We start from the raw sequence: 57,671 nt of genomic DNA, 5'->3' as shown, positions 1-57,671 counted from the left end.
AAATGGCGGCGCTTATCGTCGACGAGTTTATAGGTCAGCAGGAAATTGTCTTGAAATCGCTGGGTAAATATTTAACCAACCTGTTTGCGGTTTCGGGAGCCACCATTCTGGGTGACGGGCAGGTCGCTTTGATCATTGATACGAACGCTTTAATAAAGTAAAAGCGGCAATTCTCGCTTCTCACGATAACTATAGGAGGCTGATAGTATGGGACAGGAGTTAAAAGTGATCGTTTTTTCACTAGCGCATGAAGAATATGGGGTGGAGGTGGAGAGTGTACGGACTATCGAGCGGATGCAGCCGATGACCCGTGTTCCCAAAACTCCGGATTTCGTCCGGGGCGTCATTAATCTCCGCGGTGTGGTAACGCCGGTTATTGATTTGCATGGCCGCTTTGGCTTCCCGCCGAGCGAATATACCGACAACACGCGCATCATTATCGTAGCTGTAGGGGATTTGGAAGTCGGTTTGATTGTGGATGCGGCCAATGACGTTATCGATATCGACAGCGACTGCATTGAGGATCCTCCGGAAGTCGTAGGCGGAATCAAAGCGAAATATTTGCGGGGTATCGCAAAAGTGAGCGACGAACGCCTGCTGGTGCTTTTGAATCTGAAGGAAGTACTCAATAAAAATGAAATCATCCAATTGGAAAAGTTAGAGGAGCAGGTTTAGTGGAAACTTTCAACTCTTTTGCAGAGTTCCAGATGGATGTTCTAAAGGAAGTGGGCAACATCGGCGCCGGACATGCCGCTACGGCATTGTCCAAGCTGCTCGATAAGCCCGTCGATATGCTGGTCCCCAAAGTGCGGCTGCTCCCGTTTGAAGAAGTAGCGGAAAGCGTGGGCGGTGCGGAAGAGGTGGTTATCGCCATCTTCCTGCGGGTAGAGGGGGAGACGCCCGGCAATCTGTTCTTTATCCTTACCATGGATTCCGCCAAAAAGCTGCTCCGCAATGTGGTTGGCATCGAGGAGACCGGCGAAGAAGAATATTCGGAGATGGAGCTTTCGGCCTTGAACGAGATCGGTAATATATTGGCTGGCTCCTATCTAACCTCGCTGGCGGATTTTACAAACCTGAATATGCAGCCCACCGTACCTTCACTGGCCATGGATATGGCAGGGGCGATTCTAAGCTACGGCCTGCTTCAATTCGGTCAAATGGGAGATCAGGCGCTGCTCATCGATACGAAATTTTTGGACGGTCATGATGAAATTGAGGGTCATTTTTTCCTGATCCCGGATCCGGAATCGTTTGAACGAATTTTTGTTGCTTTGGGAGTACAGACTCCATGATTCAAGAAAACCTCATTAAAGTTGGAATGGCCGACCTGAATGTAGCACACAAGACCGGGGTGTTGAAAACAACAGGTTTGGGATCTTGCGTAGGCGTTACTTTGTACGATGCCAAGGTAAAAGTGGCGGGAATGGCGCATATCATGCTCCCCAGCTCGGATATCGCAAGAGAAGGAAAGTTCAACATTGCCAAATATGCGGACTCTGCCCTTCCGGAGCTGATCCGTCTGATGCAAGCGCTTGGTGCAGAGATTCGGCGTATGGAAGCCAAAATGGCCGGGGGCGCACAAATGTTTTCATTCGTCACCCAATCCGACTCGATGCGGATCGGTCCGCGGAATGTAGAGTCCTGCAAAGAAGTGCTCCACCGCTACAGCATTCCGATCAAGGCGGAAGATACCGGGGCCAATTATGGCAGAACGATAGAGTTTGATTGTCAAACGGGTATTCTTGTAGTTCGCAGCGTACAACACGGCGTGAAGGAATTGTGAACCATGATTGGATCGATTCGTTGGAATTTTATCATAGGCGCTTTGGCGTTTATTGTCACGTTTGTACTTTCCATGTCCAAAAATATTTGGCTAACAACCATCATTCGTAGCTTTTACAGCTTTGCGATACTGTTTATTCTCGTGTTTTTGTGTCGTTTTCTGCTGGGCACCTTTGCCGGACTGAACCGTCTTTCTGTACAAGAACAGGAAGCCGGGGAAACGGAAGCCAAAGGTATCGCAGTCGATGCGGTGACCCCTGACGAGGACGAGGAGCTGCATGAGCTGCTAAAACCCGGAGCCGATCCGAAATCAGCAGCGGCTGACTTTACTCCGTTGAATCCTCCGAAGCTCCGGGTAAAAAAACAGCCGGATCCGGAAGAGATGGCGCAAGCGGTTCGTCGAATGTCTGATGAATAAGGGTGGTGACAGTCCGTCATGATCAGCCAAAAATCCCACTTAGCCAATATGGACGTATGGGTGCAATGGAGAGAAAATAAGATATTGGAAGCAAAAAAGGCACTGATCGAAACGTACTTGCCGCTTGTGGACTATGTGTCCAGCCGTCTCTCCATCGGCCTGCCCAAAAATGTGTCCAAAGAAGATTTGTCCAGCTTCGGCGTGATGGGACTTATCGATGCTATAGAAAAATTTGATTATCAGCGTGGATTGCAGTTTGAAACTTATGCTTCATGGCGAATCCGCGGCGCTATCATCGATGGCCTCCGTCAAGGAGATTGGGTTCCCCGTTCAGTGCGCGAGAAAGCCAAAAAGATTGAAGAAGCTTACCAGGTGCTCGAACAGCGCTATTTACGTTCCGTTTCGGATACCGAAATGAGCGACTATTTGGGAGTTAGCGAGAACGATTTTCAACAAATGGTGCAGGACGTTGCCGTTTCTACCGTTTGTTCCATTGATGATCCCATTAGAGAAGAGGATTCGGAGACGAGACTTTCTTTATTGATCGATGAGAAGGCCAAAAACCCTGAATTCAAAGTAAACGAGGTTTATATAAAGGAAACGTTGGCAAAAGCGATAGAGCGGTTGACGGAAAAGGAAAGAACCGTGGTTTCGCTTTTCTATTATGAAGAATTGTCTTTAAGCGAGATTGCCGAGGTCATGAGCCTTTCCCCCTCGCGAATTTCCCAGCTGCATTCCAAAGCGATTCAGCGCTTGAAGGGCGCTTTGAGCCGGCACAAGACCCATTTGTTATACGATTAACCAATGGAAGGCGGAGTAACGATGAGTGATTCGGAGTTGCCGATCAGTTTTTACTTGGATATCTCCTTGTCAGACGATAAATTGTCCGCATATTTACAGTTAACGAATTGTGACCAATCCTTTCAGATTTCGCGTGAAGCGCTGGAGGAATTTTTAAAATCTCACCATATCGTGTTCGGAATCGATGAGGAGAAGCTGACTGCCATCGCCGAGAATCCCGCAGCCTTTTTCAATTCCAGGACGCTGATTGCCCAAGGCCACCCTCCGATTGACGGTCAGGACGGCCATATCCACATGTTGTACAATTTGGATGACAAATTGAAAAAACCGGCGGAGCTTGACGACGGCAAAGTGGATTACAAGGAAGTGACGTCGATCCACAATGTACGCAAAGGCCAGCTGATCGCTCAAAAGGTTCCTGCCATTCCAGGCACGCCGGGAAGAGCGGTTACAGGTGAAACCTTGTTTGCCAAAGACGGCAAAGAAGCCAAATTCAAAATCGGCAAAAACGTTGTTGTGGACCCGGAGCAAACAGCCATGTACGCGGCCATCGACGGTATGGTGACGAAAACGGACCGGGATAAGATCAACGTATTTCCGATTTTTGAAGTGAACGGGGACGTGGACTATAACATAGGCAATATTGACTTTGTCGGGGCGGTTGTCATCCGCGGCAGTGTGCTCCCGGGCTTTCGGATCAAAGCAGCCGGCGATATCCGGATCACCGGAAGCGTGGACGGAGCCGATCTGGAAGCAGAAGGCTCCATCGAAATTACCGCCGGCATTCTTGGACATTACAAAAGTGTCATTCGGGCAGGCAACCGGGTGAAAAGCTCCTTTATTCAAGACGCCACGGTGGAAGCGGGAGAGGAAATTCTCGTCAGTCAAAGCATTATGCATTCGCAAATCCGCGCGGGCAAGCGGGTGGTTTGCAAAGGCACGAAAGGGCTCATTGTCGGCGGAATGATTCAGGCGGGAGAGTGGGTCGCTGCCCGCACCATCGGAAACTCCATGTCAACGACGACAGTCATTGAGGTAGGGGTGCTTCCTGAGCTTCGCAATGAGCTGCAGCAGCTTCGCGCCCATCTTAGAACCATGAGCGAGAATATGGAAAAAACGGAGAAAGCACTTACTTTGCTGGATCAGTTGGCTGCCGCCGGGCAGCTTGGGCCGGATAAAGTGTCCATGCGCATCAAGCTGAACCACAACAAAAAGCAGACCGCCGAAGAGATGGCCGCAGCCAAAAATCGGATCTTCGAAATCGAGAAGTCGCTGGAGGATTCGGAAAAAGCCAAGGTGGAAGTCATTTCAACGATCTACAGCGGAGCGAAAATCGTGATCGGGCGATATACGAAATTCGTTAAAGACACATCGCATCGGGTGAAATTTCAATTGCTCGACGGAGATATTGCCATGCTTCCAATCGTTTAACGGCTGATCATGTAAGCCCCGGCTTAAAGGAGGGTACCTGAAATGAGCCTAAAATCCATTGAGATGCAGTTCGCTCTTCATAAGAATGATGAAGCCGGACTAAAGCAGCATCAACTGATGAACAAGCCTGTTCAGGATCAGACGGTGCTCTCAAATGAAGCTGAAAAACATACGTTGAAAGAGCGACAAGTCGCTGCCAAAGCGGAGGAGACCAACGGCTCCACCGTGAAGGACGATGGGCCAAAGCGGCAGCACGGGCAAGAAAAACGCCGTAGGGACGGCAAGTTTGCTGGTCAGAGCGGCGCCAGGCCTGAGCCCCGGAGAGACCATCCGTTCAAAGGACAGCATATCGATTTGTCGCTTTAACCCTTGTGTGAAAAAGGTGAATGCAGTGAACCAACCTTGGATTTATATTGTGCTTGTCGGTCTCGTGCTGATCGTGTATGCCAGAATGGTTCCGAGAAGCTCGGGAAACCAAGGAAGCAAATCGCAGAGCGGCAGCATGCTCAGTGAAATGGAAGAAACAATGGACCATTTTGCCGCCGAGCTTGACGAACAGAACAAAGCGTTAATTCAGATGGTTGCCGAAACGAAGAAGGAATACGAGCTGCATTCGGCTAAGCTCGTTTACCGCATAGAAACACTCGAAAAGCAAGGGAGCCAGCTTCAGCAGGAGATAAGCCGGATAGGGTATGTTTGCGAGCAGCTTCAAGCGCGGCTGTCTGACCAAACGCGAAGCGATGCGGGAAACTCTGGTGAAACCGCCGGTTCGGTTGAACCCGAACGGCATGCCGAAGCGGTGAATGCGGCGAGCCCTCCTGAGCCGGTCACGCAGGAGCCGCCTGCCGTATCGTTCGTTTCGGATATGAAGGAACGGTACAGTGAGCTGTTCGCATTGTATCAACAGGGCAAATCGACCGATTATATTGCGAAGAAGCTCGGTAAGAACAAAGGAGAAATCAACCTGATTCTGCAACTGGCCAAGCAGGAGGAGCTGTCCGATGGCTAACAATAAATCGATGCTTACCGGACTCGGCGCCGGAATGATTTTGGGTGCGGTGCTTCTTCAATTGATGAATGCGTCTTCCTCAACGGCAGTGTCCGGTCCCGACCTGGAAGAAATGAATCCGGCGCAGCTGAAGGAAGCCGCGTCCGTATATTTTCAGGTGTATGACAAAGACCAGAAGCTGTATGATCAGACCCAACTCGATGCATTGGTCCTGCAAAAACTGCAGCAGGAAAAGGAAAAACTGGCGGCCGAACAGCAGTCTGCGGCTTCCGCACCGGTCAAAGAAACCTACATTTATATCTCCGGCGGCCTGACAGCGGGCCATGTGGCGGATATGCTGCTGGCGAGCGGTATCATTACGGACAGAAAAGCGTTCGCGGACGAGATGCGCCGCAAGCGGTTAAATGATAAAATCGTTACCGGGATTCATGTATTCAAGAGCCCGATGGAGCTTTCCGAAGTAATTACGAAGCTGACTACACGTTAGGATCGGAACCGGCTGACCGGGTCCGATTTTGTCGTTATTAGGTTTAAAATCGCGGGTGTTGCATACCAATGTCAGTTATGGTATATTAGTTGTCGGTGTTAAAATCCACACGCTGATTAATTCCGGCAAGGGTGCTCTGAGGGCAATCGCAACAGCTATTACATAACATGATGGTTGGTGTGTCAATGGAGTTTTGCCGCGAAGATGAGATTGGCGGAGGAAACCAAAAAACCAAAACCAGAGGAGGTGCGTGAGGATGGCAGTAATCTCCATGAAACAGCTGCTTGAAGCTGGGGTGCACTTCGGTCATCAAACCCGTCGTTGGAACCCGAAAATGGATCGATACATCTTCACCGAAAGAAACGGAATTTATATCATTGACCTGCAAAAAACGGTCAAAAAAGTTGAGGAAGCTTATAACTTCGTCAAATCCATTGCTGAAGAGAACGGTACAATCTTGTTCGTAGGAACGAAGAAGCAAGCGCAAGATTCCGTTAAGGAAGAAGCAGAACGTTGCGGAATGTACTACATTAACCAACGTTGGCTCGGCGGAACGCTGACGAACTTCAAAACGATCGAAAACCGGATCAACCGTCTTCATGAACTGGAAAGATGGGAAGAGGACGGCACATTCGATGTGCTTCCTAAGAAAGAAGTAATTATCCTGCGTAAAGAAAAAGATCGCCTTGAGAAATTCCTGGGCGGTATCAAGCATATGAAAGGTTTGCCGAGCGCTCTGTTCGTCATCGACCCTCGCAAAGAGCGGATTGCCGTTGCCGAAGCTCGCAAGCTGGGTATTCCGATCGTCGGTATTGTCGATACAAACTGCGATCCGGACGAAATTGACTATGTCATTCCGGGTAACGATGATGCTATTCGTGCGGTAAAACTGCTGACAGCCAAAATCGCTGACGCAGTCATCGAAGCGCATCAAGGCGAACAAACGACAGCCTAATGGATTGAATACATGAAAGGGTGGTTTGAAGGTGCAAAATCCTTTCACCGCCCTTTTTTTAGGGTTACATATTGAACTCGAGGAGGCCAAACTTATGGCAGTTAATGCGGCAGCAGTAAAAGAATTGCGCGAAAAAACCGGAGCGGGTATGCTCGATTGCAAAAAAGCATTAGAGGAAGCAAACGGAGATTTGACGAAAGCGGCTGAGATCCTTCGTGAGAAAGGCTTGTCTGCGGCAGCAAACAAGGCTGGCCGGATTGCAACGGAAGGTGTTGTGGAATCCTATATTCATGCCGGCGGAAGAATTGGCGTACTGGTTGAAATCAACTGCGAAACCGACTTCGTGGCCAAAACGGATTCTTTTAAAGAATTCGCCCGTGACATCGCAATGCAAATTGCAGCGGCGAATCCGAAATATGTTCGCCGTGAGGATGTTCCGCAGGAAGCTTTGGATAAAGAACGCGAAATCTTGAAAAACCAGGCTTTGAATGAAGGCAAACCGGCTAACATCGTTGAAAAGATGGTGGAAGGCCGCATGAGCAAATTCTTTGAAGAATTCTGCTTGCTGGAGCAGTCCTTCATTAAAGATCCGGACAAAACGATCAATGCTCTTCTGAACGAAAAAGTGGCCACCATCGGAGAGAATATTTCGATCCGCCGCTTTGTTCGTTATGAGCTCGGAGAAGGCTTGGAGAAGAAGCAGGAAAACTTTGCGGAAGAAGTTATGTCGCAAGTAAAACGTTGATCGAAGTGAATAGGCAAGGAAATGTGGGAACACTTGGTGTTCCTTCTTTTTTAACAAGAGAGGGAATGCGGTCTGATTGAAACGGAGGGTTGTTGTTTGGAACATCCGATATATAAAAGAGTGGTTTTGAAACTTAGCGGTGAAGCTTTGGCAGGACAGCAGGGATACGGCATCGACGCTGAAGTGATTTCATCCATCGCCCAGCAGGTGAAGGAAGTTGTGGACCTGCAAGTCGAGGTTGCCATTGTCGTCGGGGGAGGAAACATTTGGCGCGGAATTGCCGGCAGCGCGAGAGGCATCGACCGTGCTACCGCAGATTATATGGGCATGCTTGCGACCGTGATGAATGCGCTGGCGCTTCAGGATGCTCTGGAGACGATCGGAGTGCCTACCCGCGTTCAATCATCGATAACGATGCAGCAGGTTGCCGAGCCTTATATCCGCCGGAGAGCAATGCGTCATTTGGAAAAAGGAAGAGTGGTTATTTTCGCGGCAGGCACAGGAAATCCGTACTTCTCCACCGATACGACAGCTGCGCTCAGAGCGGCTGAGATCGAGGCAGAGGTTATCCTGATGGCGAAAAACAAAGTCGATGGCGTTTATTCCGCGGATCCGTTCAAACATGCGGATGCTCAAAAGTTCGAAACGCTCACTTATCTTGAAGTGCTCAACAAAAATTTGGGTGTAATGGATTCAACCGCATCCTCCTTATGTATGGACAACAACATACCGTTGATCGTTTTCTCGATTACGGAAAGCGGCAATATCAAGCGAGTGGTACTCGGTGAAAAAATCGGTACGATAGTAAAAGGGAGTGTATAACGATGCCTCAATCGATAAAGAAAAATGCGGAAAACCGTATGGAAAAAGCGATTGGTGCGCTGAAGAAGGAGCTGGCTTCGCTTCGTGCGGGGCGCGCAACACCGGCACTGCTCGATCGTGTGCAGGTGGAGTACTACGGTACGATGACCCCGGTGAACCAACTGGCCAATATTAACACGCCGGACTCCCGGACGCTGATGATCCAGCCTTGGGATAAAAGCTCTGTGTCCGCTATTGAGAAAGCGATCATGAAATCGGATCTTGGCCTTACACCTACCAATGACGGCAGCTCCATTCGTATCGTCATTCCGGCATTGACGGAAGAGCGCCGTACAGAGCTGGTTAAAATGACGAAGAAGTACGGCGAGGAGGCCAAAGTCGCCATCCGCAATATTCGCCGCGATGCCAATGACGATATCAAGAAGTTGGAAAAGACGGGGATTTCCGAAGACGAATCCCGTCGCCATCAAGACGATATTCAGAAATTTACGGATAAGTATATTGCTGAAGTCGACAAAGTGCTCGCAGCTAAAGAGAAGGAAATTATGGAAGTGTAATTGGTGAAGACCCCCTTGTTTGAGGGGGCTTTTAGTCTTTCCTGATGGGGGATTAGCATGATACCTTTCAAGAAATGGTTTGGAAGCAAACCGGAGGGTGAGGAGCTCGCCCGGCAGCTCGATGCAGATAATATTCCAAATCATGTGGCTGTGATTATGGACGGTAATGGCCGCTGGGCGCAAAAGCGCGGACTGCCGCGGGTTGCCGGACACCATTCCGGGATGAAAAACGTGAAGAGAATCACGATGGCGGCGGACAGCATCGGTGTGCAGGTGCTTACGATGTATGCCTTTTCCACGGAAAACTGGAAGCGGCCGAAAGAGGAAGTCGACTATTTAATGAAACTTCCGCTTGAATTTTTCCCCAAGGAAATCGACGAACTCATAGCCAACAACGTCCAAATCCGTATGACCGGCTGGCAAGAGGGCCTTCCGGATCATACGCTTAAAGCCATTGAAGACGCGATCGATCAGACGAAGCGGAATACAGGTCTTATTTTAAATTTTGCACTGAACTACGGCAGCCGCAAAGAGATGCTTCGGGGCATCCAACAGCTTGTACAAGATGCGAAAGAGAACAAAGTACATCCGGACGGAATCGACGAAACCTTGTTTTCCAAATATTTGCTGACCGATCCGCTTCCGGACCCCGATTTGTTAATTCGCACGAGCGGGGAGAAACGCATCAGTAATTTCATGCTGTGGCAGCTCGCATACTCGGAGCTGTGGTTTACGGATCTTTGCTGGCCTGATTTTACGGAGCGGCATTTCTTCGAAGCTATACAAGAGTACCAGCGCCGGGCCAGAAGATACGGTGGGTTGTAGTTCTATGGAGGAATGGAATTGAAGCAGAGAATCGTCACAGGGATCGTCGCAGGGATCGGGTTTTTCATCATGCTTTATTTGGGCGGTTATTGGTTTGCCGGGCTTCTTTTGATATTGTCGATGATCGGTTACGATGAGTTTCTGCGGATGAACGGACTGAAGGGAAACAAAGCCATTGTCATCATCGGCTATTTAGGGGTGTTTTGCCTTACCCTGCAGTGGCAGCATACCGGAGTTACGCTGAGTCAACTGGTCTGGTTGTTCATGTTTCTTTTTATGGCCGCAACGGTCATTTCCAAAAACAAAACAACGATAGATCATATTGCGATGGCCTTCATCGGCATGGTGTATATCGGTTTCGGATTTCATTACATGATTGCGACAAGAGACCTGACCGAAAACGGGTTGTATTGGACGCTGCTTGTATTCCTTTGCATTTGGTCAACAGATTCCGGCGCCTATTTTGTTGGATCAAAGTTTGGGAAAACACCGCTTTGGCCGGCGATCAGCCCCAAAAAATCAGTGGAAGGCGCCATTGGCGGAGTGGTGATTTCGATCCTTGTTGCGTTGATCTTCGCCTCGTTTAAACCCGAGCTTCTCGATTATGCTCGCGCGGCTTGGATTGGACTGATGATTGCTGTCGTTGGCCAAATGGGGGATTTAATGCAGTCCGCTTACAAACGGGTAAAAGGCATTAAAGATACGGGTGCGATTCTTCCGGGTCACGGCGGCGTGCTGGACCGGACGGATAGCTGGTTGATTGTTTTTCCGTTTCTTCACCTGCTGTCATGGATCCCTCACGTATAATATAGCCGGAGGTAAACAATTGTGAAAAAAATCAGCATTCTGGGCTCCACCGGCTCTATCGGCACGCAAACGCTGGATGTCATTTCCCATTATCCTGAGCAGTATACGGTGGAGGGCTTGTCCGGAGGACATAACATTAAGCTGCTGGCGGAACAAATCCGGCAGTTTCGTCCGCGCAAGGCTTCGGTAGCGACAAAGGAGCTGGCAGAGCAGTTATCACTGGAAATCCCCTCGGATGTAAAGGTATATTACGGAGAAGAGGGGCTCATCGAGATCGCGGCAGGTACGGATGCCGAGTTTGTCGTCACGGCGGTTGTGGGTAGCCAAGGCTTGGCGCCGACTATCGCGGCTATAGAAGCAGGGAAACAAATCGGACTGGCCAATAAAGAAACCTTGGTCAGTGCCGGTCATCTCGTAACCGGGCTTGCGAATCGGCGGGGCGTTCGCCTTTTGCCGATCGATAGCGAGCATTCCGCTATTTTCCAATGTTTGCAGGGTGAGCGCCAAGAACAAATACATACGATTACGCTGACCGCTTCCGGCGGAAGCTTCCGGGACCGTACTCGTGACGAGCTTAAGCATGTTACGGTTGAGGATGCATTGAAGCATCCGAATTGGGCCATGGGCGCCAAAATTACGATCGATTCGGCGACCATGGTCAACAAGGGTTTGGAAGTGATTGAAGCTCATTGGCTCTTTGACTTGTCTTACGACCAGATCGAAGTGCTGATTCATCCGGAGAGCATCATTCATTCCTTTGTCGAGTTTAAAGATTACAGCGTCATCGCACAGATGGGGCTGCCCGACATGCGGGTGCCGATTCAATATGCGTTGACGTATCCGAACCGGATGAAAACACCTGCCGGGCGGCTGCGGTTGAAAGATATAGGCAGACTGCATTTTCGCGAGATGGATTTCTCGCGGTATCCGTGCCTGCGAATGGCTTTTGAAAGCGGCAGAATCGGCGGATCTATGCCGACGGTGTATAATGCAGCCAATGAAGTGGCGGTGGAACGGTTCTTAAAAGGAGAGATTTCCTTTTTGGACATCGAGCGCGTCATTGAACAAGTGATGGCCGAACACGAACCGGTCGCATTCCCCGACTTGCCTGCGATCTTCGAGATCGACAAATGGGCAAGGCTGGCCGCGCGGAACGTCATGCCACAGCTATAATGGCAGCCTGAAGCAGCAAGCATTTTTCCGGTAAACCGGTCATAGGTTCATATCACGGGGCGGCTTGTATTCCTTTCATCATTAATGTTAATCTTAAGATAAGGAAACGCCTTTTACGTAACTATCGATGTGAACATTCGTGCTTAAGGAGGCCGTAAAAGTATTGGCGACGCTGCAGAATATATTTCAAATTGTGCTCTTGTTTTTTGTTCTCGTATCGATTCATGAGTGGGGACATTTTTATTTTGCTAAACGTGCAGGCATTTTGGTCAGAGAGTTTGCCATTGGATTTGGACCGAAGCTGCTGTCCTTCAAACAGGATGAAACCCGATATACACTGCGTCTTCTTCCGATCGGCGGTTTTGTAAGAATGGCCGGAGAAGATCCGGAAATCGTTCAAATCAATCCGGGACAACGCATCGCCGTAAAGCTGACCGACGATCAAGTTACCCACATTTATTTAAACGACTTTGACAGTCGTACAGGCAGCTTGGAAGGTGTGGTTGAACAGATCGATTTGGAGAAAAAGTTGTTTGTCCGCCTGGACGTCGACGGCGACATCCAACGGTTTTCCGTCCATCCCAAAGCGATGATGATCAGCAAAGACAAGGAAATTCAAATCGCTCCCTGGGACCGCCAATTTGGCAGCAAAACGGTAGGCCAGAGGGCTCTATCGATATTTGCCGGCCCTTTGATGAACTTTATTTTGGCGTTCATTCTGTTCGTGACCGTTGTGTTTATTGCCGGCGTGCCGCATAAAGTGAAAATTGCCGGTACGGTGCCGGGTTCCGCCGCTCAGCTTGCGGGGCTTCAATCCGGGGATTTGATTTTGAACGTAAACGGAGTGGACATCGGAGCGGATCGAAACAAGCTGACCTCCCTTATTCAAAGCTCCGTCAATAAACCCATGGATTGGACGATTGAACGTAACGGGGAGATCATCAGGAAGAATGTGACGCCGGCTGTCGACCAGGACGGGGTGATTCGCGTCGGCGTTACGCTCGTTGCCGAGACGAGACCGGCTACCGTAATGGAAGGACTGAAAAGCGGCTGGAACAGCCTTTCTTCCGCTACCATGCTGATATTGGATGGATTCGGCAAGCTCGCGACACTGCAGTTTAAACTTGACGATTTGGGAGGACCTGTGAGGATCGTCGAGTTTACAAGCGAGCAGGCCAGCGCAGGATGGGCGCAGTATATTTCGTGGACTGCCATTATGAGTCTGTATTTGGGGCTTTTCAATCTTCTGCCGATTCCGGCTTTGGACGGAAGCCGCCTAGTCTTTTTGGGACTTGAAGCGGTGCGGGGCAAACCGGTCGATCCCAGCCGTGAGAGCATGGTCCATTTTGTCGGCTTCGCCATGCTGATGCTGCTTATGATTGCCGTAACGTATAACGATATTTTGCGTTTGATGAACGGGTAAGAACTGCCTTCTGTAGGGGGAGAATCAGAGTGATGTCGAATTCAAAACAGGAAAAACAATTTGTAAAGGAAATCACGCCGCAAAGCGAAGATTTCTCGCGCTGGTACATTGACACGATCAAAAAAGCGGATCTGATGAGCTACTCTCCGGTCCGCGGCTGTATCGTGTTTAAACCGGACGGATATGAAATATGGGAGCATATACAGAAGGAACTGGATGCGCGGTTTAAAGAAACCGGACACCGCAACGCCTATTTTCCGATGTTTATCCCTGAGAGCTTTTTTCAGAAAGAAAAAGAACACGTCGAAGGCTTCAATCCGGAACTGCCTTGGGTAACCGAAGCGGGCGGAGAGAAGCTGGAGGAGCGGCTTGCCATTCGCCCGACGTCCGAAACCATGATCGGTCATATGTATTCCGAGTGGATTAACTCTTATCGGGACCTGCCGCTGCTCATTAACCAGTGGGCAAACGTTGTCCGGTGGGAGAAGCGTACCCAGCCGTTCCTGCGTACAAGCGAATTCCTGTGGCAGGAAGGCCATACGGCCCATGAGAATGAGGAGGACGCACGCAAAGAAACGATGCAGATGCTGGAGATTTACCGTGATTTTGTGGAAAATTTCCTTGCGATTCCTGTCATCATGGGACAAAAAACACCTTCCGAGAAGTTCGCCGGAGCCGTTGATACATATTCTATCGAAGCGATGATGAAGGACGGAAAAGCGGTACAAGCCGGAACCTCCCATTATATGGGCACGAACTTTGCCGTAGCGTTCGACATCAAATATTTGGATCGGGAAAACCAGCATCAATACTGCCACACCACTTCATGGGGCGTCAGCACCCGGTTAATCGGGGCCCTGATTATGGTCCATGGAGATGACCGCGGGCTTGCATTGCCGCCGAAAGTGGCTCCGACGCAGGTGGTTATGATCCCGATTGGACCGCCCAAAACACGCGATCAGGTGGTCGGCCGGGTTAACGAGCTTTATGATCAGTTGAAGAAGGCCGGTGTGCGCGTGAAAGTGGATGACCGTCCGGACCAAAGCCCGGGTTGGAAATTCAATGAATACGAAATGCGCGGCGTTCCGGTTCGCGTCGAGCTCGGACCGCGCGATATGGAGAACGGTCAGGTGGTATTGGTTTCCCGGATTACCGGCGAGAAGCGCATCGTGGCCCAGGATCAATTTACGGAAGAAGTGCAAAAGCTGCTGACGGAAACGCAGCAGGAAATGTATGATCGGGCCAAGCGTTTCCGCGACGAGCATATGACAGAGGCGGACTCCGTGGACGAGCTGAAGTCGTTTTTCGAACAGAAACGGGGGTTCGCGCTATCGGGCTGGTGCGGATCGGAGACTTGCGAAGCGCACGTGAAGGAAGAGACAGGCGCTACAAGCCGCAATATCCCGTTTGAGCCGGGAACGAACAAAACCAAATGTCTTGTTTGCGGTTCGGATGCCAAGCATACCGTTGTATTCGGACGAGCGTACTAAAATACGAAACCAATTTAGGGGTTTGTCCATACAAGCCCCTTATTTTTTAAGAATACATCATCTGAAAGTTTCAACGGAGCCGGAGGATTCTATAATCGCAAGAAAAGCTGCAGTTAAACCACGAACGGTTCTTTAACGAAAGGGCTTTGATCAGGAGCTTTTCTTTAGATAGGAGGTCAAGATGAGCAGCAGCAGTACGGCGCATAAACGCGACAGGTTTGAGATGCTGATGCATCAGGCGGGCGTTCCGACGGATGTAGTTCAGTCTTTTTTTTCGGACGGATATATTGATAAGGTAGAGACGAGTCGTAAAAATAAAGAATGGGTCTTCTTTATCGTGAAAAGCCAAATCGTCCCTTCTGACATCTATCGTTCCTTCTGCAAGATGATACGCGATAAATTTTCACATATTGCCGCGATACGTTTCGTGCTGCAGTACACGGCGGAGGTCAAACCGGAAGCGGTCGCGCATGAGTATTGGAGCATGTTTATCGAGTGGGTGCAGCGGGAGGCGGCGTCCATCAACGGATGGATGACCAAGGCGCACATTGAAGTGAAGGATAACGTGCTGACGCTTCATCTGCTGGATTCCATCGGGCTTGAGCTGGCGAAGAAGAAAAATATCGGCGGCTTGATTCAGAACTATTTCAGCCAATTCTTCGGCGTTGATTTTTATGTGAAGTATGCCGTGAGCGGGTCACGGGAGCAAGAAATGGAGAAATTCGCGAAGCAGATCGCTCAGGAAGAAAAAGAGGTCGCAAGTGTCATCATGACGGCGGTGGAAGCGGAGAACGAAGCGGCATCGCAGTCAAATGAAGAACTTAAGCTGATGGTCGGCTATGACATCAAGGAACCGGCCGTACCGCTGCAAGAGGTACAGGACGAGGAAAAGAAAATTACGGTGCAGGGAACCGTATTCGGCATGGAAGTCAAGGAGCTGAAAAACGGAAGCACTTTATATATGTTTAACATCACGGATTTTACCGATTCCATTATGGTGAAGGCATTCGCCAAAACGAAGGAAGACGTAAAAATCTACAACCTCATCACCAACGGCAAATGGCTGAAGCTGCGTGGACGGGTGGAGTACGACCGGTTTATGCAAACACCCGAGTTGGTCATGATTCCATCGGATATAAACGAAATCGTGGCGCCGCCGGATCGTATGGATGATGCCGAGGAGAAGCGCGTAGAGTTTCATTTACATACGACGATGAGTACGATGGACGGGATTACTCCTGTGGATCAGTATATTAAAACAGCGGCCAAATGGGGGCACAAGGCGATCGCCGTCACCGATCACAGCGGCGTTCAGAGTTTTCCCGAGGCTTATAAAGCTTCGAAGAAACACGGCATTAAGGTCATATACGGACTGGAGGCCAATGTGATTGACGATTCGGTCCAAGTGGTCATGAATGCGACCGACATCGCGATTGCCGACGCGGAGTACGTTATTTTCGACATCGAGACGACCGGTTTGTCCGTGACCAGCAACAAAATCATTGAAATCGCCGGCGTCAAAATGAAGGAAGGCAAGGAGATTGACCGTTTTGCTACATTCATCGATCCGCACGAACGGATTCCGTACAATATCCAGCAATTGACCAACATCACCGATGATATGGTAAAGGGCGCTCCGGAACTGGAGGATGTGCTTCCTAAATTCATCGAGTTTGTCGGGGATAGCGTTCTGGTCGCGCACAACGCCAGGTTCGATATCGGATTTATTCAGGCCAACTGCAAGCGGCTTGGCCTGCCGGAAGTGAGCAATCCGGTGCTGGACACGCTGGAGCTGGCGCGTTTATTGTTCCCGACGATGAAGAACCACCGTCTCAATACACTGGCGGATAAGTTCAAGGTGAGTCTGGACAACCATCACCGGGCCATCGACGATTCGATTGCGCTTGGCTTCGTGCTCTTCCATCTGTTAAAGGAAGCGGCGGATAGGGGATACACGCAGCTGGATCGGCTTAACGATCAGGTGGGCAAGAACCTGGCTACCCAACGGCCGTTCCACTGTTGTATTTATGCCAAGAACATGATAGGCAAAAAGAACCTGTTCACCCTGGTATCCTTATCGCATACGGAATATTTCCACCGGGTGGCGTGCATTCCCAAGAGTAAGCTGCAGGAAATGCGCGAGGGCCTGATCATCGCTTCCGGATGCGAAAAGGGCGAGTTTTTTGAAACGGTGCTCAATAAATCGTTGGAAGAAGCGGAGAACGTTGCAGCGTTCTACGATGTGCTGGAAATTCAACCGACCGGCATCAATATGCATTTGGTGGAAAAAGGCCTGGTTGGAAGCCCTGCACAGTTGGAGGATGCTAACCGTAAAATCATTGAGATCGGACGCAAGCTCGGCAAACCGGTCATTGCAACCGGCAATGTGCACTACCTGCATCCGCGTGAAAAAATATCGCGCGACATTACGATTCACGGGATTACGGGCTTTAGTCCTTTGAAAGACATCCGCAAGCCGGACGTTCATTTCAGGACTACGAAGGAAATGCTGGCCGAATTCGAATATTTGGGTAAAGAGACGGCTTATGAGGTCGTTGTCAAAAACACCTCCGAGCTTGCCGACCAGTTCGAGGAGCTGGAGCTGTTCCCGACGAAGCTTTTCACACCGATCATCGAGGGTGCGGACGAAGAAATCCGCAACACTTGCTACGAAACCGCGCGGCAGATTTATGGGGATCCGCTTCCGGAAGTGGTGACGGCGCGGCTGGAGAAGGAATTGGTGCCGATCATCAAGTACGGCTTCTCTGCGAACTATTTGATATCCGAGCGGCTTGTGAAAAAATCCAACCAAGACGGCTATCTCGTCGGCTCCCGGGGGTCCGTCGGCTCCTCCGTCGTGGCTACGTTTCTGGGGATTTCCGAGGTCAACCCCCTGCCGCCTCATTATGTATGCAAATCGTGCAAACACAGCGAGTGGATTCTCGACGGGTCGATTCCGAGCGGCTTCGATCTTCCGGATAAAAATTGCCCGAATTGCGGCGAGAAGTTGAAAGGTGACGGTCAGGACATTCCGTTTGAAACGTTCCTTGGCTTTAAAGGGGATAAGGTCCCCGATATCGATCTGAACTTCTCCGGCGAATACCAGCCGCATGCTCACAACTACACGAAGGTGCTGTTTGGCGAGAAAAACGTATTCCGGGCCGGAACGATCGGTACGGTTGCCGAAAAGACGGCTTACGGATTCGTGAAAAAATATGAAGAGGAGCACGGCAAAAAGTGGCGCGGAGCGGAGCTGAACCGTTTGGCTATGGGTTGTACGGGGGTTAAGCGAAGCACAGGACAGCATCCCGGGGGGATCGTGGTCGTTCCGGATTATATCGATGTTAATGATATTACGCCGGTCCAGTACCCGGCCGACGACACAAGCGCGGAATGGAAGACGACGCATTTTGATTATCACGCGTTCGATGCCAATCTGCTCAAGCTTGATATACTGGGACACGATGATCCAACGATGATGCGGATGCTGCAGGATTTGACGGGGGTCGATCCGACAACGATCCCTATGAACGATCCGAAGGTCATGAGCATGTTCAACTCCGTAGAAGCGCTTGGCGTCACGCCGGAACAGATTCGGACACCCGTAGCGACGTACGGCGTTCCGGAGATGGGGACGAAGTTCGTGCGTCAGATGCTGGAAGAGGCAAAGCCCAGCAGCTTCGCGGATCTGCTGCAAATATCCGGGCTGTCTCATGGCACCGGAGTGTGGCTCGGCAACGCGCAAGAGCTGATAAGAAAAGGCATATGTACGATCAAAACGGTAATTGGCTGCCGCGACGATATCATGCTGTATTTGATTTATAAAGCGGGAATGGACGCGGGACTCGCCTTTAAAATTACCGAGAGCGTGCGTAAGGGTAAAGGGCTTACCGAAGAGTGGAAAGAAGAGATGAAGAAGCATAATGTCCCGCAGTGGTACATCGACTCCTGCGAGAAGATCGAGTACATGTTCCCGAAGGCGCACGCCTCTGCCTATGTCATTTCCGCCGTACGTACCGCTTACTTTAAGCTGTACCATCCGATTGCTTACTATGCGACCTACTTCTCCGTTCGGGCGACGGACTTTGAGATTGAGCTCCTGTGCCAGGGCTACGACGCGATTCTCAGCAGGCTGATCGAGATCGAGGAAAAGGGCTTTCAAGCCTCCCCGAAAGAAAAAAATATGATATCGATCCTTGAGATGGCGCTGGAGATGACTGCGCGCGGGTTTACATTCAAAAGCATCGATTTGTACAAATCGGACGCTACCAAGTTTCTGATTGACGGAGACTCCCTTATACCGCCGTTTTCGGCTGTTGGCGGAATCGGCGAGAATGCGGCCAAAAATATCGCAGCGGCCCGAAACGATGGTCCGTTCTTGTCCATCGAGGATTTCCAAACGCGCAGTAAAGCGTCGAAAACGATTGTAGAAATTTTGGCCGGCATGGGCTGCTTCCGAGGTTTGCCGGAGACAAACCAGCTTTCGCTGTTTTAAACGGAAGAGGTTGTCGTTTTCATCATTATTGCAAATTGAACGGCACTTATGGTATAATCTTCTACGGTAGTAATGTTATATCTCGTAACCAGAGAGTGGGGAAACCCACTCTTTACATTTTGTATAAGGCATTCAAGCGAGTGAATAGGAGGAAGCAGGTTGAGCACACACATCAAATCCACAGTGGAAGAGCTGGTCCGGCCTTTTTTGGACGAGAACGGATTTGAACTGATCGACATTGAATATGTCAAGGAAGGCGGCAACTGGTTTCTAAGGGTGTACGTCGACAAGGAAGGCGGCATCGACATTGACGACTGCGGGCGCATCAGCGAATATTTGAGCGCAAGGCTGGACGAAAAGGACCCGATACCAAACGCCTATTTCCTTGAGGTGTCGTCCCCGGGAGCAGAGCGCCCCTTAAAGAAAACCCAGGATTATCACAAGGCGGTAGGGGAGCATGTTTTCGTTACGACTTATGAACCGGTTGACGGTTTAAAAGAGTTCGAGGGCAAGCTCCTGTCGTTCGACGAGCAGACGGTAGTGATTGAAGTCGGCAAGAAACAGCATGTTATACCTTTTGCGAAAGTGGCAAGCGCACGGCTTGCCATTGTGTTCTGATAAAGCATTGAATTGTCGTTAGTCACATTTCTCAATTATACGAGAGGGGGAACTCCGTTCAAATGAACATGGATTTTATTGAAGCGTTAAATGAAATTGAAAGAGAAAAGGGCATTTCCAAAGAAGTGCTCATCGATGCCATCGAGGCGGCTCTAATTTCCAGTTATAAGCGCAACTTCAATACAGCGCAGAACGTGCGCGTCGATATCAACCGCCATACGGGTCTGATTAAAGTTTATGCGCGCAAGACGGTTGTGGATGAAGTGCTCGACCCTCGCCTGGAGATTTCACTTCACGCCGCACGGGAGATAAATCAAAACTATCAATTAAACGATATCGTCGAAATCGAAGTGACGCCGCGGGATTTCGGGCGTATTGCGGCGCAGACCGCAAAGCAGGTCGTCACGCAGCGGATCCGTGAAGCGGAACGCGGTTTGATATATAACGCTTATGTGGACAAGGAAGAAGACATCGTCAACGGGATTGTACAGCGTCAGGACCAACGCAACCTGTACATTGATCTCGGCAAGATTGAGGCGGTGATGCCGCTTGGCGAGTTGATGCCTACGGACAAATTCAAACAGGGCGACCGTGTGAAAGCTTATATCACAAAAGTGGAAAATACGACCAAAGGTCCGCAAATTGTGCTGTCACGTACCCATCCGGGTCTGCTTAAACGTTTGTTCGAGCTGGAAGTTCCGGAAATTTTCCAAGGCGTGGTGGAAATCCGCTCGGTAGCGCGAGAAGCCGGGTACCGTTCCAAAATCGCCGTGCATTCCCGCAACGAGGAGGTTGATCCGGTCGGCTCCTGCGTAGGTCCCAAGGGCATGCGCGTACAAACGATCGTCAACGAACTGAAAGGCGAGAAGATCGACATTGTCCGCTGGATGGAAAACATTGAAGAATATGTGGCCAATGCCTTGAGCCCTTCCAAGGTTCTGGAGGTACAGGTGTTCGAAGCGGAAAAAATGGCACGAGTCATCGTTCCCGACTACCAGTTGTCTCTTGCTATCGGAATTAAAGGGCAGAACGCCCGGCTTGCCGCAAAGCTGACCGGTTGGAAGATCGATATCAAGAGCGAAACGCAAGCGGAGCAGGAGTATGGGCGTCCTAAAGCCAACTCCGAAGAAATGCATCAGGATTCGGTCAGCATCGACTAAATCAGGCGGGTCGGTGGATTAGCATACGGGAGGGAATGAAACGATGAAGCAGCGAAAAATACCTCTACGCAAATGCGTGGCCTGCCAGCAAATGATGCCAAAGAAAGAACTCATCCGAGTGGTAAAGACTCCCGACGGCGAGCTCCATATCGATCTGAAGGGAAAGAGAGCGGGGCGAGGAGCTTATTTGTGCGGAAAGCAGTCCTGCTTCAGGCTGGCCAAAAAGTCGCGTGCCTTGGACCGCGCACTGAAGACTGCGGTCCTTCCGGACATTTACGATGCGCTTGAACAGGATTTCATTAAGGTGGAAGACGAGTTTATTGCCGGAAAAGATGCGGTGGACGACGAAGATGAAGAATGATAAATTTTTTTCGAATTTGGGGCTGGCTATGAGGGCAGGAAAACTGGTCACCGGAGAAGATATGGTCATTGAAGCAATACGAGGCGGCCAGGCGAAGCTGGTGATCGTAGCCGAAGACGCTTCCGAAGGTACATTCAAAAAAGTTAACGATAAATGCAGTTATTATGGGGTTCCTATTTATCAGTACGGCCGTCGGGATCAGCTGGGGGCAAGCATCGGTAAGGAAACGCGGGTCGTTATTGCGGTAACGGACGCGGGGTTTGCGCGCATGTTGAAGCAGTAGGAGAACGCACGGAGGTGGACTGTATTGACAAAACAAGATAACAATAAAGATAAAATTAGAGTGTATGAGTATGCGAAATCCTTGAACATGAGCAGTAAAGAGATTATTACGATTTTAAAACGACTGGGCAAGCCGGTGAACAATCATATGAGCGTAATGGAGAATGATGCGGTGGAAAGTGTGGAGAAATTTTTCAAAGATGTAAAGGCAAATGCAGCGGCAAAGAGAAATGATGGAGCGGCGGCCGCCAAATCGGCCGACAAACCGGCAGGACGACAGGAACCTAAGCAGCAGACGGTTGCAGTTCAATCCAAGCCGGAGCAAAGAAAGTCGGCGGCGCAAGTGCAATCGGCGGCAACCCGACCAAGCAACGCGCCTTCATCGGGCAGACCGCAAGGCCAAGGCGGCGGACAGTCAGGCAGACCGCAGGGCGGTCAAGGTCAAGGGGGGCCATCCTCCTCCAACAGACCGCAGGGCGACAGCAGACAAGGTCAGGGCCAGCATCGTCAAAGCGGTCAAGGAAACCAAGGCGGCGGACGCCCTCAAGGCGAACGCCGTGGCCCGGCGGGCTCCGGTCAAGGACAAGGTCAGGGAGGCGGCTTTAACCGCGGCGGCGGCCAAGGCGGCCGGGGTCCCGGGCAGCGTCCGCAAGGTCAGCAAGGCGGAGGTCAGCAGGGGCAAAGACCGGATGCCCGCAGAAACGGATTGGACCAGCGCGGAGGCAGTAATCGGACTCCCGGGTCTGGAGAGTCCCGATCGCTGGGGAGCGTGCTTCAGGTGGATGTCGACGATAATGTAGCAGCTAAAGGCGCAGCCAACAAGAAAACAAAACTGGGACAAAAACGTTTTGACGATTTTAAATCGGGCGGCAAAGGGCTTCAAAACCGCGGCAATCAAAAGAATCAAGGCAAGGGCGGTAAAAATCACTCCGAGCCTCCGAAGCCGAAGATCGACAATACGCCCAAGAAAATTATCGTTCGCGGTACCATGACGGTAGGCGAGTTGGCCAAGGCGCTTCACAAGGACGCTTCCGAGGTGATTAAGAAGCTGTTGTTCCTGGGCGTGATGGCTACAATCAACCAGGAGCTTGATTTGGATGCGATTCAATTGCTGGCTTCTGATTACGGAGTCGAAGTGGAACTGAAGATTCCGGTTGAGGAAGACAAGTTCGAGCAGTTTGAAGAAATTGACGACGAAGCCGATCTGCTCGAGCGTCCGCCGGTCGTTACCATTATGGGTCACGTTGACCATGGTAAAACGACACTGCTGGATGCGATCCGCAAGACCAACGTAACGGAAGGCGAAGCCGGAGGCATCACTCAGCATATCGGTGCGTATCAAGTGGAAGCTCACGGCAAAAAAATCACGTTCCTGGATACTCCGGGCCACGAAGCATTTACGTCGATGCGTGCCCGCGGAGCTCAGGTGACGGATATTACGATTATCGTTGTAGCTGCGGATGACGGCGTCATGCCGCAAACCGTCGAGGCGATCAACCATGCCAAAGCGGCAAAAGTACCGATCATTGTCGCTGTCAACAAAATTGATAAGCCGGATGCTAATCCGGACCGCATCAAGCAGGAGCTGACAGAATACGAACTGGTACCTGAAGAGTGGGGCGGGGATACGATCTTCTGCAACATTTCCGCTAAACAGCGCATCGGTCTTGAGAACCTGCTCGATATGATTTTGCTTGTCGCCGAGGTTCAGGAATTAAAAGCCAATCCGAATAAACGGGCAAGAGGCACGGTCATCGAGGCAGAGCTGGATAAGGGTAAAGGGCCGGTTGCCCGCATTCTGATTCAGCACGGTACGCTGAAGGTGGGCGACAGTTTCGTAGCCGGCGTTTGCTTTGGCCGCGTACGGGCGATGGTCAACGACAGGGGCCGTAAGCTTAAAGAAGCGGGACCTTCTACACCGGTTGAGATTACCGGCTTGACCGAAGTTCCACAGGCTGGCGATCCGTTCCTTGTCTTTGAAGACGAACGTAAGGCAAGAGCCATTGCCGAGAAGCGTGCGGTGACGCTGCGTCAATCCGAAATGGGGGCGAATGCCCGTGTAACGCTCGATGATTTGTACAAGCAAATCAAAGAAGGCGAAATCAAGGATCTCAACGTCATCATTAAGGCGGACGTACAAGGTTCTGCCGAGGCGCTCAAAGGCTCGCTCGAAAAAATCGATGTTGAAGGCGCACGGGTTAAAATCATACACAGCGGTGTAGGCGCGGTTACGGAATCCGACGTTATTTTGGCATCGGCCTCCAATGCGATCATCATCGGATTTAACGTTCGTCCCGAGCCGCAGGCGAAGAATACGGCTGAGCAGGAAAAAGTCGATATTCGTATGCACAGCATTATTTACAAAGTGATGGAAGAAATTGAGCACGCTATGAAAGGGCTTCTTGATCCTGAATATAAAGAAGTGGTTATCGGCCATGCGGAAGTGCGCAATACCTTTAAAGTGTCCAAAGTCGGCGTGATCGCCGGTTGTATGGTGATCGACGGCAAAATTACACGCAATGCGGAAGTGCGCCTGGTTCGCGACGGCATTGTCGTCTACCAAGGAAAAATCGATTCACTCAAACGTTTCAAAGATGACGCCAAAGAGGTTGCTCAAGGATACGAATGTGGTATATCTCTAGACAAATTCAATGATATTAAAGAAGGAGATACGATTGAAGCCTTCGTAATGGAAACTGTAGAGAGGTGATCCGCATATGGCTAAAATTCGCGTGGGCAGAGTCGGAGAACAAATCAAAAAAGAGCTGAGCCAAATCATCCAGTCGGAGTTAAAAGACCCTCGGATCGGTTTTATTACGGTGACGGGCGTGGATGTAACGAATGATTTTTCTCAGGCGAAGGTCTTTTTGAGCGTTCTCGGCACCGATGAGCAGAAGGAAGAAACGTTGAAGGGACTGACCCGCAGCACCGGTTTTATCCGTTCGGAGCTCGGCAAGCGAATTCGGATGCGCAAGATACCGGAACTCCTGTTCAAATTCGATGAGTCGATTGATTACGGTTCTAAGATTCAAGGGCTCCTTCAGCAAATTAAACAGGAGAACCCGAATATATGACCGTCGGTTACGAAGCTCAGCTCCGATCAGCGGCTGAGTTTATCCGCAATAACGATGATTTCCTGGTGGTATCCCATGTCCAGCCTGACGGGGATGCCTCCGGTTCCACGTTCGCTATGGCATGGCTGCTGAAGTCCCTTAATAAAAAGGCCACGTTGATCAATGAGGGCCGGATTCCGGAGAAGTTCATGTACATGGCCGGCTCGTTTTCTGTCATACCTTACGAATTGGAACGTCCCGAACGGACGTTCAGGACGATTATTTCGGTCGATTGTGCTGATTTTGAGCGTATCGGCCAAGTACGGAGCTGCTTTGCCCCGCAATGGCAGCTCTTAAATATCGATCATCATGCGACAAACGATAACTTCGGGCAAGTCAATCTGGTCCGGGCCGATGCTGCAGCTACAGTCGAGGTGCTGTACGATCTGGCACTGGAGCTTGGCGTCGAGCTGACCCGTGAGCTGAGTATTTGCATTTATTCCGGTCTTCTTACCGATACGGGCGGCTTCCGTTACGCCAATACCACTCCCAAAGTGCTGCAAATTGCCGCCGACATGCTGGCGCGCGGCGTGCAAGGACACAAGCTCGCCGAAAGGCTGCTCGAAACGATGACTTACGGTCAGGTTTCGCTGCTCAAGCGGAGCTTGAGTACATTGTCTTTCGCCCATAATAATCGGGCGGCCTGGCTGTATGTGACACTGGACGATTTGTCGTCCACCGAAGCGACCTCTGAGGATATGGACGGGCTGGTGAACTATGCCCGTAATGTGGAGGGCGTGGAGGTCGGTATGCTGTTCAAGGAGAAGCAGCCCGGATCTGTAAAAGTAAGTCTGAGGTCAGCGGGCCAAGCGGATGTGGCTGCCATTGCCAAGCGGTTCGGGGGCGGCGGGCACGTTCGTGCCGCGGGCTGTACGATCAGCGGCAGTCTCGAGGAAGCGATTGAGCAAGTAGTCAAGGAAGTAGGGAAGGAGCTCTCATGACGCTCGAAGGCATTTTACCGATTTGGAAGCCGAAAGGCTTTACTTCTCATGATGTGGTGGCAAAGGTTCGCCGGATCATACGAATTAAACGAATCGGCCATACGGGCACACTGGATCCTCAAGTGACCGGCGTGCTGCCGCTTTGTATCGGGCGTGCGACCCGGTTGGTCGAGTACGTGCAGGAAATGCCCAAGGCATACGAAGCCGTACTCCGTCTGGGTCTTTGTACGGATACGCAAGATATGAGCGGACAAGTGCTTCAAAGATTGGAGAATCCTGGAGGAAGGGTGACTCCTCAGCAGGTGACCGAGACGATAGCACAGTTCGTTGGAACGATGGAACAAGTGCCGCCTATGTATTCCGCTGTGAAAGTGGAGGGCAAGCGCTTATACGAGTTGGCGCGGCAAGGCGTTGAAATCGAGCGCAAGGCACGCACCGTTACGATCTATAGTATAGAAGTGCTGAAAACGGATTGGTCGGGAGAATTTCCCGAAGTCCGGTTCCGCGTGAAATGTTCCAAGGGTACGTACATCCGGACGCTGTGCGCCGACATTGGTGCAGCGCTCGGAATCCCTGCGGTGATGGGAGAGTTGGTGCGAACGTCTTCGGGCAACATCGGTCCGGAGCAGTGCTTGACCTTGGAGCAGGTGGAAGAGCTTCACGAACGGGGGGCGCTGTCGGATAAGCTGATACCTATGGAACATGTGCTGAGCTGTTTGCCATCGGTCCGTTTGGATGATGAATCAGCCCGAAGAGCGCTGTCAGGACAAAAAATTCGTTTGGAGCCGGCTCATTGGCCGCAGACGGACAATTCACAAGCGGATTCCGGCAAACCTATTGCCGGATTCTCCGGCGAAGGCCGGTTGATCGGTATTTTTGAATGGGATCCGCGGCGCGGACTTTTATTACCAAACAAAATCTTTTCTTGAAGATGGGCGGCAAAGCGTGCCCTATAAGAAATGTAGGTGAAATAAAATACGATGCATACGGTACAGCTAACGTTTCCGCTCCCTGAGGCGTGTGTTGCAGACTCCCGGGTGCTGGCTATCGGCGAATTTGACGGCGTACATCTCGGTCATCGGGAAGTGATCCGTCGTGCGGTCGAGCGTGGGGCCGAATTGCGCCTTCCGGCTGCCATTATGACGTTTCATCCGCATCCCCGTCAAGTGCTGGGGATAGATAAATACACTCAACTGCTGACACCGCTTGCTGCCAAAAAGGAGCAGCTTGAAGCACTTGGAGTTCATACGACGTACATCGTCGATTTTAACGAAACTTTGATGCGGGTATCCCCTGAGCAGTTTGTTGAACAAATGCTTATTCCTTTGAGGGTGAATACCGTATTTGTCGGGTTTGACTTTACCTTCGGCTTTAAGGGCGCGGGCACATCGGACACGCTTTGCAATCTCGCTGGAGGGCGCTTTGCCGTAGAGGTGGTACGTCCGTTCGAGCTTCGCGGAGAAAAGGTGAGCAGTACGCAAATCCGCAACCTGCTTCTAAGCGGCGACGTTCAAGAAGCCGGTCTTCTTTTGGGCCGCCCGTACAAGCTTCAAGGGAGAGTAGTTCACGGAGACGGCCGCGGCCGCACGATCGGGTTTCCCACGGCTAACATTGAGGTGTCGGAAGACTATGTGATTCCGGCCAATGGCGTGTATGCCGTTGTTGCAACCGTTCGGGGACGTAAAGTAGGCGGCGTTATGAATGTCGGAGTCAAGCCGACATTCGATACCGGCCTGCTGCAGCCGGTATTGGAAGCGCATTTGTTTGACTTCTCCGATATGGTTTATGGTGAGACCATAGAGGTGGAGCTGCTCGGATTTATTCGACATGAAAGGAAATTTGGCTCCGTTCAGGAGCTGATTTCCCAAATCCGCCAGGATGCGGACCAAGCGCGTTTCATCATAGCAGAACGCAGATCCATGCAAAACTTATAATATGATTTTACTTTTACAGATGGAATATGATATACTTTGTAACGTTGCCCGAGTGCATATCTCTGGGGATAACAAGCGGGACAATAGAGAAACCTTGGCGTGGAGAATCGAACACTCCAACGATCTCTGGGCCAAAGGAGATTAGATTATTTATGGAGGTGAATTGGAATGGCATTGACTCAAGAACGCAAGCAGGAATTAATCCAAACTCATAAGACGCATGAGAACGATACAGGATCTCCTGAAGTGCAAATCGCAATTCTTACGGAAAACATCGTCAATTTGACCAACCATCTGAAGACGCACAAGAAGGACCATCACTCTCGTCGCGGCTTGCTCAAGATGGTAGGCCAGCGCCGTAAGCTGCTGACGTACCTCAAAAACAAAGACGTTCAGCGTTACAGCGCCTTGATCGAAAAGCTCGGCTTGCGCCGTTAATTTACGGTCATAACAAAAGCAACCACGCTTGTCCTTTGTGCACGCCAGGCCTATGGCGATGGATGCATAGGCTTGCGGGGTTGCTTTTTTTCGGCTACTATTTTCGCAAAAGAAGGAAATACTAATCATTATGCAGAATGCATTATAGATAAACTCGATCCGGCCGCCGCGGTAATTTTCTCCGAAGACGGTCGCTAACACTACATAAGCGATTTCTCGTGTATATGTTTTTTCATGGAGCGAACGCAAATTTTTAGGAGGTTGTTTATGGAGAAGAAGGTGCAAATGGATCTCGGGGGGCGTCCGCTGATTCTTGAAACCGGACGTTTGGCCAAGCAGGCCAACGGAGCTGTTTTAGCCCGCTACGGTGAGACGGTCGTGCTTTGCACGGTTACGGCATCGGCTGAACCGAAAGATTTGGATTTTTTCCCGCTGACGGTAAACTATGAGGAACGGCTTTATTCTGTAGGGAAAATTCCGGGGGGATTCATCAAGCGGGAAGGACGTCCGAGCGAGAAAGCCATACTCGCCAGCCGTTTAACGGATCGTCCGATTCGGCCGTTGTTCCCGGAAGGTTTCCGTAACGATGTGCAGGTCGTAGCGATGGTCATGAGCGTGGATCAGGAATGCGCGCCGGAGATTACGGCGATGATCGGCGTATCCGCGGCGCTCAGCATTTCGGACGTGCCGTTTCACGGTCCGATCGGCGGTGTGATTGTCGGAAGGGTAGATGGACAGTTCGTCATCAATCCGACAGTGGAACAGGCCGAGAAAAGCGACATTCATCTGGTAGTGGCCGGGACCAAGGATGCCATTATGATGGTGGAAGCCGGTGCGGAAGAAGTTCCCGAGGAAGTGATGCTCGAAGCGATCATGTTCGGGCATGACGAAATCCGTAAAATCGTTGCCGTACAAGAGCAATTTGCTGCAGAAGTCGGCAAACCGAAGATGGAAGTCAAGCTACACAGCGTGGACGCGGAAGTGAGCCAGGCGGTTCGCGAGTTTGCAGCTGCCCGTCTGATCGAAGCGGTGAAGGTTCCAGAAAAGCACGCCAGACAAAATGCGATCGATGCGGTAAACAACGATGCTATAGAGCACTTTGCCGCAGTTTATGCAGAAACTCCGGAAAAGATGGCGGATGTGAAAGAAACGCTTTACGATATCGTAAAAGAAGAAGTGCGCCGTTTGATTACGCACGACAAGGTGCGTCCGGACGGACGCGGATTGGAGGAAATCCGCCCGATCGAGTGCGACATCAATCTGCTGCCTCGTACGCATGGATCAGGACTCTTCACCCGCGGCCAAACACAGGCGCTCAGCGTTTGTACGCTTGGGGCACTGGGCGATGTGCAAATTCTTGACGGGCTGGATTTGGAAGAATCGAAACGGTTTATGCATCATTACAACTTCCCTCCGTTCAGTGTGGGCGAGGCGAGGCCGTTGCGTCCTCCGGGTCGTCGTGAGATCGGTCACGGAGCGCTTGGCGAACGTGCGCTTGAGCCGATTATTCCTTCGGAATCCGAATTTCCTTATACCATTCGGCTTGTTTCGGAGGTATTGGAATCCAACGGTTCGACGTCGCAAGCAAGTATTTGCGCCAGTACACTGGCTTTGATGGACGCAGGCGTTCCGATCAAGGCGCCGGTGGCAGGTATTGCCATGGGACTGATTAAAGATGGAGATCACTTCTCCATTTTGACAGATATTCAAGGGATGGAAGACCACCTCGGCGATATGGACTTTAAAGTGGCCGGTACGGCCAAAGGCGTTACGGCACTGCAAATGGACATCAAAATTGACGGCATTGACCGGGCTATCTTGTCGCAGTCGCTGGAGCAGGCCAAGAAAGGCCGAATGTTCATCCTGAACAAAATGCTCGAGCGCATCGATCAGCCGAAATCCCAGTTGTCGCAATATGCGCCGAAAATTGTCACGATGCAGATCAATCCGGACAAAATCCGCGATGTCATTGGAGCAGGCGGTAAGATCATCAACAAAATCATTGAGGAAACCGGCGTGAAAATCGATATCGAGCAGGATGGCCGTGTGTACATTGCCTCGTCGAACGAGGAGATGAACGAGAAGGCTCGTCAAATCATCGAAGGCATCGTCCGCGAAGTCGTTGTAGGAGAAACCTATCTTGGCACGGTCAAGCGCATCGAGAAATTCGGCTGCTTTGTTGAAATTTTACCGGGCAAAGAAGGATTGGTGCACATCTCGCAGCTGTCTACCGAACGCGTTGGCAAGGTAGAGGATGTAGTGAAGATCGGTGACGCGATTACGGTTAAAGTCACTGAAATTGATGCCCAGGGCCGCGTGAATTTATCGCGCAAAGCGGTATTGACGGCACAAGTTCCGGCACAAAACTAAATCTCATAGTCTTAATAAAGCGGGAATGAAGAAAGAGTCAGAGCAGTCTGTCTCTTTTTTGTTTGGCCTGTTGGTTCTCCGGTTCTAACCTTGTCCCAAAAGGCATATGAATGGGACAAATGAGGAACGACAGGAGAATGCGAAATGAAACGCTACCAGTTGTTGTTCACAGCAGCTTGCTTCGGTGCGGTGCTTGTCTTGGTGCAGCAATCGCCTCAAGTGGAACGATTTGTGCAGCATGCGATACAAAGCAGTGCCTCAACGAATCTGATCGGATCTCCTCTGGGCCAATTAGCCAGGCAGGTATGGCGAGAAGACCCGGATACCCGTAAAGCGAAGCTGCTCGAGCATATTCAAGCGGAGGCGAAGCGGCTGAACGTTGCACCGATTAACGCGAAGGTCGACCGGGTTTGGAAGGCGATACCCGGATATAACGGACTTGAAATCGATGTGGAGAAAACGTTGGAGCTTGCCGAGCGGGAGTCGTTTCCAGATCCGCCCAAGCTTCTTTTCAGGGAGGTTCCTCCTCAAGTCGGCTTGGAGCAGCTCGGGCCTCATCCGGTCTACAAGGGGAATCCGAATAAGCCGATGGCTGCTTTTATGATCAACGTCGCTTGGGGGGAAGAATATTTACCGGTCATCCTGGAGACGTTGAAGAAAGAAAATGTGCGCGCAACGTTCTTTTTTGACGGATCGTGGCTTCGTAAAAATATTCCCATGGCCCGGACCATCATGGAGCAGGGGCATGAGATGTCCAATCACGCGTATTCCCATAAGGATATGAGTAAATTAAGCCGGGCGCAGGCATTCGCCGAGATCAGTAAAACCGAAGAACTGTTAAAGCGGGAACTCGGTGTAGACAATAAGCTTTTTGCACCGCCTTCCGGGGACTTCAATCAGACTACGGTGGAGATCGCGCACAGCATGAAGCTGAGAACCATCCTTTGGACGCTCGATACCGTAGACTGGAAAAACCCTGAACCTTCCAGCATCGTCCGTAAAATTGAGACAAGAATAGAACCCGGCTCGCTTATTCTCATGCATCCGACCTCCTCCAGCAGTAAAGCGCTCCCGGGAATGATTCGCGTGATCAAATCCAAGGGGCTCCAGCTTGGCACCGTCAGTGAAGTCATTTCCCCGCAGCGGGTGCCCAAGGTTGAGTCGGCTGAATATTAATGTTAATATCTAAATATTATGCGCAAGCGTATCATTCATAGCAGGACTTAAGGAGGCTCGATGGCTTGGACAAATATACGCTTAACAATGGGCTGAGAGTCGTGGTAGAGAAAATACCGACAGGCCGCTCGGTGGCTTTCGGCATTTGGGTCAAAACCGGATCTCGCGATGAAAATGAAACGAACAACGGTATCTCGCACTTGATTGAGCACATGCTCTTCAAAGGTACGGATAAATATTCGGCAAAGGATATTGCCGAAATTTTCGACGGTATCGGCGGCAACGTGAATGCATTCACGTCCAAGGAATATACCTGCTATTATTGCAAAGTGCTTGATGAGCATCTGCCGATGGCGGTGGAAGTATTAGCCGATATGTTCTTCCGTTCCACGTTTGACCCCGTGGAGCTGGAGAAGGAAAAAAATGTAATCTATGAAGAAATCTCCATGTATGAAGATACGCCGGACGATATGGTTCACGATTTGATTGCCAAAGCGGCTTTCGGCAACCACTCGCTCGGATATACGATCATCGGCACGCAGGACAACTTGGCGGCCATGAGTTCCGATACGCTCAAGAATTATATGAAATCCCGTTATACGATAGAGAATACGGTGGTCAGTATTGCCGGTAATGTAGATGACAACGTCGTTGAACTGATTGAACGTCATTTCGGTGAATTTTCCGTTCAAGGCGGGGACCGCATCACGCCTCCGCCAGGATTTCGCAGCGACCTTCAGTATTTTCAGAAAAAGACGGAACAAAACCATATCTGCCTTTCGTTCCCGGGTTTTTCAGCCAAGGATGATCAACTGTATGCAATGATTCTGCTGAATAATGCGATCGGCGGAGGGATGAGCTCCCGGTTGTTCCAGGAAATTCGCGAAAAGCGCGGACTTGCCTATTCCGTGTACTCTTATCATACGGCTTATCAGGATGGCGGCTTGTTCACGATTTACACCGGAACGGCTCCAAAGCAAACAGAAGAGGTGCTTAAGATTACAATGGAGCTCCTCGCTGATTTGAAAGCAAACGGCTTAACGCCGGCGGAGCTGAAAAAAGGCAAGGAACAAATGAAGGGCAGTCTCATTCTAAGTCTCGAAAGCACCAGCAGCCGTATGAACCGTCTCGGCAAGAACGAACTGATGCTGGGTAAGCATTACAGCTTGGATGAGATGATCGAGCGGATTGAAAGGGTAGAGATGGAGCACATTCAACAGCTGACGGCAAGGCTGCTTTCCGAGCCGTTCGCTTTGGCAATGGTAGGGCAAACGGATGAAGCCATCGCCGGGTTCGGGAGGGATCGCCTTGTTTAATGCATTTGAAGTTAGAATCAAGCGTCTCCCGGGCAATGAGGATATCCCGCTTCCACAGAAAATGTCCCAGCTGGCAAGCGGGTTCGATCTGTATGCCGCGGTAACCGAGCCTGTGACGCTTGAGCCGGGCGCCCGGGCACTGATTCCTACCGGTTTTGCGCTTGCCATGCCTGACGAGCTGGAGGCGCAAATCCGGCCTCGCAGCGGGCTGGCATTCAAACACGGCATTACCTCCCTCAACAGCCCCGGGACGATTGATGCGGATTACCGGGGAGAAGTGAAGGTGCTGCTGATCAATCACGGTCAGGAGCCCTTCATTATCGAGCGGAAGGAACGGATTGCGCAGATGGTTTTCCAACTGGTGCCGCAAATCCGGCTTACGGAAGTTGAAGAACTGGACGATACGGTGCGCGGAGCAGGAGGCTTCGGGCATACGGGCACAAAATAATATCATATCCCGGAAGAAGGCGTTCTCCCGTTCCAAGCCACGGCTCGGAATGGGAGAACGTTTTTTTTTGTTCAGGAGAAGATGCGGCAGGGGCATTAGCCGGATTTTTTCAGAGTTCCGCTGTTTCCCGGCCGGCCCCTTGGAACCCATCTTTGGGCTTACGCATAAGATGTTTTATCGAAAGCGACATAGAAAGAGGTGAGAATGATGCTGACCGGGATTCATGTGGCGCTGATCGGCGGCGATGCCCGTCAGCTCGAAGTCATACACAAATGCTCCGAGCTGGATGCTACCGTAGTGCTGATCGGATTCGACAATTTGCAAAACGGGTTCAGCGGAATCACCAAGGCAGAACTGACGCCCGAGGTTCTTGAGGGAATGGATGCCGTCATTTTGCCTGCTGTAGGTACGGACGACTATGGACATGTAGAAAGTCTCTTTGCTTCAAAGGAATTGCGTATAGAGGGTAAACATATAGCGGCGCTGCCGAAGAAGGCAAAGGTATTTGCCGGCATGGCGAAGACTTACTTGCGTGAACTGTGTACCAAGGAGGGTATAGAGCTGATAGAGCTATTTGACCGGGATGATGTGGCCATATACAATTCGATACCCACCGCCGAAGGCGCCATCATGATGGCGATTCAAAATACGGATATTACGCTGCACGGTTCCGAATCGATGGTGCTTGGTTTTGGCCGGACAGGGATAACGGTAGCCAGAACACTGCAGGGCATGGGCGCCAGAGTGAGGGTTGGCGTGAATAAACCGGAATATTATGCCAGGGCCTTGGAAATGGGGATGAACCCTTTTTATACCAAGGACCTGATCACCAATGTATCTCATGTCGACTTGCTTTTCAATACCATTCCGTCGATGATTATTACGGCCCAGATTATAGCCAACATTCCTCATCGAGCCGTCATTATCGATCTGGCCTCGAAGCCGGGGGGAACGGATTTCCGTTTTGCCGAAAAACGGGGAATCAAGGCGATCCTTGCCCCCGGGCTTCCGGGCATCGTTGCGCCGAAAACGGCAGGACGCATCATTGGCGACACCATTACGCGGATTATTATGGAGGATGCAAATTCAAGGAGGAATAGGTAAAATGAATTGGCAGGGTCTTACGGTAGGTTACGCTATGACGGGCTCTCACTGCACTTTTGAAGAAGTTATGCCGCAAATCCGGCGTTTTGTGGATGCGGGAGCCAAGGTGATTCCTATTGTATCCAATACGATCATGACGACGGATACGCGATTCGGAACGTCGGAAAGTTGGCAAAAACAGTTGAAACAGATCACAGGAAATGATATTATTTCTTCAATTGTAGATGCAGAACCGCTCGGACCTTCGAAGCTGCTGGATGTACTGGTTATCGCTCCATGTACAGGCAATACGACAAGTAAATTGGCCAATGCCATGACAGAGAGCCCGGTACTGATGGCGGCGAAGGCGCAAATGCGCAACGGCCGGCCGCTGGTGCTGGCGATATCGACGAATGACGGGTTGGGCCTGAACGCGATGAATGTGGGCAAGCTGCTCATTACGAAGAATATTTATTTTGTCCCTTTCGGTCAGGACAATCCGCAAGCCAAACCGAATTCGCTTGTGGCCCGGATGGACTTGATTATGGAAACGTGCGAAGCGGCGCTTCAAGGCAAGCAGCTGCAGCCGATGCTGATTGAACGGTTTAATTACTGATCATACATTTTACTTATATCATCATAGGGGAGAGACGTACACATGTCGAATCAAAAATTGTTTAATGTCGCTGTAGTAGGTGCAACAGGTGCTGTAGGAGAACAAATTATCCGTTTGCTGGCCGAACGGAATTTCCCTATTGGTGAACTCAAGCTTCTCTCATCCGCACGGTCAGCGGGCAAGAAAATCAATTTCAAGGGTCAAGAAATTACCATTGAAGAAGCCAAGCCGGAAAGCTTCCGGAATGTGGATATCGCTTTGTTCAGCGCCGGTGGCGACGTAAGCCGCGCGCTCGTGCCGGAAGCGATCAAGCACGGAACGATCTGCGTGGATAACACCAGCGCCTTCCGGATGGACCCGGATACACCGCTAGTGGTGCCGGAAGTGAACATTGATAAGATTAATGAAAACAAGGGAGTCATCGCGAACCCGAACTGCTCGACAATCCAAATGGTGCAGGCCCTAAAGCCGTTGTACGATCGTTACGGGATTTCGCGCATTATCGTTTCCACATATCAGGCTGTATCGGGTGCAGGGGCAAGCGCGATCAGGGAAACGCTGCGCCAATCCCGTGCCGTACTCGACGGCCAGCCGGTGGAACCGCAAATTTTGCCGGTCGGATCGCTTCCGGTCAAGCATCAAATTGCGTTTAACGCCATTCCGCAAATCGATAAATTCGTAGATAACGGATTTACGTATGAAGAAATGAAAATGATCAACGAAACCAAAAAAATTATGGGCGACGAATCTCTGGAGGTTACCGCCACCTGCGTGCGCATTCCGGTCGTTTATGGACATTCGGAGTCCGTATATGTCGAATTGAAAAGCGACTTTGACGTGGAGGAAGTGAAGAATATCCTCGCTGAAGCGCCGGGAATCGTTCTGCAGGACAATCCGGCGGAGCAGCTGTATCCGCTCGCTACGGAGGCGGCAGGCAAGCTGGAGACATTCGTTGGACGTGTACGCCGCGATTTGAGCAACCCTCGGGCGCTGAACATGTGGATTGTTTCCGATAATTTATTGAAGGGCGCTGCTTGGAATGCGGTCCAAATCGCGGAATATATCGCGATCGAAAAATAATCACGGACAACTTCGGCTACCAAATCGGCTTCCTGCATGATGCGGGAAGCTTGGTTTTTGCTCAATCTTTGAAAGGCTACTCAAGAAGGGGAGATCTTGATGAAGATCCTAGTGCAGAAATTCGGAGGCACGTCCCTTTCCACAGCTGAAGCCAGAGCACACGTTATCGAGCATATCCAGGACGCATTGAAGCAAGAATACAAACTAGTAGTTGTCGTATCGGCTATGGGACGCAAGGGCGAACCTTATGCAACGGATACTTTACTGGAATGGATCCGTCAGAACGGAGACCGGCTGCCTGACAGGGAACAGGATATGCTGCTCTGCTGCGGAGAGCTGATCTCGGCGGCGACCTTATGCAGCCTGTTGAACGCGGCGGGCATTCCATCGACGGTGTTGACCGGCGCGCAAGCCGGAATACGAACCAACGATACGTTTGGCAACGCTCAAATCACATCCTTGCAGCCGGGGCGTATACTTGAACTGCTCGACCAAGGAAACGTTGTCATCGTTGCCGGTTTTCAAGGCGAAACGGCTGACGGCGATTTTACGACGCTGGGACGAGGCGGAAGCGATACGTCTGCAACCGCTTTGGGCGCTGCGTTGAACGCGGAGATTGTCGATATCTTTACCGATGTGAGCGGCATATTGACGGCTGATCCGCGAATCGTTGACGACGCACAGCCCCTGTCGGTCGTCTCGTACATGGAAATATGCAATATGGCGCATCTCGGCGCCAAAGTCATTCATCCCCGAGCGGTAGAAGTAGCCATGCATGCCGGTATTCCGGTTCGTGTGCGTTCCACGTTCTCGAAGGATCCGGGTACGCTTGTCACGCATCCTGACGCGATCAAGGCTGCAACGGGAACCGTTCAAGACCGATTCGTTACAGGGATAGCCCATGTGCCGGGTATTTCACAGATCCGCGTATCGGCAAAGGAAGGCAACTATGACCTTCAACTGAATGTATTTAAAGCGATGGCCCGTCAACGAATCAGCGTGGATTTCATCAATGTGAATCCTTCGGGAGTAGTGTATACGGTCTTTGATCATGAGGCCAACCGGGCGGCCGATACGTTGGTGGAAATGGGGCTCAGTCCCCAAATTACGCCGAATTGCGCCAAGGTGTCGATCATCGGCGGGGGCATGAACGGCGTTCCGGGCATCATGGCACATATTGTTGAAGCGCTGACGGAGGCAGATGTGCAAATTTTGCAGTCCGCGGACTCCAATACCACCATCTGGGTGCTGGTTCAGGAGGAAGACATGGCCAGAGCCGTAAGAGCGCTGCATAAGCAGTTCAAACTATACAGAACAATGAAGTAGGAGGAGTTTTGTCGTGGATTTTGGAAGACTTATAACGGCAATGGTAACGCCTTTTGATACCGACCTGAAAGTAGATATCGCTGGGTTTGAGAAATTGATCGACTACCTTATCGACGAACAGCAAAGCGATAGCCTCGTGGTTAGCGGTACAACGGGGGAATCTCCGACGTTGACGGAGGAAGAAAAACTGGAGCTTTTCCGGACCGCGGTGAAGCATGTCAATGGTCGTTGCCCTGTTATCGCAGGCACAGGCAGCAATGATACCGCCCACTCCATCCATTTATCCAGGGAAGCGGAAAAACTCGGTGTAGATGCTCTGCTGTTGGTGGCTCCTTATTATAACCGTCCTTCTCAAGAAGGTCTGTATCAGCATTTTAAAGCGATTGCCGAGTCGGTAAACATTCCGGTCATTTTGTATAACGTTCCCGGACGTACAGGTGTGAACATCGACGCCGATACGACGATCCGCTTGTCTCATATCCCGAATATCGTTGCCACGAAGGACTGTGCGGATACGGATCAGCTGACCCAGATCGTAAGCGGAGCTGCTCCGGGTTTTCTGGTCTACAGCGGTGACGACAGTGCTGCGCTTCCGGCCATGTCGGTTGGAGCACATGGCATCGTGAGCGTAGCGAGCCATGTAGTTGGAAAAGAAATGCAAAATATGATAAGATGTTATGTACAGGGAGATGTACAGGGTGCGGCAAGACTTCACGGTCAATTGCTTCCGATATTCAGAGGATTGTTCTTCTGTCCGCATCGCGTGCCGAATCCTGCGCCGGTGAAGCATGCGCTTCAACTCAAAGGAGTATCGACGGGAGGCGTGCGTTTGCCTCTCGTGAATGTTACCGAACAAGAAGGACAATTCATTGCATCCCTGTTTGAATGAGGTCTTCGAATGAATCGGTGCCATTCCGGCATCGGTTTTCTTTTTTTTGGATACAATACGAATAACTAACGGCGGACGGCGTGATGCTGATCAGCTTGTAAATGGTTAATTTGTTCATGTATAATGGTGGCAAGTGACTGGTGCGGTATATTTTTGGTTTTAGCTCATATCTGAATCGTCGTCAATTAATTTGAGGAGGTTTATGTACTTGTCCAAGAAAAATATAGACAAATTAACGATTTTCGCCTTGGGCGGCGTAGGTGAAATCGGAAAGAACATGTATGTTGTGCAATACGCGAACGATATTGTAGTGATTGACTGCGGATTGAAATTTCCCGAAGAGGACATGCTCGGAATCGATATCGTCATTCCGGATATTTCCTACCTGACGGAAAATCGCGATAAAGTCCGGGGCATTCTGATTACCCACGGACACGAGGATCACATTGGCGGATTGCCTTACGTGCTGAAGCATTTGAATGTACCTGTTTACGGTACGAGATTGACCATGGGACTCATCGAAACGAAATTAAAAGAAGCGAGTCTGCTTGGCGAAACCAAACGAATCGTCATTACGGCCGATTCCGAATTGAAGCTGGGCTGCATGACCGCAACATTCTTCAAAACGAATCATAGTATTCCGGATTCGGTCGGGGTGTGCTTGGAGACTCCGGAAGGGAATGTTGTGCATACCGGAGACTTCAAGTTCGATCAGACACCGGTAAACGAGCAGCATGCTGATCTCCACCGGATGGCAGCCATCGGACATAAAGGCGTGCTGGCCCTGTTATCGGACAGTACGAATGCGGAACGCCCGGGCTATACCGGTTCGGAACGCAGTGTCGGGGCGGAGATTGAAGAGGTGTTCCGCAAAGCGAAGCAGCGTGTCATTATCGCAACCTTCGCGTCCAATATTCACCGGATTCAGCAGGTAATCGACGCATGCGAGAGCACTCGCCGCAAGCTCGTTGTGATCGGCCGCAGTATGGTGAATGTAGTAAGCATCGCGAGCGAGCTCGGCTATCTGCATATTCCGGACGGCATGCTGATTGAGCCGGAAGAAGTGAATAAACTCGCTTCGGACCGTGTTGCCATTCTCTCGACAGGATCTCAGGGCGAACCTATGTCAGCCCTTACACGCATGGCGCGTTCGACCCACCGGAAGGTGGACATTTTACCGGGAGACACGGTCATCATCGCGGCCACACCGATTCCGGGCAATGAGCGCTATGTGGGACGTACAGTGGACGAGTTGATGCGGATCGGCGCAAATGTGATTTACGGACCGGGTTCCATCACAGGTGTGCACGTCTCGGGACACGGAAGCCAGGAAGAGCTGAAGCTGATGCTCAACATCATGCGTCCTAAATATTTCATCCCGATTCACGGGGAGTACCGCATGCTGCGTCAGCACGGGATGTTGGCGGAGTCTGTGGGCATACCGCGGGAAGATATTTTCATCGTGGACAACGGGGATACCGTGGAGATTCAAGATGGCGTGGCGCGCAAGGGCTCCAAAGTTCCTGCCGGCAACATTCTGATTGACGGACTGGGCGTGGGCGATGTAGGCAACATCGTACTGCGCGACCGCAAACTGCTCTCACAAGACGGAATTCTCGTTGTCGTGGTGACACTCAGCAAGCAGGATGGGGCGATTTTGTCCGGCCCGGATATCATTTCCCGAGGTTTCGTATACGTGCGGGAATCGGAAGGGCTGCTTGAAGAAGCGAACCGCATTGTGACCAGCACACTGCATCGCTTGATGAATGAAAATGTGAATGAGTGGGCGTCTCTCAAAACTCATGTGAAGGACGCGCTCGGACGATTTTTATATGAACAAACCAGAAGAAGACCGATGATTCTCCCTATTATTATGGAAGTCTGAAACTGTCCACCAGTCATAGCACCGTTAACTTAATAAATGTCACTTACATGAAAAAAGACCGCCTGTGTCCATCATCGACGCAGAGCGGTCTTTATGCGGTTCGGCGCATATTTTTGCGCTCCCGTATCATACTAAGGGGAGATTTTAACACTCTAGGGGGAATGTGACATGGCATTTGAAAATAATCAAGAGCAGACGCAGCCCATGACAGAAGACGCGAGAAAGAACGCTACAGTCGATGCTATTCAGCAGTTAGGACAAACGAATGTTCCAACCAACGAGTCTAATATCTTCTGCATGACGATAATTGGCCAGGTAGAGGGCCATCTTGTGCTTCCTCCGCAAAATAAAACGACAAAGTATGAGCATATCATTCCGCAGCTGGTAGCGGCGGAGCAAAATCCGAAAATCGAAGGCGTATTGATCATTCTGAACACGGTCGGCGGCGATGTGGAAGCGGGGCTTGCCATCGCGGAGATGATCGCCACCTTATCCAAACCGACGGTGACGCTGGTTCTGGGCGGCGGTCACAGCATCGGCGTTCCCATAGCCGTTTCGGCCAATTACTCCATCATTGCCGAGACGGCTACGATGACCATTCACCCCATCCGGCTGAACGGATTGGTTATCGGAGTGCCGCAAACGTTTGAATATTTGGACAAAATGCAGGAAAGGGTTATTCGTTTCGTCACACGCCACTCCAGAGTCGAGGAAGACAAATTCAAAGAGCTGATGTTCAAAACGGGGGAGCTGACCCGGGATATCGGAACGACGGTGATCGGATCGGATGCGGTCCGCTATGGTTTAATCGACGCGTTAGGCGGCGTAGGGGAAGCGATTCAAAAGCTCAACGAGATGATCGAAGAACGGCGCAGAGCCCAGGGAGGAATGGTCCAATGATTCATTATACGGTGCTTCCGCTTGAAGCAGTGATGGAAGGCATTGATCATGAGGACTTTCCAAGACCGGTTGAAATCGTCATGAATGGAGTCACGATGCAGGTGCACCCTATCAATGCCCGGCAGGCGAGGATCGTCCGTTTAATCAGCTGCAACCTGCAGGACTATTTGAACCCGCAGTATGCACCCGGAAGAATGATTGAATTTCAGCCATTTCTGCAGGGCTAAGGATCGAATTTACATTCCTTACATTCAGCTTCACCCCAGTTTATGGTATAATGAATCCTCGGGGGGTGAGCGGTCTTGTCCAAGAAGAGGAAGAGGGGCAAAGGACTTAAAACGAATTTGAAATTTGAACTGTACGGCATATTGATTTTGACATTGTCAATCATCGCTTTATCCCGTGAGGGCTCCGTAGCCCGCGCCCTGACTTATCTGTTTCGCTTTCTGATCGGAACGTGGGACTTTGTTATACCGTTAGTGTTTATATACGCTGCCTTGTATGCGATGATGAAGCGGTCGTGGCCGGTCTGGAGGACATCCCGTAAAACGGGTCTGCTGCTGATTCTTCTTTCCCTGCTGCTGATGAGCCATATCAGTCTGTTTGCCCAGCTTTATGAAAAAGCGGAGTTTACCGCAGGTCAAATCTGGTCGCAAACATGGATCGGCATGATTGACGGACTTGAACCGACGATGCAGGGCCAGGAAATTTTGACTGCCGGGGTAGGGGGCGGGATGATCGGCGCCTTGATCTACTCCGTTCTGTACTATTTGTTTGATAATTTGGGGGCGCGGCTGATCCAGTATACGTTGTTTATTGCCGGGTTTCTGTTGGTGACAGGTATCTCGCTGGGCGATGTACTCAACCGGGTAAGAGGCCGGAAGCCTTTTGCCGATACGCTGTTAGGTCAGTATATCAAACGGAAGCTGCTGGAACGTCATCAGCGGAGGCAAGCTGTCAATAAGGTGAAGAAAAGAAAACCGGCTGTTGCTTATATTCCGGAACCGGATGAAGAATATGACGAGGAAACGTACAAGCCAGAAAAGAAAAACCGCGGGTCTGGAAAGAAGCGCGCGCTTTTCTTCGAGCTGTTAAATCCCTCCAAAGGCGGCAGCAAATCGGCTGATAAGGTGTCAGGAGGTCCGGACTCCGACCATTCTTCCGATAGCGAGGAAGAGATGGTGACCGTGTATACCAGAGCAGAGGATGAACGATCGCTTCTGTCGGGAAATGAGCCTCCTGTGGCTGAATTCAATGATCCTGCCATCCCGGTTATCCGCGATTTCCAGGAGCAGGTACAGCAGGAGACGGTGTTAGCCACGGGAGCCAAGGGAGAAGGCGGCGCTTCCTCCGGCTCTAAAGCCGCAGCTCAAGAGTCGGCCGAACACGAAGGCGGAACGGAAGATTTCGATATGAAGAACAAGCCTTTGGAGATTCCATACGAGCTTCCGTCCCTCCAGCTGTTATCCAAGCCGTCGTCAGGCAAAGGCGGCGATGCGCTCGATTACAAAGCCGTTGCCCGTAAGCTGGAGGCGACGCTGGAAAGCTTCGGCGTTAGAGCGAAAGTGCTTGAGGTGGTCCGTGGTCCGGCCGTGACCCGGTATGAAATTCAACCTGATGTCGGTGTGAAGGTGAGCCGAATCGTGAGCTTAACGGACGATATTGCGCTTGCCCTGGCTGCCAAGGACATACGGATGGAGGCGCCGATTCCGGGGAAATCCGCTATCGGGATCGAGGTGCCGAATACCGAGGTGTCCGTCGTTACGATGCGCGAGGTCATGGAGAGCCCTACGTTCCAGGATGCCGCTTCCAAATTGTCTATAACACTGGGCCGGGATATTTCTGGACAGCCGATTGTAGGCAATCTCGCGCGCATGCCGCATTTGCTCGTTGCCGGAGCTACGGGTTCGGGAAAATCAGTCTGCATCAACGGCATCATCACGAGTATATTGTATAAAGCGAAGCCGGATGAAGTTAAATTTTTGATGATTGACCCGAAAATGGTGGAGTTGAATGTGTACAATGGCATCCCGCATTTGCTGGCTCCGGTCGTTACGGATCCGAAACGGGCTTCCTTGGCGCTGAAGAAGGTTGTCGTTGAGATGGAGAAGCGGTACGAACTGTTCTCCAAGAGCGGCACGAGAAACATTGAGGGCTATAATGCGATGCTGACGGAAACCCAAACGGGAGCTCCGCTGCCGTATATTGTGGTGATCGTGGACGAGCTCGCGGATCTGATGATGGTCGCTGCCAACGACGTAGAGGATTCGATCTGCCGTCTTGCACAGATGGCTCGGGCTGCAGGGATCCATTTGATCATCGCAACCCAGCGGCCGTCCGTCGATGTCATCACGGGCGTCATTAAAGCGAATATTCCTTCACGGATTGCCTTTGGCGTTTCATCCCAGGTGGATTCCCGGACGATACTCGATTCGGTCGGAGCTGAAAAGCTGCTGGGACGCGGGGATATGCTGTATTTGCCGATGGGCGCTTCCAAGCCCGTGCGTGTGCAAGGGGCTTTCCTGTCCGATGCCGAGGTCGAGGCCGTTGTGAGCTTTGTGCGGACGCAGGGAAAAGCCGAATATGTCGAAGACATGGTGCCTCAAGTGGAAGAAAGGCAGGAAGAGCAGAATGAATTTGAGGATGAACTGTATGATCAGGCGGTTCAGATCATCCTGGAAGCCAAGCAAGCCTCTGTTTCCCTGCTGCAGCGCCGGATGCGCGTCGGGTACACGCGTGCGGCGAGGTTAATCGATACGATGGAAGCCCGCGGGATTGTCGGTCCGTATGAAGGCAGCAAGCCTCGCGAAGTGCTTGTTTCCCTCGAGCAGTATCAGATCAACCGCATGAGCTCGTGATGAAGGTCGTACATAACACCCAGAGATTACCAATTCTGCTTGAATAGAAGCTGACTCCCTTTCTCATAATAACCGTAAAAAGGTTGCCAAAATGAAGTGGGAAAGGTGAGTATGATTACAATGAATAAACGATTGGTTGTTATTACCGTTTGTTTAATTTTCGTTTTGTTTGCCGGTTTTGAACTTAAGCATCGCTATAGCACGGAGCAAACGTTCAGCAAGAACGAAATCCGTTATGGAGCTTCCTCCACTGCGGATGTGTACGAGCTTCAAGGAAGGCTTAAGTTTTTGGGCTTTTATAAAGGAAGGGTGGACGGCGATTTCGGCTATCAGACCTTGAAGGCGCTCAAGTGGTTTCAATCCGAGTTCGGGTTAAAGGTTGACGGTATCGCCGGAAGTAAAACCAAATTGAAGCTTTGGGAAGCGACGAAGGCCTGGAAGCCCAAAGCCGAGGACTTGCCTCCTTGGGTTACCGGGGGACGGCAGGGTCAAGCCTCGGGCGGAGGCGGCGGCCAGGAGCGGGCATCCGGGGCACCGACAGGAATGACGCCCTCAACGCGTTTCGGATTGTCACAGCAGGATCTGAATATTATGGCTAACGCTGTGTACGGGGAAGCCCGCGGGGAGCCGTATATCGGCCAAGTCGCCGTTGCGGCTGTTATCTTAAACCGCGTGAAGTCTCCAAGCTTCCCCAATACCGTTTCCGGAGTCATTTTTCAACCTAGAGCATTTACCGCCGTTGACGATGGACAAATCTGGCTGACTCCAAACGATACGGCACGCAAGGCCGTTCAAGATGCGTTGAATGGCTCGGATCCTACCGACGGCTGCCTGTATTATTTCAATCCGGAGACAGCGACGTCCGCCTGGATCTGGACGCGTCCTCAAGTCAAACAAATCGGAAAACATATTTTCTGCAAATAAAGCATCAAGTAGAAGTAACCCTGCTGCGGTTGCTTCTTCTGTTTATAGAGGAATATAATGGATCATGTGAAGGAAGGCGGATGGACGCGATCATGAGAGGAGTTGTTTCGCCATTGAAGGATACCCAATTTCAGCGAGGTACGGTGCGTAACGTACGTGTACATGTGCTCCCGACGGAGCAGTTCAAGACATTCGCGTTATCGGTGTATATCGGCAGTCCGCTTGACGAGGAGACGGTGACCCCGACAGCTTTGATACCGTTCGTTCTTCGGCGCGGCAGCAAAGCTTACCCGCAGACAAAGCAGTTCCGGGAACGGTTGGACGACATGTACGGTGCGGGCTTTGGTTTTGACATCTATAAACGCGGTGATTATCAAATGCTGCAGTTCCGAATGGATGTAATCCAGGATGAATTCGTTTCGAGCAGCCGCTCGCTGCTGGAGCAGGCGATCGAGTTTATGGGCGGCGCCATAACGGAGCCTGCGCTCGAAGGCCGCACGCTGGTCCGAAAGTATATTGAATCGGAAAAAACCACGCTGGAGAAACGGCTGCAGGCGATCGTAAACGACAAAGTCAAATATGCGGCCGAGCGCTGCATTGAAGAAATGTGCAGCGAGGAGCCTTACCGGCTGCATCCGCTGGGCAAGCTTGATGTGTTGGAATCCATCGAAGCCGAGCCGTTGACGGCGCGGTTTCACGAACTGCTGCAGAGCGCACCTATGGATGTCTATGTTGTCGGAAATACGAATCTGGAGCAAGTGCTTCCATGGATTGACCGTTATTTCTCGGTGCAGCGTTCCGCGGCTCCTTCGTACAGTCTCAGGATCGAACACAGAAATGCGGCGCAGGTCAAAGAAGTGGTTGAGCGGCTTGACGTAAGTCAGGGCAAACTGAACATGGGACTTCGCATACCGACATCCTACGCGGACGAATCTTATCCTTCTGCGCTGCTGTACAATGGTATTCTGGGCGGTTATCCGCATTCCAAGCTGTTTACGAATGTCAGGGAGAAAGCAAGCTTGGCTTACTACGCTTCCTCGCGTCTGGACGGCCATAAAGGAATCATGACGATCCAATCGGGAATTGAGATTGCAAACTATGAGAAAGCCGTTACGATCATCAGAGAGCAATTAAAAGCAATGGAAGAAGGAAAGATATCGGACTTGGAGCTTCAGCAAACCAAAGCGATGATTTCGGGCCATTTGCGCGAGCTGCAGGATTCCGCATTCGAATGGATTGCTTTTGATTTCAACAACCGTCTGTCAGGTGCGGAGCGTACGGTTCCCAAGCTGATCGAACAAGTCGAACAGACGACCCCGGAGCAAATCCGGAATATAGCGCAGAAGGTTCAGCTTGATACGATTTATTTCCTGCGCGACCGCAAGGGAGGAGAATAAATGCAGGTCATCCCTTATCCACATGTGAAAGAAACATTGTATACGGAGCAGCTTCCGAACGGACTTTCCGTTTTCATCCTGCCGAAAGAAGGCTTTCAGAAAACGTATGCTACCTTTTCCACAAAATACGGTTCTATCGATAATCACTTTCAGGTAGAAGGCGGAGAGCGGCGAAAAGTTCCTGACGGCATTGCGCATTTTCTCGAGCATAAAATGTTCGAAGAGCCGACGGGCGACATTTTTTCCGTATTTGCGGCGCAAGGAGCCTCGGCAAATGCATTTACCAGCTTTGACCGGACGGTTTATTTATTTTCTGCCACCGGACATATCAAGGAAAACTTGACTACGCTACTGAATTTTGTTCAAAATCCGTATTTTACGGATGAGAACGTGGAGAAGGAAAAGGGCATTATCGGTCAGGAAATCAATATGTATAAGGACAATCCGGACTGGCGCGTGTATTTCGGGTTAATCGAGACGATGTACCATGTCCATCCCGTGCATATAGACATCGCCGGTACGGTGGAATCGATCGGGAAAATTACCAAAGAAATGCTTTATGATTGCTACCATACCTTTTACCATCCGAGCAATATGAGCTTGTTCGTCGTTGGCAGAGTGGAACCGGAGGAAATCATGGAACTGGTAAGGCAAAACCAGGCGGCCAAATCGTTCAAAGCTCAAGGGGAAATCCACAGATATTTCGATGAGGAACCGGCCGCGGTAAAGGCGCCGCGCAAGGTGGCCGTGCTGCCCGTTTCTTTGCCTAAATGCCTTTTCGGCTGCAAGGAGCCGGATCAGCCGCTCAGAGGACGGGAGATGCTGAAGCGGGAGCTGGCGATGAAGGTCCTGCTTGATATCCTTGTGAGCCCAAGCTCGGCCATTTATCAAAAGCTGTACGACGAGCAGCTGATTTCCGACAGCTTCGGTTCGGAATACAACATAGCGGAAAACTATGCCTTTACCGTGATGGGCGGAGACACAAAGGATCCTGAGAAATTAATTTCCCGGGTCCAAGAAGAAATCGACCGTGTCAAATCGGAAGGCATCGCCGTCTCGGATTTTGACCGGAGCAAGAAGAAAAAGATCGGCGCATTCCTGAGACAGCTCAATTCACCGGAAGCGATCGCTAATGAATTTACTAAGTACCGATTTAAAGGTATTGAGCTGTTTGATATTCTGCCCGTTTACGAGGAGCTGCAGCACGCCGATGTGAACGAGCTGCTTCACAGCCATTTTGATTGGAACCGCCTTGCGGCATCCATCGTGACAAGTGATTCCAATGGAGCATAACGCGAACAAACCATTTACGGAACAAACGGTATTGATCACGGGGGCGAGCCGGGGCATCGGCGCGGCGATCGCCCGCCGTTTTGCCTCTGCGCGCTTGAATGTAGTCATTCATTATCTGCAGTCTCATGAAGCGGCTAATGAAACCGCTCGTAGCTGTATGAGCCAGGGAGCCCGCGTGCTGACGGTGACTGCCGATTTGCGGTCCCAGGAGCAGGTGGAGCGAATGAAGGAGAAGCTACTGCATCACGGAATGATACCTGATATTCTTGTAAACAATGCAGGCGTATCGCATTACGGAATGCTCGCCGACGTAACGGAAGAGCAGTGGGACGAAATGATGGGAATCAATCTGAAAGGAACCTTTCTCATGACCCGCCAGTTTATGCCCTATATGGTATCTCAAAAATACGGCCGCATCATCAATGTATCCTCCATATGGGGCATTTCCGGGGCTTCCTGCGAGGTCGCTTATTCTACCGCCAAAGGGGGCATTAATGCCTTTACGAAAGCGCTGGCCAAGGAGCTGGCGCCATCGGGGGTTACCGTCAATGCTGTGGCTCCCGGCGCTGTGGATACACTGATGATGGCCGGGTTTGATGCTGCGGAGAAGGCTGCCATCGAAAATGAAATTCCGGCAGGCCGATTCGGTCGTCCGGACGAAATCGCTTCGCTTGTTTATTTTCTTGCTTTGCCGGAATCGGGTTATATTACCGGACAAATCATCAGCCCCAACGGCGGTTGGCTGACGTAAGCCTGCCGTATAATCCCCTTTGTTATTGCAGACATTATAGTTGCAACGACCATTCATTCTTACAAGGAGGAATTGCGACATGGCTACGGTGCTGAAGGTGTTCGAGCGTTGGAAAGAATTCTTGGGTGAGCGCGTAAAGCAGGCTGAAAAGGCCGGAATGACAGAGGAGACGATTTCGAATCTGGCCTTCCAAATCGGCGAGTTTCTGGCCGACAAGATTGATCCCGAGAACAAGGAAGAGCGCGTGCTGAAAGAGCTTTGGGATGTCAGTGACGAACAGGAAAGAAAAGTGTTGGCTCAGATCATGGTCAAGTTGGCCAAAGCGAATAATTAATCATACCGGTATTGTTGAAAGCCTCCTCTCGGGGAGGCTTTTCCTTGCTTTTTCCATTGGTCATGTTAAAGATTGTTGCGATATTTAGAGAGTAATCCGGCCTGTATTTGTCTCGACATTTGAATTATAATTTTTATGATAATTCTAATGAAACGAGGGATAACCCTATGGCTCTTCCATCCGTTGAAAAGCAATTTGCAGATGCGTTGAAATCCATTGCTCGAAATTTGGAAATCAAGGAGTACGTTCAACAATCTACCGAACTTTATCCGATTGCCATAGAATCGCTGAATATCCACCCAACATTTATGCTGCCATTACGGGTATGATTCAGGAGGGTCGAGACTCCTTTCAGCTTTATTGAGCTTATCCATACCTGTTTGTTCTTGTTTCAACATCCGAACATGGGTGTGGACAAAGATCACATTAGCCTTTAACAGAGCCTTTCTGTTATACTGGATAAGGGATCATGGGTTGACAGAAGAGAGGTTGATATACGTTTTGAAGAAAACTTTAAAACGATGGATAATTGGAATATCTTTGCTTGGTATGGCCGTCATGGCGGCGGGATGCGCCAGTCAAATCCCGGAGATTGATCCGGCCTTGCTGGAGTCCAAAAAATCAATTCTTGTCATAACCGGACCGGAAATTTCGGATCCAGTCAAGAATACGCTGCAAAGCACGCTGCTTGAATGGCGCGAGCAAAAGCAAACGTCGTTCGAATGGATGCAAAATGCGTCGGCTCTGACGGAAGAACAGCTGGATCATGTTAGAACTCGGCCTTATGATATGATTTTAGTAGCGGGACATGAGTTGGTCCGCAATGTCCTGCCGGAAGCCGGAAAAGTACCTGAGCGCAACTGGTTGCTGCTCGATGATGTTATAGATCGGAAAGCATTTGCTGTATCTGAGCAGAATATCTCGCTCAAGCTGGTGACAGAGGAACAGCTTCAGGCTGAATGGGACGAATGGGTACGCCAGCAGCTTGTAAGCGGACGAAATATCGAATGGGTTACCACCTCGGCCTATCCGATTCCTTCGGAGTGGGCGCCTTCCGAAGAAGCGGAATACATCAGCTTGGCCGATGCAGAGGGCTGGTTTTCGCAATTGCAATATCAGGTTCAGGCGAACAGGCCTTCATGGATTGCCGTATATGCTCCGCTTGAAGCCGCACAATTGCAGCGGTTGAACTCCCTTCGGGTTCCGGTGATGAATCTGGCTTCGACCCGGATTGAACTGCAGTGGCCTGGCATTTTGACCTCGGTCAGGGATATGTTGGAGCAAGGACGGTGGCAGCCGGGGATTCAGCCTTATACCAATGCGGAAATAAAATTTATCACGAAACGTGAATAAGTTAGTGCCTTTCGAGAGGATTTTATCGAATTTTGTAGAATATTTTTGTGGTGCGAGTTGCAAAAATTACGGATCGGAGAATAAACTCATGACAATAGAAGTAAATCAAGAGATTAAACAATGGTATATGGAGTACAAAATACATAAAAACCGTCCGGGACTTTTGGGAGATATCGCATCTTTAATGGGGATGCTTGATATCAATATCGTTACGATCAACGGGGTGGAAGACCGGACCCGCGGGATGCTGTTGCAAACAAAAGATGAAGAAAAAGTAGAATTAATGGGTAAAATGCTGAAAAAAGTGGATAATATAACTATAACAGCTTTGCGCACGCCGAAGCTGGTTGATATTTTAGCGGTACGGCATGGCCGTTATATTGAACGGGATTCGGACGACCGCAAAACGTTCCGTTTCACTCGGGATGAACTTGGACTGTTAGTGGATTTCCTTGGCGAAGTATTTAAGCGGGAGGGAAACCATGTCGTAGGATTACGAGGCATGCCGAGAGTAGGCAAAACGGAATCGATCATTGCGGGCAGCGTATGCTCGAACAAAAGGTGGACCTTTGTTTCCTCTACCTTGCTTCGCCAAACCGTGCGCAGCCAGCTGTCCGAAGAAGAGATGAATCCGAACAACGTGTTTATTATTGACGGTATTGTGTCGACCCTGCGTTCCAACGAGAAACATTATGCTCTCCTGCAGGAAATTATGGCTATGCCGTCCACCAAAGTCATTGAGCATCCGGATATTTTTATCCGTGAGTCCGAATATACGTATGATCATTTCGACTGTATCGTCGAGCTTCGCAATACGCCGGATGAAGAAATTTCATATGAGATCTTTACATCAGGGATCGACGATTATTAAGCATGGTTGACGCGAGCTGGCGTCTGTCCATAAGGTTGCTTCCACTGTTCTTGAAAGGAGTGACAACGTGTCCGATCTTGGTCAGATGTTAAAAAAAGCCAGACTGGAAAATAAAATATCGCTCGATGATTTACAAGAGACGACTAAGATTCGCAAGCGGTATCTGGAAGCCATCGAAGATGGCAACTATAAGGTACTGCCCGGGAATTTTTATGTACGGGCGTTCATTAAAAGCTACGCCGAAGCTGTCGGTCTGGATCCGAACGAGGTGCTGAAGCTTTATCAAAATGTAATTCCGTCTCTTGAGCCTGAGCCAATGACTGAACCGATCCGCAGCAAGCGGACGACCCGTAACACGGAATGGATTGGCAAATGGGCCTCTAACCTAATGGTGATTTCCTTTGTCGTGCTGATCCTGGGGATTATCTATTATTTTGTTAATCTTAATTATAGCGGCGGCTCCAAAGATGCCTCGGACGATTTGCCCAAGACGATTACCGATAAGGTAGCGCCCGCTCCCCAGACGGCGGAAGTCGATGGGGACGCCAATGCCAAGACGGGAGCTGCAGCGCAGCAAACGCCTGCACAGGTGCCCGTGCAGCCTGAACTTCCAAAAAGCGAAGTAAAGCTGGTCAAAAGCGAGAAAAACACCGATTATTACTCGGTAGCGGGAGTGCAGGAGCTGAATATCGAAATGACGGTGACCGGCGAGAAGTGCTGGGTTGAGGTGGAGTCCGCGGGCCATGAAAAGAAAGTGCTCGCTTCGCAAAACTTCCTGAACGGAAATACGCAAACGTGGACTGTTCCGGATACCGCGCGATTGGTTTTGGGAAGAGCCAGTGCTGTGGAATTGAAGATCAACGGCATCCCGATTAATGTAGGGGACGAAGCGAATGTCAAACGAATTCAGATCGACCTGCAGCCTTCTTAGCCTGGATTGCCGCCTGAGCGTGAACGGTTATCATGGAGAGGCAGCCGCGATTCTGCGGCAGTGTAAGCATAAGGGGATTACGCCATTGGCTATTTATGGTTTGGATTTGCACATATTATACAGCTGAAGACACTCGTAGGCTTTGTGCTGAAGGTGTCTTTTTTGTTATGATTAAGAAAAGCTTCTGTCGGAATCTTTTGCCAAGATGACGGACTGTGATTAGCGGCGGTTTTCTTGGTACAGAATGTCAAGAAAGGAAGAGATCATGCATGAGCAGCGAAAATTCATTCGACATCGTATCCAAATTGGATATCCAGGAACTGAACAATGCCATTCATCAGGCGGAAAAAGAAATCGCCACACGGTTCGATTTCAAGGGGAGCAAGAGCAGTATAGCTCTCGAGAAGGAGGAGCTGGTCGTCATATCCGACGATGAGTTCAAGCTTCAGAATGTACTCGACATTCTTCATTCCAAGATGGCCAAACGGGGCATCTCTTTGAAAAATTTGGACTATGGCAAGGTGGAACCGGCCGCATCGGGAACGGTCCGCCAGAAGATCAAGTTGAAGCAAGGCATCGATCAGGACAATGCTAAAAAAATCAATGTGCTGATTCGCGACTCCAAGCTGAAAGTAAAAAGCCAGATTCAGGGAGATCAGATTCGGGTAAGCGGGAAGAGCAAGGATGATTTGCAGCAGGTCATGCAGCTGCTCCGGAAAGCCGATTTGCCGCTTGAATTGCAATTCATCAATTTCAGGTAAGCGCCGAAGACGTGCGGATTGCCTTACGGACAAAAGCATTCGTAAGGCTTTTTATGATTTTGACACTCTTTAAACGGTTATATTATACTTGTAACTAGTCGTTGAGAAGGAACAGGTGGAGGATGTTACATGACAGAGAAAGTTAAAGTAGTAACCCTGGGCTGTGAGAAAAATTTGGTTGACTCCGAAATCATGTCCGGTCTTATTCACGAACGTGGTTACAGTTTGGTATCGGAAAAGGAAGAAGCTACGGTCATTATTGTCAATACATGCGGATTCATCGATGCGGCGAAAGAGGAGTCGGTGAATACGATATTGGATATGGCTGAACTGAAGCAAACCGGCAAATTGAAAGCGTTGATCGTATCGGGCTGTTTGACGCAGCGGTACAAGGAAGAGCTGATGAATGAGATGCCGGAGATCGACGGGATCGTCGGAACCGGTGATTTTGACAAAATCAACGATATTGTCGATAAGGCGTTGTCAGGCAAAAAACCGGTTATGGTAGGAAATCCGGTATTCAACTATGAGCAGAAACTGCCGAGACGTTTAACCACGCCTCGTTATACAGCCTATGTGAAGATTGCGGAGGGATGCGATAACGCCTGTACATTCTGCAGTATTCCGATCATGCGCGGAAAGTTTCGAAGCCGCAGTATGGAGTCGATTCTTGCCGAAGTGGAACAGCTTGCCGCTCAAGGTGTAAAGGAGATCAGTCTGATTGCTCAGGATTCCACCAATTACGGTACGGATCTTTATGACAAGTTCATGCTTCCTACACTAATGAACAAGGTAAGCGAGGTTGCTGGCATCGAGTGGGTAAGGCTTCATTACGCATACCCCGGCTTTTTCACGGACGAACTGATCGACGTGATTGCCAATAATCCAAAGGTATGCAAATACGTGGATATGCCTTTGCAGCACAGCGAGGACCGTATCCTGAAGCGGATGCGCCGGCCGGGCCGGCAGCGTGACGCTCGCGAATTGATTCGAAAAATCCGTGAACGTATTCCAGGAGTGTCGCTTCGTACGTCCATCATAGTCGGCTTCCCGGGTGAGACCGAAGAGGATTTTGAGAATCTGAAGGCGTTTATCCGCGAAGTTCAATTTGACCGTCTTGGGGTATTTACGTATTCGCAGGAAGAAGATACGCCGGCTTCGCGTCTGCCTGATCAAGTCCCTGATGAGGTGAAGGAATACCGCGCGAACGTGCTGATGGAAATCCAGAGGGAAATCTCAAGCGAGAGAAACAGCAGCCGGATCGGTCAAGTCATCGATGTCTTGATTGAGAAATATGACGGCAGGGGCGATGTCTATGTAGGCCGCTCCATGTACGATGCTCCGGAAATCGACGGCGAGGTATTTGCCCGCGGGACGAAGCTTGAAATCGGCGAAATTGCGAAGGTAAGAATTACCCATTCATTCGAATTTGACTTGTCCGGGGAGGTCGTGGCATGAATTTGGCCAACCGGATCACGTTGGCGAGAATATTTTTAGTCCCGATCATTATGTTCTTTTTGCTCGTTAATGTGAAATTTCCCCACATCCGGATCGATCAGTTCAGCATTACGTATAACCAGATTATCGCGGCGCTGATCTTTATCGTGGCTGCGAGTACGGATAGTCTCGACGGCTACATTGCCAGGAAACGGAAGCTTGTCACGAATCTCGGCAAGCTTCTGGACCCGCTCGCGGATAAGCTTTTGGTGTCTGCCGTTCTGGTTTCCCTGGTGGAGATGGATAAGCTTGGGGCGTGGATTGTCATTGTCATCATCAGCCGCGAGTTCGCCGTCACGGGCCTTCGTCAAATTGCGCTGCTTGAAGGCATCGTCATGGCGGCAAGCAAGTGGGGAAAATGGAAAACAGCGGCGCAAATAACGGCGATTATCGCACTGCTCCTGAACAATTTTCCATTCGCTTTCATCGATTTCCCGTTTGACGTTGTCACCAGCTGGATCGCCGCAATTATTACCGTTTATTCGGGTATCGATTACTTTGTTAAAAATAAGCATGTGCTCAACTTTGACGAACAAAAACAGTAGGTGTTCCTATTGTTTTTGTTTTATTTGGAGGCGAAACGTATTATGAAAGCGGAAATTATTGCCGTCGGAACCGAACTGCTGATGGGACAGATTGTGAATACGAATGCACAATATTTGGCACGCGGACTTGCGGATATCGGTGTCGGCGTTTATTTTCAGACGGTAGTAGGCGATAACGCTTCACGGATAAAAGAAGCGCTGCGCCTTGCCAAAAGTCGCGTGGATTTAATTATATGCACAGGCGGGCTTGGTCCAACGCAGGATGATCTGACAAAAGACGTCCTTGCCGAGGTGCTCGGACAAAGCCTGGTGATTCATCAGCCGTCGCTGGACAAGATGAAGACTCTCTTTGAAGGCCGGGGAATTCCCATGGTTGAGAGCAACATGCGTCAGGCGCTCATGCTCGAGCATAGCGATCCTCTTGCCAACGATACGGGACTTGCGGTCGGCAACGCCGTGACGCATGAGGGAACGCATTATATTCTGCTGCCGGGCCCCCCAAAAGAAATGAAGCCGATGTTTGATCGTTATGCACGCCCATGGATCGAGTCCAAGATGGATCATGTACAGCCTCTTTATTCTTTGATGCTGAAATTTGCAGGAATCGGTGAATCGTCACTTGAACATGCGCTGATCGATCTGATTGAAGCCCAGTCCGATCCGACGATCGCTCCTTACGCCAAAGAAGGGGAGGTGGCCATTCGTCTTACGACCCGGGCGGCGTCGGCCGATGAAGCGGCCGGAAGGCTTAAGCCGCTGGAACAGGAGATCCGCAGCAGGCTTGGCGAATACATTTATGCGGCGGAGGATATTTCTTTGGAGCAGCATATCCTGCAGACGCTGGCCTCGCAAGGCAAGAAGCTGGCCGTAGCGGAGAGCTGTTCGGGCGGGCAATTGAGCGACATGCTGACCTCCGTTCCCGGCAGCTCGGATGCGTTTGTAGGAGGTATCATCAGCTATTCGAATACAGCGAAACATAAGCTTTTGAAGATTCCTATGGAGCAGCTGGAGGGCGACGGGGCGCCGGGCGCGATCAGTGAAGAAACCGCCGCCGCTATGGCCGAGAATGTAGCGGAGCTGACCGGAGCCGACTATGGCGTTTCTATTACCGGCGTTGCCGGCCCGGGCGAATCGGAGGGAAAACCCATCGGACTCGTTTACGTAGGCATTGCCAGGCGGGGGGAGAAAGCCTCTGTCGTCAAGCTGCAGCAGTCCGGCAACCGGGAGACGATAAAGCTGAGAGCATCCAAAAGTTCGCTCTACCATCTCTGGAAACTTTTAAAGTCATAGTTGCCACCATTCGGAAAATCAGGTATAATACATTATAGCGGAAGTACCGTAACAAGCCCACAACCTTTGTTACGGTTTTTCTTTTGTTCCACATGCGAATGTATGTTCGAAAAACAGCTTGGCAACGGGTGAAAAACCCGCTATGATGTAATTATACGAATATGAAAAAGGAAGTGAGTCTCTTGACAGACCGGCGCGCAGCCTTGGAGAATGCACTACGTCAAATTGAGAAACAGTTTGGTAAAGGATCCATTATGAAATTGGGTGAATCTGCCCATATGCAGGTGGAGACGATTCCTAGCGGTTCGCTTGCATTGGATATCGCCCTGGGGATCGGTGGTTTTCCTCGAGGTAGAATTATAGAGGTATACGGACCGGAATCTTCCGGTAAAACAACGGTAGCACTGCATGCCATTGCCGAGGTGCAGAAGGTAGGGGGGACGGCTGCCTTCATCGATGCGGAGCATGCTTTGGACCCGCTGTATGCCAGCAAGCTTGGCATCAACATTGATGAACTGCTGCTGTCCCAGCCGGACACAGGCGAACAAGCGCTCGAGATCGCGGAAGCGCTCGTGCGCAGCGGAGCGGTCGACATCATTGTTATTGACTCTGTAGCGGCACTTGTACCAAAGGCCGAGATCGAAGGAGAGATGGGGGATTCCCATGTCGGGCTGCAGGCTCGCTTAATGTCTCAGGCGCTGCGCAAGCTGTCCGGAGCCATTAACAAATCGAAGACGATAGCCATCTTCATCAACCAGCTGCGGGAGAAGGTCGGCGTAATGTTCGGAAACCCGGAGACGACACCGGGCGGACGAGCCCTGAAGTTTTATTCCTCGATTCGCCTCGATGTGCGCCGCGTGGAGACGATTAAGCAGGGAAATGATATGGTCGGGAACCGCACGCGGATCAAAGTGGTCAAGAACAAAGTAGCCCCTCCGTTCAAGCAGGCAGAGATTGATATCATGTATGGCGAAGGCATATCCAGAGAGGGCAGCATCATAGATATTGCAACCGAGATGGATATCATCCAGAAGAGCGGTGCATGGTACTCTTATAACAATGATCGGCTTGGTCAAGGACGGGAGAATGCGAAGCAGTTCTTGAAGGAGAACAAGAACATTGCGGATGAGATCGAAAAGCAGATCCGGGATAACAGCAATCTGGTCACTTCGGTTGGAGCGAACATGGATGAAGAGGAAGAAGAGGATTTCGCCGTACCTTTTGAATAACCTCCACGTCACATCAGCTACTCCGATGCGCCGGTAGATTGCACATAGCGATTTCACCAACCAGGGCAAGGGCACCTTTACGATGAGTGAAAGGTGTCCTTGCCGTTTGTAAGGAGCGTGTTACAGGTGACGGATCATACAGACGAATGTCTGGCACCGGGAGTCATCACCAAAGTTGAACAGCAGCGGAGATCCAGACAGCGTTATAACCTGTTTATTGACGAAAAGTTTGCTTTTTCCGTACATGAAGATGTCCTGGTCAAGCATCGGCTTCTGAAAGGGGAAGTCGTCGATGCTTCCCGGCTGCAGCACATATTGTACGAGGAAGAGGTTCACAAAGCCTATCTTGACGCAATCCGGCTGTTGTCCAGCCGGCTGCGCTCCGAACATGAGCTGCTGACGCGTCTCAAGCAAAAAGGGTATTCGCCCGAAATCTATCAACTGACGGTTGAACGTCTCCGGAAGGAAGGTTACCTGA

At 50.7% G+C, this 57,671-nt stretch carries 57 protein-coding genes (2 of these 57 only partly in view); all 57 read left to right on the top strand.

Going from position 1 to position 57,671, the window contains the following annotated elements; all coding sequences use genetic code 11:
* Positions 1-161: the 3' end of a chemotaxis protein CheA gene (locus tag NR121_RS01375; protein ID WP_062407980.1), read on the top strand. The gene continues 1,894 nt to the left of window position 1, outside the view; only the last 161 of its 2,055 coding nucleotides appear in the window; its start codon lies off the left edge, out of view; its stop codon occupies positions 159-161.
* Positions 162-207: 46 nt separating this feature from the next.
* Positions 208-675, top strand: coding sequence for a chemotaxis protein CheW (locus NR121_RS01370; protein ID WP_062407982.1), 468 nt, complete (start codon positions 208-210; stop codon positions 673-675).
* Positions 676-707: 32 nt separating this feature from the next.
* Positions 708-1,295 carry a chemotaxis protein CheC gene (locus tag NR121_RS01365; RefSeq protein ID WP_137670112.1) on the top strand — a complete coding sequence of 196 codons (588 nt, stop codon included), beginning with the start codon at positions 708-710 and terminating at the stop codon, positions 1,293-1,295.
* On the top strand, positions 1,292-1,786 hold the full coding sequence (locus NR121_RS01360) for a chemotaxis protein CheD (RefSeq protein WP_054818894.1): 495 nt from the start codon (positions 1,292-1,294) through the stop codon (positions 1,784-1,786). The genes NR121_RS01365 and NR121_RS01360 overlap by 4 nt, the downstream gene beginning before the upstream one ends.
* Positions 1,787-1,789: 3 nt before the next feature.
* Positions 1,790-2,203: a hypothetical protein gene (locus NR121_RS01355; RefSeq protein ID WP_062407984.1), complete on the top strand. Its 414-nt coding sequence runs from the start codon at positions 1,790-1,792 to the stop codon at positions 2,201-2,203.
* 18 nt (positions 2,204-2,221) lie between these two features.
* Positions 2,222-3,004 carry a FliA/WhiG family RNA polymerase sigma factor gene (locus NR121_RS01350; RefSeq protein ID WP_062407986.1) on the top strand — a complete coding sequence of 261 codons (783 nt, stop codon included), beginning with the start codon at positions 2,222-2,224 and terminating at the stop codon, positions 3,002-3,004.
* A gap of 21 nt (positions 3,005-3,025) precedes the next feature.
* Positions 3,026-4,435: a flagellar assembly protein A gene (locus tag NR121_RS01345; protein ID WP_062407988.1), complete on the top strand. Its 1,410-nt coding sequence runs from the start codon at positions 3,026-3,028 to the stop codon at positions 4,433-4,435.
* 42 nt (positions 4,436-4,477) lie between these two features.
* Complete coding sequence (locus NR121_RS01340; RefSeq protein WP_054818895.1) at positions 4,478-4,801, top strand: hypothetical protein; 324 nt, start codon at positions 4,478-4,480, stop codon at positions 4,799-4,801.
* Between the two features lie 25 nt (positions 4,802-4,826).
* The gene (locus NR121_RS01335; protein ID WP_054818896.1) at positions 4,827-5,444 is read left to right on the top strand and encodes a DUF6115 domain-containing protein; all 618 of its coding nucleotides are present in this window, start codon (positions 4,827-4,829) and stop codon (positions 5,442-5,444) included.
* Complete coding sequence (locus NR121_RS01330) at positions 5,437-5,931, top strand: MltG/YceG/YrrL family protein (RefSeq protein ID WP_054818897.1); 495 nt, start codon at positions 5,437-5,439, stop codon at positions 5,929-5,931. Before NR121_RS01335 ends, NR121_RS01330 begins: the two co-directional genes overlap by 8 nt.
* Before the next feature lie 256 nt (positions 5,932-6,187).
* Positions 6,188-6,886 carry a 30S ribosomal protein S2 gene (gene rpsB, locus NR121_RS01325; protein ID WP_062407990.1) on the top strand — a complete coding sequence of 233 codons (699 nt, stop codon included), beginning with the start codon at positions 6,188-6,190 and terminating at the stop codon, positions 6,884-6,886.
* Between the two features lie 94 nt (positions 6,887-6,980).
* Complete coding sequence (gene tsf / locus NR121_RS01320) at positions 6,981-7,631, top strand: translation elongation factor Ts (protein ID WP_054818899.1); 651 nt, start codon at positions 6,981-6,983, stop codon at positions 7,629-7,631.
* A gap of 96 nt (positions 7,632-7,727) precedes the next feature.
* Positions 7,728-8,453, top strand: coding sequence for a UMP kinase (gene pyrH, locus NR121_RS01315; RefSeq protein ID WP_062407992.1), 726 nt, complete (start codon positions 7,728-7,730; stop codon positions 8,451-8,453).
* Positions 8,454-8,455: 2 nt separating this feature from the next.
* The gene (gene frr / locus NR121_RS01310) at positions 8,456-9,010 is read left to right on the top strand and encodes a ribosome recycling factor (RefSeq protein ID WP_054818900.1); all 555 of its coding nucleotides are present in this window, start codon (positions 8,456-8,458) and stop codon (positions 9,008-9,010) included.
* Between the two features lie 57 nt (positions 9,011-9,067).
* Positions 9,068-9,835: an undecaprenyl pyrophosphate synthase gene (locus tag NR121_RS01305; protein WP_062407994.1), complete on the top strand. Its 768-nt coding sequence runs from the start codon at positions 9,068-9,070 to the stop codon at positions 9,833-9,835.
* An 18-nt stretch (positions 9,836-9,853) separates the two neighbouring features.
* On the top strand, positions 9,854-10,642 hold the full coding sequence (locus tag NR121_RS01300) for a phosphatidate cytidylyltransferase (protein ID WP_062410878.1): 789 nt from the start codon (positions 9,854-9,856) through the stop codon (positions 10,640-10,642).
* A gap of 21 nt (positions 10,643-10,663) precedes the next feature.
* Positions 10,664-11,815: a 1-deoxy-D-xylulose-5-phosphate reductoisomerase gene (locus NR121_RS01295; RefSeq protein ID WP_082660706.1), complete on the top strand. Its 1,152-nt coding sequence runs from the start codon at positions 10,664-10,666 to the stop codon at positions 11,813-11,815.
* Between the two features lie 163 nt (positions 11,816-11,978).
* A complete protein-coding gene (gene rseP, locus NR121_RS01290) occupies positions 11,979-13,238 on the top strand; it encodes an RIP metalloprotease RseP (protein ID WP_062407997.1) in 1,260 nt (419 codons plus the stop codon).
* A gap of 32 nt (positions 13,239-13,270) precedes the next feature.
* Positions 13,271-14,728 carry a proline--tRNA ligase gene (gene proS, locus NR121_RS01285; RefSeq protein WP_062407998.1) on the top strand — a complete coding sequence of 486 codons (1,458 nt, stop codon included), beginning with the start codon at positions 13,271-13,273 and terminating at the stop codon, positions 14,726-14,728.
* A gap of 181 nt (positions 14,729-14,909) precedes the next feature.
* A complete protein-coding gene (locus tag NR121_RS01280; protein ID WP_062407999.1) occupies positions 14,910-19,223 on the top strand; it encodes a PolC-type DNA polymerase III in 4,314 nt (1,437 codons plus the stop codon).
* Between the two features lie 159 nt (positions 19,224-19,382).
* Positions 19,383-19,841: a ribosome maturation factor RimP gene (gene rimP, locus NR121_RS01275; RefSeq protein ID WP_054818901.1), complete on the top strand. Its 459-nt coding sequence runs from the start codon at positions 19,383-19,385 to the stop codon at positions 19,839-19,841.
* Positions 19,842-19,903: 62 nt separating this feature from the next.
* Positions 19,904-21,001: a transcription termination factor NusA gene (nusA, locus tag NR121_RS01270; protein WP_062408000.1), complete on the top strand. Its 1,098-nt coding sequence runs from the start codon at positions 19,904-19,906 to the stop codon at positions 20,999-21,001.
* A gap of 43 nt (positions 21,002-21,044) precedes the next feature.
* Complete coding sequence (rnpM, locus tag NR121_RS01265) at positions 21,045-21,362, top strand: RNase P modulator RnpM (RefSeq protein ID WP_054818902.1); 318 nt, start codon at positions 21,045-21,047, stop codon at positions 21,360-21,362.
* Complete coding sequence (locus tag NR121_RS01260) at positions 21,352-21,645, top strand: YlxQ family RNA-binding protein (RefSeq protein WP_062408001.1); 294 nt, start codon at positions 21,352-21,354, stop codon at positions 21,643-21,645. Before rnpM ends, NR121_RS01260 begins: the two co-directional genes overlap by 11 nt.
* Positions 21,646-21,669: 24 nt before the next feature.
* Positions 21,670-24,354, top strand: coding sequence for a translation initiation factor IF-2 (gene infB, locus NR121_RS01255; RefSeq protein WP_062408002.1), 2,685 nt, complete (start codon positions 21,670-21,672; stop codon positions 24,352-24,354).
* 7 nt (positions 24,355-24,361) lie between these two features.
* Complete coding sequence (gene rbfA / locus NR121_RS01250; protein ID WP_062408003.1) at positions 24,362-24,718, top strand: 30S ribosome-binding factor RbfA; 357 nt, start codon at positions 24,362-24,364, stop codon at positions 24,716-24,718.
* Positions 24,715-25,698: a DHH family phosphoesterase gene (locus NR121_RS01245; protein ID WP_174350603.1), complete on the top strand. Its 984-nt coding sequence runs from the start codon at positions 24,715-24,717 to the stop codon at positions 25,696-25,698. Before rbfA ends, NR121_RS01245 begins: the two co-directional genes overlap by 4 nt.
* The gene (gene truB / locus NR121_RS01240; RefSeq protein ID WP_054818105.1) at positions 25,695-26,627 is read left to right on the top strand and encodes a tRNA pseudouridine(55) synthase TruB; all 933 of its coding nucleotides are present in this window, start codon (positions 25,695-25,697) and stop codon (positions 26,625-26,627) included. Before NR121_RS01245 ends, truB begins: the two co-directional genes overlap by 4 nt.
* A 51-nt stretch (positions 26,628-26,678) precedes the next feature.
* Positions 26,679-27,632 carry a bifunctional riboflavin kinase/FAD synthetase gene (locus tag NR121_RS01235; RefSeq protein ID WP_054818106.1) on the top strand — a complete coding sequence of 318 codons (954 nt, stop codon included), beginning with the start codon at positions 26,679-26,681 and terminating at the stop codon, positions 27,630-27,632.
* A 168-nt stretch (positions 27,633-27,800) separates the two neighbouring features.
* On the top strand, positions 27,801-28,070 hold the full coding sequence (gene rpsO / locus NR121_RS01230; protein WP_062408008.1) for a 30S ribosomal protein S15: 270 nt from the start codon (positions 27,801-27,803) through the stop codon (positions 28,068-28,070).
* 267 nt (positions 28,071-28,337) lie between these two features.
* A complete protein-coding gene (gene pnp, locus NR121_RS01225; RefSeq protein WP_062408010.1) occupies positions 28,338-30,440 on the top strand; it encodes a polyribonucleotide nucleotidyltransferase in 2,103 nt (700 codons plus the stop codon).
* 144 nt (positions 30,441-30,584) lie between these two features.
* Positions 30,585-31,616, top strand: a complete 1,032-nt coding sequence (locus NR121_RS01220; RefSeq protein ID WP_054818108.1) for a polysaccharide deacetylase family protein — start codon at positions 30,585-30,587, stop codon at positions 31,614-31,616.
* A gap of 65 nt (positions 31,617-31,681) precedes the next feature.
* Positions 31,682-32,932, top strand: a complete 1,251-nt coding sequence (locus NR121_RS01215; protein WP_074728459.1) for a M16 family metallopeptidase — start codon at positions 31,682-31,684, stop codon at positions 32,930-32,932.
* Positions 32,925-33,380 (top strand): dUTP diphosphatase, encoded by a 456-nt coding sequence (dut, locus tag NR121_RS01210; protein ID WP_256830222.1) that lies wholly within the window; start codon positions 32,925-32,927, stop codon positions 33,378-33,380. The genes NR121_RS01215 and dut overlap by 8 nt, the downstream gene beginning before the upstream one ends.
* 207 nt (positions 33,381-33,587) lie before the next feature.
* Positions 33,588-34,484: a dipicolinate synthase subunit DpsA gene (gene dpsA / locus NR121_RS01205; protein WP_062408012.1), complete on the top strand. Its 897-nt coding sequence runs from the start codon at positions 33,588-33,590 to the stop codon at positions 34,482-34,484.
* A gap of 1 nt (position 34,485) precedes the next feature.
* Positions 34,486-35,079, top strand: coding sequence for a dipicolinate synthase subunit B (locus NR121_RS01200; RefSeq protein ID WP_054818110.1), 594 nt, complete (start codon positions 34,486-34,488; stop codon positions 35,077-35,079).
* A 42-nt stretch (positions 35,080-35,121) separates the two neighbouring features.
* Positions 35,122-36,159, top strand: coding sequence for an aspartate-semialdehyde dehydrogenase (locus NR121_RS01195; protein ID WP_062408016.1), 1,038 nt, complete (start codon positions 35,122-35,124; stop codon positions 36,157-36,159).
* A 99-nt stretch (positions 36,160-36,258) separates the two neighbouring features.
* On the top strand, positions 36,259-37,485 hold the full coding sequence (dapG, locus tag NR121_RS01190) for an aspartate kinase (RefSeq protein ID WP_062408018.1): 1,227 nt from the start codon (positions 36,259-36,261) through the stop codon (positions 37,483-37,485).
* Positions 37,486-37,498: 13 nt separating this feature from the next.
* Complete coding sequence (dapA, locus tag NR121_RS01185; RefSeq protein WP_054818111.1) at positions 37,499-38,374, top strand: 4-hydroxy-tetrahydrodipicolinate synthase; 876 nt, start codon at positions 37,499-37,501, stop codon at positions 38,372-38,374.
* Between the two features lie 208 nt (positions 38,375-38,582).
* A complete protein-coding gene (locus NR121_RS01180; protein WP_054818112.1) occupies positions 38,583-40,259 on the top strand; it encodes a ribonuclease J in 1,677 nt (558 codons plus the stop codon).
* A 168-nt stretch (positions 40,260-40,427) separates the two neighbouring features.
* A complete protein-coding gene (locus NR121_RS01175) occupies positions 40,428-41,159 on the top strand; it encodes a ClpP family protease (protein ID WP_062408020.1) in 732 nt (243 codons plus the stop codon).
* A complete protein-coding gene (locus tag NR121_RS01170) occupies positions 41,156-41,386 on the top strand; it encodes a YlzJ-like family protein (protein WP_054818113.1) in 231 nt (76 codons plus the stop codon). The genes NR121_RS01175 and NR121_RS01170 overlap by 4 nt, the downstream gene beginning before the upstream one ends.
* Positions 41,387-41,461: 75 nt before the next feature.
* Positions 41,462-44,017: an FtsK/SpoIIIE family DNA translocase gene (locus NR121_RS01165; protein WP_062408022.1), complete on the top strand. Its 2,556-nt coding sequence runs from the start codon at positions 41,462-41,464 to the stop codon at positions 44,015-44,017.
* A gap of 120 nt (positions 44,018-44,137) precedes the next feature.
* The gene (gene sleB / locus NR121_RS01160) at positions 44,138-44,941 is read left to right on the top strand and encodes a spore cortex-lytic enzyme (protein ID WP_074728463.1); all 804 of its coding nucleotides are present in this window, start codon (positions 44,138-44,140) and stop codon (positions 44,939-44,941) included.
* A gap of 92 nt (positions 44,942-45,033) precedes the next feature.
* Positions 45,034-46,338: an EF-P 5-aminopentanol modification-associated protein YfmF gene (gene yfmF, locus NR121_RS01155; RefSeq protein WP_054818156.1), complete on the top strand. Its 1,305-nt coding sequence runs from the start codon at positions 45,034-45,036 to the stop codon at positions 46,336-46,338.
* A complete protein-coding gene (gene yfmH, locus NR121_RS01150) occupies positions 46,339-47,631 on the top strand; it encodes an EF-P 5-aminopentanol modification-associated protein YfmH (protein ID WP_062408024.1) in 1,293 nt (430 codons plus the stop codon).
* The gene (gene ymfI, locus NR121_RS01145; protein ID WP_054818114.1) at positions 47,621-48,382 is read left to right on the top strand and encodes an elongation factor P 5-aminopentanone reductase; all 762 of its coding nucleotides are present in this window, start codon (positions 47,621-47,623) and stop codon (positions 48,380-48,382) included. Before yfmH ends, ymfI begins: the two co-directional genes overlap by 11 nt.
* Positions 48,383-48,461: 79 nt before the next feature.
* Positions 48,462-48,716 carry a DUF3243 domain-containing protein gene (locus NR121_RS01140; RefSeq protein WP_054818115.1) on the top strand — a complete coding sequence of 85 codons (255 nt, stop codon included), beginning with the start codon at positions 48,462-48,464 and terminating at the stop codon, positions 48,714-48,716.
* A gap of 501 nt (positions 48,717-49,217) precedes the next feature.
* Positions 49,218-50,069 (top strand): hypothetical protein, encoded by an 852-nt coding sequence (locus tag NR121_RS01135; RefSeq protein WP_235594268.1) that lies wholly within the window; start codon positions 49,218-49,220, stop codon positions 50,067-50,069.
* 88 nt (positions 50,070-50,157) lie between these two features.
* Entirely contained in the window at positions 50,158-50,940 is a 783-nt protein-coding gene (locus tag NR121_RS01130; protein WP_062408029.1) for a DUF3388 domain-containing protein, read from the top strand.
* 67 nt (positions 50,941-51,007) lie between these two features.
* Positions 51,008-51,871, top strand: coding sequence for a helix-turn-helix domain-containing protein (locus NR121_RS01125; RefSeq protein WP_137670031.1), 864 nt, complete (start codon positions 51,008-51,010; stop codon positions 51,869-51,871).
* Between the two features lie 269 nt (positions 51,872-52,140).
* Positions 52,141-52,632, top strand: a complete 492-nt coding sequence (locus tag NR121_RS01120) for a YajQ family cyclic di-GMP-binding protein (RefSeq protein ID WP_054818117.1) — start codon at positions 52,141-52,143, stop codon at positions 52,630-52,632.
* 129 nt (positions 52,633-52,761) lie between these two features.
* Entirely contained in the window at positions 52,762-54,090 is a 1,329-nt protein-coding gene (gene rimO, locus NR121_RS01115) for a 30S ribosomal protein S12 methylthiotransferase RimO (protein ID WP_062408032.1), read from the top strand.
* Entirely contained in the window at positions 54,087-54,674 is a 588-nt protein-coding gene (gene pgsA, locus NR121_RS01110) for a CDP-diacylglycerol--glycerol-3-phosphate 3-phosphatidyltransferase (RefSeq protein WP_054818118.1), read from the top strand. Before rimO ends, pgsA begins: the two co-directional genes overlap by 4 nt.
* Positions 54,675-54,716: 42 nt before the next feature.
* The gene (locus tag NR121_RS01105) at positions 54,717-55,964 is read left to right on the top strand and encodes a competence/damage-inducible protein A (RefSeq protein ID WP_062408034.1); all 1,248 of its coding nucleotides are present in this window, start codon (positions 54,717-54,719) and stop codon (positions 55,962-55,964) included.
* A gap of 182 nt (positions 55,965-56,146) precedes the next feature.
* Positions 56,147-57,193, top strand: a complete 1,047-nt coding sequence (recA, locus tag NR121_RS01100) for a recombinase RecA (protein WP_062408036.1) — start codon at positions 56,147-56,149, stop codon at positions 57,191-57,193.
* Between the two features lie 126 nt (positions 57,194-57,319).
* Positions 57,320-57,671, top strand: partial view of a RecX family transcriptional regulator gene (locus NR121_RS01095; RefSeq protein ID WP_171005860.1) — the 5' portion only. Its footprint extends 347 nt past the window's final position; the window shows 352 of its 699 coding nt (coding positions 1-352); it begins with the start codon at positions 57,320-57,322; the stop codon falls past the right edge of the window.

The organism is Paenibacillus sp. Pae15 (assembly GCF_024519685.1).
Classification (GTDB): domain Bacteria; phylum Bacillota; class Bacilli; order Paenibacillales; family NBRC-103111; genus Paenibacillus_G; species Paenibacillus_G naphthalenovorans.
Note: the sequence above shows the minus strand (reverse complement) of the source record. Positions and strands in the feature narration are given on the sequence as shown.

Bases quoted from the DNA above. Each gene is read 5' to 3' on its own strand.
- NR121_RS01370 (WP_062407982.1), top strand. From the start codon at position 208: ATGGGACAGGAGTTAAAAGTGATCGTTTTTTCACTAGCGCATGAAGAA.
- NR121_RS01365 (WP_137670112.1), top strand. From the start codon at position 708: ATGGATGTTCTAAAGGAAGTGGGCAACATCGGCGCCGGACATGCCGCT.
- NR121_RS01360 (WP_054818894.1), top strand. From the start codon at position 1,292: ATGATTCAAGAAAACCTCATTAAAGTTGGAATGGCCGACCTGAATGTA.
- NR121_RS01355 (WP_062407984.1), top strand. From the start codon at position 1,790: ATGATTGGATCGATTCGTTGGAATTTTATCATAGGCGCTTTGGCGTTT.
- NR121_RS01350 (WP_062407986.1), top strand. From the start codon at position 2,222: ATGATCAGCCAAAAATCCCACTTAGCCAATATGGACGTATGGGTGCAA.
- NR121_RS01345 (WP_062407988.1), top strand. From the start codon at position 3,026: ATGAGTGATTCGGAGTTGCCGATCAGTTTTTACTTGGATATCTCCTTG.
- NR121_RS01340 (WP_054818895.1), top strand. From the start codon at position 4,478: ATGAGCCTAAAATCCATTGAGATGCAGTTCGCTCTTCATAAGAATGAT.
- NR121_RS01330 (WP_054818897.1), top strand. From the start codon at position 5,437: ATGGCTAACAATAAATCGATGCTTACCGGACTCGGCGCCGGAATGATT.
- rpsB (WP_062407990.1), top strand. From the start codon at position 6,188: ATGGCAGTAATCTCCATGAAACAGCTGCTTGAAGCTGGGGTGCACTTC.
- tsf (WP_054818899.1), top strand. From the start codon at position 6,981: ATGGCAGTTAATGCGGCAGCAGTAAAAGAATTGCGCGAAAAAACCGGA.
- frr (WP_054818900.1), top strand. From the start codon at position 8,456: ATGCCTCAATCGATAAAGAAAAATGCGGAAAACCGTATGGAAAAAGCG.
- NR121_RS01305 (WP_062407994.1), top strand. From the start codon at position 9,068: ATGATACCTTTCAAGAAATGGTTTGGAAGCAAACCGGAGGGTGAGGAG.
- proS (WP_062407998.1), top strand. From the start codon at position 13,271: ATGTCGAATTCAAAACAGGAAAAACAATTTGTAAAGGAAATCACGCCG.
- NR121_RS01280 (WP_062407999.1), top strand. From the start codon at position 14,910: ATGAGCAGCAGCAGTACGGCGCATAAACGCGACAGGTTTGAGATGCTG.
- nusA (WP_062408000.1), top strand. From the start codon at position 19,904: ATGAACATGGATTTTATTGAAGCGTTAAATGAAATTGAAAGAGAAAAG.
- rnpM (WP_054818902.1), top strand. From the start codon at position 21,045: ATGAAGCAGCGAAAAATACCTCTACGCAAATGCGTGGCCTGCCAGCAA.
- NR121_RS01260 (WP_062408001.1), top strand. From the start codon at position 21,352: ATGAAGAATGATAAATTTTTTTCGAATTTGGGGCTGGCTATGAGGGCA.
- rbfA (WP_062408003.1), top strand. From the start codon at position 24,362: ATGGCTAAAATTCGCGTGGGCAGAGTCGGAGAACAAATCAAAAAAGAG.
- NR121_RS01245 (WP_174350603.1), top strand. From the start codon at position 24,715: ATGACCGTCGGTTACGAAGCTCAGCTCCGATCAGCGGCTGAGTTTATC.
- truB (WP_054818105.1), top strand. From the start codon at position 25,695: ATGACGCTCGAAGGCATTTTACCGATTTGGAAGCCGAAAGGCTTTACT.
- NR121_RS01235 (WP_054818106.1), top strand. From the start codon at position 26,679: ATGCATACGGTACAGCTAACGTTTCCGCTCCCTGAGGCGTGTGTTGCA.
- rpsO (WP_062408008.1), top strand. From the start codon at position 27,801: ATGGCATTGACTCAAGAACGCAAGCAGGAATTAATCCAAACTCATAAG.
- pnp (WP_062408010.1), top strand. From the start codon at position 28,338: ATGGAGAAGAAGGTGCAAATGGATCTCGGGGGGCGTCCGCTGATTCTT.
- NR121_RS01220 (WP_054818108.1), top strand. From the start codon at position 30,585: ATGAAACGCTACCAGTTGTTGTTCACAGCAGCTTGCTTCGGTGCGGTG.
- dpsA (WP_062408012.1), top strand. From the start codon at position 33,588: ATGCTGACCGGGATTCATGTGGCGCTGATCGGCGGCGATGCCCGTCAG.
- NR121_RS01200 (WP_054818110.1), top strand. From the start codon at position 34,486: ATGAATTGGCAGGGTCTTACGGTAGGTTACGCTATGACGGGCTCTCAC.
- NR121_RS01195 (WP_062408016.1), top strand. From the start codon at position 35,122: ATGTCGAATCAAAAATTGTTTAATGTCGCTGTAGTAGGTGCAACAGGT.
- dapG (WP_062408018.1), top strand. From the start codon at position 36,259: ATGAAGATCCTAGTGCAGAAATTCGGAGGCACGTCCCTTTCCACAGCT.
- NR121_RS01175 (WP_062408020.1), top strand. From the start codon at position 40,428: ATGGCATTTGAAAATAATCAAGAGCAGACGCAGCCCATGACAGAAGAC.
- NR121_RS01170 (WP_054818113.1), top strand. From the start codon at position 41,156: ATGATTCATTATACGGTGCTTCCGCTTGAAGCAGTGATGGAAGGCATT.
- sleB (WP_074728463.1), top strand. From the start codon at position 44,138: ATGAATAAACGATTGGTTGTTATTACCGTTTGTTTAATTTTCGTTTTG.
- yfmF (WP_054818156.1), top strand. From the start codon at position 45,034: ATGAGAGGAGTTGTTTCGCCATTGAAGGATACCCAATTTCAGCGAGGT.
- yfmH (WP_062408024.1), top strand. From the start codon at position 46,339: ATGCAGGTCATCCCTTATCCACATGTGAAAGAAACATTGTATACGGAG.
- ymfI (WP_054818114.1), top strand. From the start codon at position 47,621: ATGGAGCATAACGCGAACAAACCATTTACGGAACAAACGGTATTGATC.
- NR121_RS01140 (WP_054818115.1), top strand. From the start codon at position 48,462: ATGGCTACGGTGCTGAAGGTGTTCGAGCGTTGGAAAGAATTCTTGGGT.
- NR121_RS01130 (WP_062408029.1), top strand. From the start codon at position 50,158: ATGACAATAGAAGTAAATCAAGAGATTAAACAATGGTATATGGAGTAC.
- NR121_RS01120 (WP_054818117.1), top strand. From the start codon at position 52,141: ATGAGCAGCGAAAATTCATTCGACATCGTATCCAAATTGGATATCCAG.
- rimO (WP_062408032.1), top strand. From the start codon at position 52,762: ATGACAGAGAAAGTTAAAGTAGTAACCCTGGGCTGTGAGAAAAATTTG.
- pgsA (WP_054818118.1), top strand. From the start codon at position 54,087: ATGAATTTGGCCAACCGGATCACGTTGGCGAGAATATTTTTAGTCCCG.
- NR121_RS01105 (WP_062408034.1), top strand. From the start codon at position 54,717: ATGAAAGCGGAAATTATTGCCGTCGGAACCGAACTGCTGATGGGACAG.